This is a genomic window from Lunatibacter salilacus (genome assembly GCF_009797935.1).
Lineage (GTDB): Bacteria > Bacteroidota > Bacteroidia > Cytophagales > Cyclobacteriaceae > Lunatibacter > Lunatibacter salilacus.
Genome location: NZ_VOLC01000008.1, coordinates 115,343 through 173,013 on the forward strand (window position 1 = coordinate 115,343; position 57,671 = coordinate 173,013).

The 57,671-nt window shown below is 42.3% G+C and carries 45 protein-coding genes and 1 tRNA gene (2 of these 46 running past the window's edge); 31 read left to right on the forward strand and 15 right to left on the reverse strand.

The genetic code is table 11. The features are described from left to right. The 4 genes from FQ608_RS12485 to FQ608_RS12500 form a co-directional block, all read left to right on the forward strand. Positions 1 to 98, forward strand: partial view of a hybrid sensor histidine kinase/response regulator transcription factor gene (locus FQ608_RS12485; RefSeq protein WP_158858570.1) — the 3' portion only. Its footprint begins 4,093 nt before the window's first position; the window shows 98 of its 4,191 coding nt (coding positions 4,094-4,191); its start codon lies off the left edge, out of view; it ends in the stop codon at positions 96 to 98. Continuing rightward, complete coding sequence (locus tag FQ608_RS12490; RefSeq protein WP_199856368.1) at positions 79 to 402, forward strand: EthD family reductase; 324 nt, start codon at positions 79 to 81, stop codon at positions 400 to 402. The genes FQ608_RS12485 and FQ608_RS12490 overlap by 20 nt, the downstream gene beginning before the upstream one ends. A 107-nt stretch (positions 403 to 509) precedes the next feature. Next, entirely contained in the window at positions 510 to 878 is a 369-nt protein-coding gene (locus FQ608_RS12495; RefSeq protein ID WP_158858571.1) for an MBL fold metallo-hydrolase, read from the forward strand. A gap of 434 nt (positions 879 to 1,312) precedes the next feature. Then, positions 1,313 to 2,695: an FAD-binding oxidoreductase gene (locus FQ608_RS12500; protein WP_158858572.1), complete on the forward strand. Its 1,383-nt coding sequence runs from the start codon at positions 1,313 to 1,315 to the stop codon at positions 2,693 to 2,695. Between the two features lie 225 nt (positions 2,696 to 2,920). Here FQ608_RS12500 and FQ608_RS12505 read toward each other — a convergent pair whose 3' ends face one another. Continuing rightward, positions 2,921 to 5,335 carry a TonB-dependent receptor domain-containing protein gene (locus tag FQ608_RS12505; protein WP_158858573.1) on the reverse strand — a complete coding sequence of 805 codons (2,415 nt, stop codon included), beginning with the start codon at positions 5,333 to 5,335 and terminating at the stop codon, positions 2,921 to 2,923. A 259-nt stretch (positions 5,336 to 5,594) separates the two neighbouring features. Beyond that, entirely contained in the window at positions 5,595 to 6,005 is a 411-nt protein-coding gene (locus tag FQ608_RS12510; protein WP_158858574.1) for a helix-turn-helix domain-containing protein, read from the reverse strand. Positions 6,006 to 6,193: 188 nt separating this feature from the next. Here FQ608_RS12510 and FQ608_RS12515 point away from each other — a divergent pair, with 188 nt between their 5' ends. Together FQ608_RS12515 and FQ608_RS12520 are read left to right on the forward strand one after the other, a co-directional pair. Then, a complete protein-coding gene (locus tag FQ608_RS12515) occupies positions 6,194 to 9,193 on the forward strand; it encodes a SusC/RagA family TonB-linked outer membrane protein (protein WP_158858575.1) in 3,000 nt (999 codons plus the stop codon). Positions 9,194 to 9,203: 10 nt separating this feature from the next. Beyond that, entirely contained in the window at positions 9,204 to 10,556 is a 1,353-nt protein-coding gene (locus FQ608_RS12520) for a RagB/SusD family nutrient uptake outer membrane protein (protein ID WP_158858576.1), read from the forward strand. Positions 10,557 to 10,604: 48 nt separating this feature from the next. Here FQ608_RS12520 and FQ608_RS12525 read toward each other — a convergent pair whose 3' ends face one another. Further along, positions 10,605 to 11,273, reverse strand: coding sequence for a metallophosphoesterase (locus FQ608_RS12525; protein ID WP_158858577.1), 669 nt, complete (start codon positions 11,271 to 11,273; stop codon positions 10,605 to 10,607). Positions 11,274 to 11,416: 143 nt separating this feature from the next. Between FQ608_RS12525 and carB the strand changes: the two genes are divergently transcribed. The 4 genes from carB to FQ608_RS12545 all read left to right on the forward strand — a co-directional run bounded on the left by carB (position 11,417) and on the right by FQ608_RS12545 (position 16,653). Continuing rightward, on the forward strand, positions 11,417 to 14,236 hold the full coding sequence (gene carB, locus FQ608_RS12530; RefSeq protein ID WP_158858578.1) for a carbamoyl-phosphate synthase large subunit: 2,820 nt from the start codon (positions 11,417 to 11,419) through the stop codon (positions 14,234 to 14,236). A 263-nt stretch (positions 14,237 to 14,499) separates the two neighbouring features. Next, positions 14,500 to 14,745 (forward strand): DUF4834 domain-containing protein, encoded by a 246-nt coding sequence (locus FQ608_RS12535; RefSeq protein WP_158858579.1) that lies wholly within the window; start codon positions 14,500 to 14,502, stop codon positions 14,743 to 14,745. 45 nt (positions 14,746 to 14,790) lie between these two features. Next, the gene (locus tag FQ608_RS12540; RefSeq protein ID WP_158858580.1) at positions 14,791 to 15,330 is read left to right on the forward strand and encodes a hypothetical protein; all 540 of its coding nucleotides are present in this window, start codon (positions 14,791 to 14,793) and stop codon (positions 15,328 to 15,330) included. Positions 15,331 to 15,531: 201 nt separating this feature from the next. Beyond that, complete coding sequence (locus FQ608_RS12545) at positions 15,532 to 16,653, forward strand: hypothetical protein (protein ID WP_158858581.1); 1,122 nt, start codon at positions 15,532 to 15,534, stop codon at positions 16,651 to 16,653. Positions 16,654 to 16,695: 42 nt separating this feature from the next. Here FQ608_RS12545 and FQ608_RS12550 read toward each other — a convergent pair whose 3' ends face one another. Beyond that, positions 16,696 to 17,463, reverse strand: a complete 768-nt coding sequence (locus tag FQ608_RS12550) for a hypothetical protein (protein WP_158858582.1) — start codon at positions 17,461 to 17,463, stop codon at positions 16,696 to 16,698. A 241-nt stretch (positions 17,464 to 17,704) separates the two neighbouring features. Between FQ608_RS12550 and FQ608_RS12555 the strand changes: the two genes are divergently transcribed. Next, positions 17,705 to 18,289: a porin family protein gene (locus tag FQ608_RS12555; protein WP_158858583.1), complete on the forward strand. Its 585-nt coding sequence runs from the start codon at positions 17,705 to 17,707 to the stop codon at positions 18,287 to 18,289. A gap of 137 nt (positions 18,290 to 18,426) precedes the next feature. Here FQ608_RS12555 and FQ608_RS12560 read toward each other — a convergent pair whose 3' ends face one another. From FQ608_RS12560 to FQ608_RS12570, 3 genes are read right to left on the reverse strand one after another with little or no spacing between them, the layout of a single operon-like run. After that, positions 18,427 to 18,750 (reverse strand): hypothetical protein, encoded by a 324-nt coding sequence (locus FQ608_RS12560; RefSeq protein WP_158858584.1) that lies wholly within the window; start codon positions 18,748 to 18,750, stop codon positions 18,427 to 18,429. Between the two features lie 20 nt (positions 18,751 to 18,770). Continuing rightward, entirely contained in the window at positions 18,771 to 19,277 is a 507-nt protein-coding gene (locus FQ608_RS12565) for a hypothetical protein (protein ID WP_158858585.1), read from the reverse strand. 10 nt (positions 19,278 to 19,287) lie between these two features. Then, positions 19,288 to 20,925: a carbon starvation CstA family protein gene (locus FQ608_RS12570; RefSeq protein WP_158858586.1), complete on the reverse strand. Its 1,638-nt coding sequence runs from the start codon at positions 20,923 to 20,925 to the stop codon at positions 19,288 to 19,290. Between the two features lie 157 nt (positions 20,926 to 21,082). On the opposite strand from FQ608_RS12570, the gene FQ608_RS12575 reads away from it, so the two are divergent. From FQ608_RS12575 to murQ, 7 genes are all read left to right on the forward strand, one after another. Further along, positions 21,083 to 22,147 carry a mechanosensitive ion channel family protein gene (locus FQ608_RS12575; RefSeq protein WP_158858587.1) on the forward strand — a complete coding sequence of 355 codons (1,065 nt, stop codon included), beginning with the start codon at positions 21,083 to 21,085 and terminating at the stop codon, positions 22,145 to 22,147. Between the two features lie 91 nt (positions 22,148 to 22,238). Continuing rightward, positions 22,239 to 23,081 (forward strand): acetyl-CoA carboxylase, carboxyltransferase subunit beta, encoded by an 843-nt coding sequence (accD, locus tag FQ608_RS12580; RefSeq protein ID WP_158858588.1) that lies wholly within the window; start codon positions 22,239 to 22,241, stop codon positions 23,079 to 23,081. A gap of 131 nt (positions 23,082 to 23,212) precedes the next feature. Continuing rightward, the gene (nqrF, locus tag FQ608_RS12585) at positions 23,213 to 24,517 is read left to right on the forward strand and encodes an NADH:ubiquinone reductase (Na(+)-transporting) subunit F (protein WP_158858589.1); all 1,305 of its coding nucleotides are present in this window, start codon (positions 23,213 to 23,215) and stop codon (positions 24,515 to 24,517) included. Positions 24,518 to 24,602: 85 nt separating this feature from the next. Continuing rightward, on the forward strand, positions 24,603 to 25,754 hold the full coding sequence (locus FQ608_RS12590) for a formimidoylglutamase (RefSeq protein WP_158858590.1): 1,152 nt from the start codon (positions 24,603 to 24,605) through the stop codon (positions 25,752 to 25,754). A gap of 57 nt (positions 25,755 to 25,811) precedes the next feature. Continuing rightward, positions 25,812 to 26,039, forward strand: a complete 228-nt coding sequence (locus FQ608_RS12595; protein WP_158858591.1) for a cytochrome b5 domain-containing protein — start codon at positions 25,812 to 25,814, stop codon at positions 26,037 to 26,039. After that, positions 26,036 to 26,878, forward strand: a complete 843-nt coding sequence (locus tag FQ608_RS12600; RefSeq protein ID WP_158858592.1) for an N-acetylglucosamine kinase — start codon at positions 26,036 to 26,038, stop codon at positions 26,876 to 26,878. Before FQ608_RS12595 ends, FQ608_RS12600 begins: the two co-directional genes overlap by 4 nt. Beyond that, positions 26,875 to 27,681: an N-acetylmuramic acid 6-phosphate etherase gene (gene murQ, locus FQ608_RS12605; RefSeq protein WP_158858593.1), complete on the forward strand. Its 807-nt coding sequence runs from the start codon at positions 26,875 to 26,877 to the stop codon at positions 27,679 to 27,681. Before FQ608_RS12600 ends, murQ begins: the two co-directional genes overlap by 4 nt. 987 nt (positions 27,682 to 28,668) lie before the next feature. Here the strand turns inward: murQ and FQ608_RS12610 are convergent. The 3 genes from FQ608_RS12610 to FQ608_RS12620 form a co-directional block, all read right to left on the reverse strand. After that, positions 28,669 to 28,818, reverse strand: a complete 150-nt coding sequence (locus tag FQ608_RS12610) for a hypothetical protein (RefSeq protein WP_158858594.1) — start codon at positions 28,816 to 28,818, stop codon at positions 28,669 to 28,671. Between the two features lie 162 nt (positions 28,819 to 28,980). After that, positions 28,981 to 29,502 (reverse strand): helix-turn-helix domain-containing protein, encoded by a 522-nt coding sequence (locus tag FQ608_RS12615; protein ID WP_199856369.1) that lies wholly within the window; start codon positions 29,500 to 29,502, stop codon positions 28,981 to 28,983. Continuing rightward, on the reverse strand, positions 29,499 to 29,732 hold the full coding sequence (locus FQ608_RS12620; RefSeq protein ID WP_158858595.1) for a DUF4160 domain-containing protein: 234 nt from the start codon (positions 29,730 to 29,732) through the stop codon (positions 29,499 to 29,501). The genes FQ608_RS12615 and FQ608_RS12620 overlap by 4 nt, the downstream gene beginning before the upstream one ends. A 1,059-nt stretch (positions 29,733 to 30,791) precedes the next feature. Between FQ608_RS12620 and FQ608_RS12625 the strand changes: the two genes are divergently transcribed. Further along, positions 30,792 to 33,911, forward strand: a complete 3,120-nt coding sequence (locus FQ608_RS12625; protein ID WP_158858596.1) for a SusC/RagA family TonB-linked outer membrane protein — start codon at positions 30,792 to 30,794, stop codon at positions 33,909 to 33,911. Positions 33,912 to 33,929: 18 nt separating this feature from the next. Then, entirely contained in the window at positions 33,930 to 35,486 is a 1,557-nt protein-coding gene (locus tag FQ608_RS12630) for a RagB/SusD family nutrient uptake outer membrane protein (protein ID WP_158858597.1), read from the forward strand. A gap of 468 nt (positions 35,487 to 35,954) precedes the next feature. On the opposite strand, the gene FQ608_RS27780 is transcribed toward FQ608_RS12630, so the two are convergent. The 4 genes from FQ608_RS27780 to FQ608_RS12650 form a co-directional block, all read right to left on the reverse strand. Continuing rightward, positions 35,955 to 38,696 (reverse strand): cation-translocating P-type ATPase, encoded by a 2,742-nt coding sequence (locus FQ608_RS27780; RefSeq protein ID WP_158858598.1) that lies wholly within the window; start codon positions 38,694 to 38,696, stop codon positions 35,955 to 35,957. 177 nt (positions 38,697 to 38,873) lie between these two features. Then, positions 38,874 to 40,094: an N-acetyltransferase gene (locus tag FQ608_RS12640; RefSeq protein WP_158858599.1), complete on the reverse strand. Its 1,221-nt coding sequence runs from the start codon at positions 40,092 to 40,094 to the stop codon at positions 38,874 to 38,876. Between the two features lie 407 nt (positions 40,095 to 40,501). Next, entirely contained in the window at positions 40,502 to 41,530 is a 1,029-nt protein-coding gene (locus FQ608_RS12645; protein ID WP_158858600.1) for a transmembrane 9 family protein, read from the reverse strand. Between the two features lie 641 nt (positions 41,531 to 42,171). After that, the gene (locus FQ608_RS12650) at positions 42,172 to 42,960 is read right to left on the reverse strand and encodes a hypothetical protein (RefSeq protein ID WP_158858601.1); all 789 of its coding nucleotides are present in this window, start codon (positions 42,958 to 42,960) and stop codon (positions 42,172 to 42,174) included. 511 nt (positions 42,961 to 43,471) lie between these two features. Between FQ608_RS12650 and FQ608_RS12655 the strand changes: the two genes are divergently transcribed. The 8 genes from FQ608_RS12655 (at position 43,472) to FQ608_RS12690 (ending at position 53,505) form a co-directional block, all read left to right on the forward strand. Beyond that, complete coding sequence (locus FQ608_RS12655) at positions 43,472 to 46,693, forward strand: S41 family peptidase (RefSeq protein WP_158858602.1); 3,222 nt, start codon at positions 43,472 to 43,474, stop codon at positions 46,691 to 46,693. 472 nt (positions 46,694 to 47,165) lie between these two features. Further along, entirely contained in the window at positions 47,166 to 47,735 is a 570-nt protein-coding gene (locus FQ608_RS12660; protein ID WP_158858603.1) for a flavodoxin family protein, read from the forward strand. Between the two features lie 257 nt (positions 47,736 to 47,992). Then, positions 47,993 to 48,202: a DUF418 domain-containing protein gene (locus FQ608_RS12665; RefSeq protein WP_158858604.1), complete on the forward strand. Its 210-nt coding sequence runs from the start codon at positions 47,993 to 47,995 to the stop codon at positions 48,200 to 48,202. 91 nt (positions 48,203 to 48,293) lie between these two features. Further along, a complete protein-coding gene (locus FQ608_RS12670) occupies positions 48,294 to 49,565 on the forward strand; it encodes a PDZ domain-containing protein (RefSeq protein ID WP_234364185.1) in 1,272 nt (423 codons plus the stop codon). A gap of 92 nt (positions 49,566 to 49,657) precedes the next feature. Next, positions 49,658 to 50,755 carry an efflux RND transporter periplasmic adaptor subunit gene (locus FQ608_RS12675; RefSeq protein WP_317168921.1) on the forward strand — a complete coding sequence of 366 codons (1,098 nt, stop codon included), beginning with the start codon at positions 49,658 to 49,660 and terminating at the stop codon, positions 50,753 to 50,755. Continuing rightward, on the forward strand, positions 50,752 to 52,011 hold the full coding sequence (locus tag FQ608_RS12680) for an ABC transporter permease (RefSeq protein WP_158858605.1): 1,260 nt from the start codon (positions 50,752 to 50,754) through the stop codon (positions 52,009 to 52,011). Before FQ608_RS12675 ends, FQ608_RS12680 begins: the two co-directional genes overlap by 4 nt. Before the next feature lie 113 nt (positions 52,012 to 52,124). Beyond that, on the forward strand, positions 52,125 to 52,808 hold the full coding sequence (locus tag FQ608_RS12685) for an ABC transporter ATP-binding protein (RefSeq protein ID WP_158858606.1): 684 nt from the start codon (positions 52,125 to 52,127) through the stop codon (positions 52,806 to 52,808). Positions 52,809 to 52,824: 16 nt separating this feature from the next. Beyond that, positions 52,825 to 53,505 carry a transposase gene (locus FQ608_RS12690; RefSeq protein ID WP_158858607.1) on the forward strand — a complete coding sequence of 227 codons (681 nt, stop codon included), beginning with the start codon at positions 52,825 to 52,827 and terminating at the stop codon, positions 53,503 to 53,505. A 137-nt stretch (positions 53,506 to 53,642) separates the two neighbouring features. On the opposite strand, the gene FQ608_RS12695 is transcribed toward FQ608_RS12690, so the two are convergent. Then, entirely contained in the window at positions 53,643 to 55,004 is a 1,362-nt protein-coding gene (locus FQ608_RS12695; protein WP_158858608.1) for a DEAD/DEAH box helicase, read from the reverse strand. Positions 55,005 to 55,054: 50 nt separating this feature from the next. Between FQ608_RS12695 and FQ608_RS12700 the strand changes: the two genes are divergently transcribed. The 3 genes from FQ608_RS12700 to FQ608_RS12710 all read left to right on the forward strand — a co-directional run. Then, positions 55,055 to 56,398, forward strand: coding sequence for a dihydroorotase (locus FQ608_RS12700; RefSeq protein WP_158858609.1), 1,344 nt, complete (start codon positions 55,055 to 55,057; stop codon positions 56,396 to 56,398). 77 nt (positions 56,399 to 56,475) lie between these two features. Next, positions 56,476 to 56,551: transfer RNA gene (locus tag FQ608_RS12705), tRNA-His, on the forward strand. 380 nt (positions 56,552 to 56,931) lie between these two features. After that, on the forward strand, positions 56,932 to 57,671 hold the start of the coding sequence (locus FQ608_RS12710; protein WP_158858610.1) for an amylo-alpha-1,6-glucosidase. It continues 1,177 nt past the right edge of the window; 740 of the gene's 1,917 nt are visible here — the first part of the coding sequence; the start codon lies at positions 56,932 to 56,934; the stop codon falls past the right edge of the window.

Consider the following 57,671-nt stretch of genomic DNA (forward strand, 5'->3'; position numbering starts at 1 on the left):
ATTATGGGGTAACTCCCTCCGAGTACTTACAGCAGCATTCAGAAAATCAATTTATAGCTAACACTAAACACCAAGACTATGAAAAAGGGAATGATTAAACTAAGCGCATTATACCCCAAGGGGGAAGGAAAAACCTTTGATATGGATTATTACCGGGACAGGCATATTCCAATGGTAGCAAGATTATTGGGTGATGCCTGTAAAGCTGCGAGCGTGGAAACAGGGCTGGCAGGTTTGGGACCTGATACCCCTGCACCGTATGCCGCATGTGGTCATCTATACTTTGATTCCATGGAGGACTTACAAAATTCCTTTGGCGCAAATATCGAACAGATAGTCGGAGATGTTCCCAATTTCACCAATATCCAGCCGGTGGTACAGATTGGTGAGGTGGTGATGTGAAAAAACGGTGGCTTATCCTCCGTTGTTTGAACCAATTGGAGGAGTTACTTCCTATGCAATGTTGCTCATCTAAATAGGCAATAGTCATAATTTAAAAACAAAATAACATGAAAATATCTGTAATCTATGTTATTTTAATTACTTTCATTTTTCAATTTTTGTTATTGCCCAGATTTTTAGTTGCTCAGTCGCCTGCTGAAAAGCTTTCAGCACATGGTAGAGAGTTTCGGAAAGAAGTTATCGAGGTCACCAATGGTGTATATGTCGCTATTGGATTTGCCTTGGCTAACAGTATTTTGGTAGAAGGTGATGAAGGGGTAATCATCGTAGATGTAACGGGTAGTCCGGAAGCTGCTGAGGAAGTCAGGGCAGCATTTAAAGAAATCACAAAAAAACCTATTGAAGCTATTATTTACACACATGGTCACCCTGATCATATAGGTGGGGCATCAGCATTTGCAAAAGATGGTAATTAATCCTGAGATTTTTGCGCATAATTTGTTTAGATCATTTATTAACGATATCCAGCAGATCCTAAACGTTCGTGCTTTCCGGCAATTTGGCCTTTCGCTTCCATCTGAAAAATTTCTTAATGCTGGAATTGGGCCATGGATAACATCTGATCGGAGTGGCTTTCTCCATCAGTTTTTCATCAATTTCTATATTGGTTCTCTTGATGTGAATTATTATAAAAAAAAACCATAAATCTTTTCCCCGAAATATAATTTGATGCTTTATATGCGCTAAAAAATAGAAAATGAATTTGCTAGAGCAATCTATACTTCAGAATGTAACGATTGTACGATAATTTGAAACATATGTACTAACAGGCTCATGGGATAATTTAATAAGTTTACCAAATGAGTCTTTTTGAAGTTTTCAAACTATTTCCGACATAAATTAAATTCCCATGATCACTACTACAAAAAAATCGCAAAATCCCAACCCAATTTTAGCATGGGAAGAATTGAGAAGCACTTTGACAGGCACGCTCATATTGCCCGATTCAGAAATTTACGATAAATCCAGGGCGATTTGGAATGGTATGATCGACAGGAAACCTGCCTGTATAGTAAAATGTGCTAATGTCAATGATGTAGTTTCAGCTGTCAATTTTGGAAGGGAACAGCAGTTATTGGTGGCAGTAAAGGGTGGAGGACATAATGCTGCTGGATTTGCTATGTGTGATGAGGGAATGGTCATTGACCTTTCCAATATGAAGGAAATCGAAGTAGATCCGAAGTTAAGAACGGTAGTGGCCCAGCCGGGTGTTTTATGGGGAGAATTTGATAAAGCAACCCAGGAACATGGATTGGCTGTGACCGGAGGGGCGGTAACCACCACAGGTATCGCAGGCCTTACCTTGGGTGGGGGAGTTGGTTGGTTGATGGGAAAATACGGTGCCACCTGTGATAACCTGCTTTCCGCAGAACTTGTAACTGCCGATGGACAGGTTTTGACGGCGAGCCCTGAAGAAAATCCTGATCTTTTTTGGGCCATCAGAGGGGGTGGGGGTAATTTTGGAATTGTTACTTCCTTTGAATTCCAGTTGCATCAGGTCGGGAATATCATTGGGGGCATGGTCCTGCACCCCATGGAGAAAATAGTAGAAGTACTTAAGTTTTTCCGGAGTTTTACCCAAAATGCTCCTGATGAATTAACCGTCTATGCTGGTGCCATGACAAGCCCGGATGGTATTCCCATGGTTGCCCTTATTTTATGCTACTGCGGACATGACCTGAACGAGGGCAAAAGGATTATCGCTCCACTGCGGGAATTTGGTCCCCCTTTGGCCGATATGATTGGAACCATGCCATATCTCCAACAACAGTCCATGCTGGATGCAGCGGCTCCCCATGGACTATTCAGTTACTGGAAAGCAAACCAACTCACCACATTAAGCGATGAGGCCATTGAAGTAATTAAAAACCAAGTTCTACTGGTTACTTCCCCCAGGACGATGACCCTTATCGAACACCACCATGGGGCAATCAATAATGTAGCCCAGGATTCAACCGCCTTTATGCAAAGGAACTCATCCTATGATTTTATTATTATATCATTATGGAATGAATCTGAGGAGTCCCCTATTCATATTGAGTGGACCAGGAATTTTTTTGAAGCCATGAAGCCTTTTTTCAGCAGTGGTGTCTATGTCAACGCACTTTTTAACGATGAAGGTCCTGACCGTGTCAGGGCTGCCTACGGGGATAATTACGAAAGATTACGTCATATAAAACAAATATATGATCCCAAAAACTTCTTCAGGTGTAACAACAATATAGTACCCTAGCTAAAAAGGTAACAATAAGCATTTTATAAAGCCGCAGGAGAACAAAAGAAGCTTTAAAATGGGCCTTCTCTGGATGTTATATACCCTTTGGTGACGGCTGGGTTAATGCCGATAGCTATCGGCATGTAACTTTTCGCCCCGCTCTTATATCCCTTCAAAGATCAAAAACCCCGTTTCTTACCGGCTGGATAAATTTATTTTCCCACCTAAAAATTTGACAGCGGGTCAATTGGTAACCCTTTGCTGTTCTTCTTGGGATCCTACTTTTCTATCTCTGGTTCCTTTGATTTTGCTATTTCCAAACTTATAGGTGTAGGTGGCCATAAATACCCTTTTTTCAAATTTGAGTCTACCTGAAAAATCGATATCAGCGGCCTCAAATGACCGCCACCTTAATTGATTGGTTTCGAGAATGTCATTGCAGGATACCCTTATTACCCCGGCTTTTTCAAACTCCTTTTGAATTCCGAGATTGATAAAGCCTCTGGACAGCCAATTAAAATATCCGTTGATGACGGGAGACCTATAATTCCCCGTCAACTCTACGGTGTATTTTTTGGGAAGCGTAAAGGTATTGGTCAACACGACCTGCAGCCCTTTCTGGTCTACCTCATAAACCTCTCCATTCAGCACTGAATTGACTTTTTGATAATTTGAAGTGAAGTTGTTTTGGGTTTCCCACCAGGGTGTCACTTCCAAAGGGAAAGCCACAATCATGGAAACCGTCTGCCTTTGGTCAATATTTTCCGATTTTAGAAACACAGTATTTGTTTCTTCATCCAGGGTAGGTTGAAACCGTGCAATTAAATCTTTGTCCATGCTATGCTGCACCGAGAAAATCCAGCTTTTGAAAGAATAATCTGTTTTGATGGTATTGGTGTAGGTAGGTAGGATGTTTTCATTTCCGGCAAAAAATGTAAAAGGGTCAGAAAAAAACACAAAAGGTGCTATCTCATTGAAAGTAGGGCGGGTGATCCTGCGTCCATAAGACACCTGAACCAAGTTGTCGGGATTGATTTTTCTGGACAAAAATGTAGTTGGAAAGAAATCCCCGTAATGCCTGTAAACAATTTGCTCTCCTGAAAGGGTAGTCAGTTTGGTTTTGGTGTTCTCGTACCTTAGCCCTGCATTTAGAGTAGTCTTTTCATCAAGTGTGATTTTGGCCGAGGAAAAAGCCGCCAATATATCTTCATGAAGAAGGCCATCATTTGTGAATTTTGCATCAATTAGCCAATCTGATCCAAAATTCTCTTCGAAAGCAACTGTATTGGTCAATGTTGAGAACGTGCCCCGGATACCTGATTCTACAGCTACTGATTCCCCGATTTTCCTGGAATGGTTCATATCTGTCACCCAAAGCTCAATTGGGGTATCTTTGCTTATTCTGAAGTTCTTTGAATTGATCAAATCATTGGATTCATTGTAATTCATAATGGTATATGCCGATGGATTGAAATTTTTGTAGGTCAAGTAATCTACGTTGGTACTGATGACCTGTCCGTTTTGGAATGTATGATGAAGATTAATATTGCCCATGACATGACTCCATTTATTGACTTCTACCGTTGTCATCCTAAAAAGGGTATCCGGGGAAATGGAATAATTGGATTTTGTGACATTGGGTGCAGTTAGATCCCAACGGTTATTATAGCCGCTGACCAAGCCACTGAGGATGGTATTATTTCCTAATTTGTAGTCAAACCCTGTCTGATAATTGATGGACTTTCTGGTGGAAAACCGATCAGTGTAGGTATCAATACCAATGTCTTCAAATCCGTTGTTGTTGCCTCTAAATTGTTCCCATTCTGCTACCTGATCTACATAGGTCGAGGACAGAAGAGCAAACCAACTGAATTTCGGTCCTTGATGGTTGAGATTGAAGCTCATATTGCCATTATAACCAGATCCATAGCCTTGTCCGACTGTCAGGGAACCATTGGTGCCTATTAAATCATTGTCCTTTTTCATCACGATATTGATAAACCCTGCATCACCGTCCGCATCATAGTTGGCAGGGGGGACAGTAATGATTTCGATCTTTTCGACATCACTGGAATTCAGACCGGCCAACATCTGATAAGCCGCCTCTAGGGGCATTCTGAATCTTTGGCCATTCATCAGGATTACCACTCCGTTCTTACCTAAAACGGAGAGCGAATTACTCTGCCTGTTTACCGATACACCGGGAGACCTATCCAGCACATCGATGACCGACAATCCGGCAGCCGAAATGCTGTTCGCCACATTTACCACCATTTTACCCTGTTCCAACTCAAAAAAAGGACGGGTGGCCGTGACGATAATCTCTTCCAATTCCTCTTCTAGTTCATGTAATATGGAGGGAGTTAATAATAGTTCCTCTTCTACTGATACGTTAATCCTATCAAGAAACCTGTGAAATCCCACTGTGGTTATCGACAATAGGTATTCATTGGGGGTAACCTGGTCAAAATAAAAACTTCCGTCTGACTCAGAAACCACACCTTTTACCAATGAGGAATCCTTTTCTGATAGTAATAGGACATTGGCAAATGGTAATGGCTCTCCATCCAGATTCGTTACCCTTCCACTAATTTGGCTTTGTGCACAAAGGAGAGTTGACAAGTTGAAAAATACGAATAGTAAGGCGAAATTTTTCATATCCGAACTGTTTTCAGGGTCCTATATTTCATGCAACATGATCGTTGATAATTCATAGGGAAGTTAGAGACATTGATCAGGCAGGTGTTAGTTCATATGTTCCAAATTGTAGTAGAAATGTTTCAATTGCTTGAAATGCGGAATAGCTCCAGAACCAATATTAAAAAAGGACTATGCTGATGGGGGTGATGTAAAATTTACCGACGCATTTTTGCAGAAAACTAAATGCCAAATCTATTTTAAAAGGAGCCAAACGTACTCAATGGTGAATATATCCAGAAGGAGTGTTTCCAAAATGTTTTTTAAAACATTTATTGAAATAGGATAAACTGTTAAAACCGACCGCATAGGCAACCGCAGTTACATTTCCGGCTTTTTGTTTCAAGAGGCTCTTTGCTCTTTTCAGTCGGAATACCCTGATATATTCAGTCGCAGAACAGTCGGTCAATGCCTTCGGTTTTCGGTGCAGATTAGTTCGGCTCATTCCAATTTCCCTGATGAATATTTTCACATCAAATTCCGATTTCATGATATTTTCCCCCAGAATATCCATGGCTCTTTTCAGGAATCTTTCATCTATTGATGTCACTGCAATTTCGGAGGGCTGCAAGCTGAGAGAGCGGATTAATTTTTTCCGTAGTTTTTTTCTGCCTTCAATGGGATTTGCCATCGATCTAAAAATGAGCTTTTTAGTTCAATATCAAGTAATCGAATAGTTTCGGAACCTTTTTCACGACACTATAACAGGGAACTTTAAAGTTGAAATTTAATTAAATAGTATTTTTTTTATTTAAACAGTATTGTATATTCACGATTTAGTCATATAATTATCGTCTCAACTTAACCAACTATATATTTATGAAAAAACTATTATGGATAATTTGTGCAGCTCTATTCTTTCATTTTGGTGCCTACGCCCAAAGTGAGGTATCGGGCAAAGTTACTTCGAGGGTGAACCAGGAGCCCCTTCCCGGAGTAAGCATTCTCGTCAAAGAAACTGGTACCGGAGTCGTGACGAATGAAGCGGGGGAATTTTCCCTTATGGTACCTGAAGGTGGAAGAACGCTAGTTTTTTCATTTATTGGCATGGCCAAACAAGAAATCGTAATTGGAAATCAGAGCGTATTTGATATCCGGCTTGCGGAGGATCAGCAAAGCTTGGACGAAGTCGTCGTCATCGGGTACGGCACGATGGACAGGAGACGGTTGGCATCCGCAGTCAGTACAATCGGTAGCGACGAACTGGACAAAGACCCCTTGCCCTCTCTGACACAGGCCATTCAGGGAAAAGCAGGAGGAGTGCAAGTAACCCAAAACTCAGGAACTCCCGGCGGGGGTATCAGTATCCGGGTCAGGGGGACCACTTCCATCAACGCCAGTTCTGAGCCGCTTTATGTCATAGACGGAGTTCCCGTAAACAGTACCACCAACTTTATCGGAGGCCAAGATTTTAACTTTGGCGGTGCTGATCAGGGAATCAACATATTGGCATCCATCAATCCCAGCGATATTGCTTCGATCGAGATATTAAAAGATGCTGCCGCTACAGCCATTTATGGTGCAAGGGCCTCAAACGGGGTTGTTCTTGTTACTACCAAAAGAGGGCGCGCCAATGAAAGCCGGATTAGCATTAATGCCTACGCCGGATATTCAGAAGTGCCCAAAGAGCGAAGATTGCCGTTTATGAATTCGGTCGAATACGTGGATTATATACAGGATCTTTGGAGTTATAGACCGCAAGGCGGATCCCCCAATCCGCTGTTATTGGATACATCCGTTGATACCGATTGGCAGAGCGAAACCTTTCGGCAGGCAGCCATACAGAATTATGAAATATCCGCAACAGGCGGAAGTGAAAAGACCCAATATTATACTTCTGTCGGCTATTTCAATCAGGAGGGAACGATCAAAAATTCCGGGTTTCACCGCTACAGCTTCAGGTTGAACTTGGATCACCAACATAGTGACAAATTGCAGTTCAGCGCCAATGTGAACCTTACCACTGCCGTTAATCGAAGAATTCAGGAAGAAAATTCCCGGTCAGCGCCTATACGTAATGGACTAGTCACGCCTCCTACCTTGGGGGTTACCGATCAGAATGGAGACTGGATCTTTGATCCACAGGTTACCTCTAGAGAAAACCCAGTCGCCTGGCTAACATTACCTTCCAATACAGCTGAAAATCTCCGAATACTAACCAATGTGGGAGCCACTTATAAATTTACAGAGGGCCTTTCGTTTAGGACAAATTTTGGGGTAGATTTGAGTACTATTGAAGAAAACTTCTTCCTGCCGCCCAACGGTGTACGTTTCAACCAAGGAATTGGACTTGGAGGAAGTCGCATATCCAAGGATCAGTTGTGGCTGAATGAAAACTACCTTCAATTTGAGAAAGAAATCGACGAGAACAATAGCTTCGATGCGATTCTCGGGCTGTCCTTTCAGGAATCCAACTTTTCTTTTACAGATGCGAGAAGAACCAATTTTCCCTTCAACGAAATCCCAATCATCAGTGCGGGAGGAATAATAAGCGGTGCCAATGCAGGTGTGCAGGAGTGGAGTATCGTTTCTTATTTCTCCAGGATAAATTATAACTTCAAAAATAAGTATTTTCTAACAGCCAATTATCGGATAGATGGATCCTCTAGATTTGGCGCACTTAACAAATATGCCCATTTCCCTTCAGTGGCGGTTGCATGGAGACTCGGCGACGAGGACTTTATGCAGGATAATGGGGTGTTTGAAAACCTAAAGCTGAGAACGAGCTGGGGACTTTCAGGAAACCAGGAAATACCCAACTACGTCAATCAAATTTTGTATTCCGGCGGCCAGGTTTACAACCAGCAGGCTGGCTTTACACCAAACGTATATGGCAGTGGTGAGCTGGGTTGGGAGACTACCGAGCAGTACAATTTAGGGGTAGATTTCTCTATGTTTAATGGAAGGATTAGTGTATTGGCAGATTATTATGTCAAAAACACGAGAGATCTACTAATCAACGTGCAAATTCCGCGAACATCCGGCTATAGAACCACATTCACTAATTTGGGAGAAATCCAAAACCGAGGATTTGAGTTCGAGCTGCAGTCAAGGAACCTTACTGGGGAGTTTGTATGGAATACGTCCCTTAATATGACTTTCAACAGAAATGAAGTCAAGGCCCTGCCCGAGGGTGATTTATTGGGAGGAATAGGGAACTTCAATATTGCCCGTGAAGGAATGCCATTGGGGTCTTTCTTCGGTTGGGTAATGCATGGGGTCAATCCGGAAACGGGCATGATCGACTTTGAACGCGAAGACGGTACGCTAGGCGCCCCCACCCGGCAACAAGACCGACAGATTATAGGTAATCCCAACCCCCGGCTTTTCGGAGGTATTACCAACAACTTCTTTTACAAGAACTTTGATTTCAGTGTTATGGGTCAGTTCGTCGGCGGTGTAGAACTGTACAACTATACGGCATTCTACCGTCTGTCCGGCTTCAACCTTAGTGGTAATGGAGACAGCATGTGGACTAGGAGATGGAGACAGCCAGGTGACATTACCGATGTGCCAAGACCTTCTCCGGGAAGCCTGGACAATGCGGCAGTTTCTACCAGATGGGTGGAAGATGGCTCATTTTTCAGGATCCGGAACATTACGTTGGGGTATTCGCTGCCAGCTACTATAGCTGAAAGGCTCAAGGTTGCAAATCTTAGAATATATACGACCGTTCAAAATGCTTTTGTATTTACGAAATACACAGGCTATGATCCGGAAGTTAATGCCATGTCCAGTGACGGTATCGCATACGGCACCGACCACAGCAACTATCCGCAGCCTAGAATTTTCACCGGAGGAATCAATGTTACCTTTTAAAGAAACAATCATGAGAAAATATTTTAATAAACTCTTTGTCCTGGGTGTTGCGTTTTTCATGTTGTCATGTGATGATTTTATAGAAAAACAACCCATAGACCAGTTAAGTCAGGCTACTTTCTTTACCGATGTGGCTACTACACGGACGGCAGTAATTGGAGCATACAGAACCCTAACCAGCAGCTTCAGCTATGGACAGGCGTTTATAACCATACCTGAATTCGCAGCCGGGCATATGGCACATATTTCCAGCTTTCCAGAATATGTTGAATACCAGAATTTCGATATTCGGATTGATAATCCCTGGTCATTGAATATATGGACGGCCTCCTATGCCACTATCAACGCAGCGAATAATATTATTTTCTTTGCTCCTGAAATAGCGGGTTTTGGGACCAATAATGAACTTCAAAATCTGGTAAGAGAAGCCCGCTTTTTACGGGCGCTTTCCTATTTTAACTTGGTGAGAGGTTGGGGAGATGTCCCTTTGATTCTGATCCCTACTTCCCGGCAGACAACAAGTGGCGACTTGCGTGTGTCTAGAAATGCGGTAGCGGAGGTTTACGCCGCCATCATTTCTGACCTTACCCAAGCTCTGGAACTACCCTTGACAGCTAGCGGTACAGGTAAAGGGCGTGCGACAGGTTTGGCTGCCCGCGCATTGCTTTCCAAAGTCCATTTGTATAATGGAAACTATTCGGATGCCGCACAGCTTGCTGAGGAGGTCGTGGGTAATTCCAGCTATATGTTAGCTGAGGATTTTTCCGACATTTGGCTCACGGAGAATTCTTCCGAATCCATTTTTGAACTGCAGTTTGACCAGCAGACCCCCAATACCTTTGTGACGAATGCCAACCCAGCATCACGGCAAGAATTTTTTGCTTTAGAAGCCGCTTTGGATGTCTTCGAAGAAAATGACCTAAGGAGGGATTTTACTATTCGAACAGCTGCCAACAATACAGGCGAAGATCAACTGTATGTAGGTAAGTACAGAAACTTCAACCCGCCAAGCCAGAATGTGCCCATTTTCAGATTGGCTGAGGTATATCTGATTCATGCGGAAGCTAGTGCTAAAGCGGTATCTGCCGTCACAGCTTCTTCCCTGGAGAGCTTAAATGCCATCCGGGAGCGAGCGGGATTGGATCCAGTAACTTCTGCTGCTTCGGTAGAAGCATTTTCCAGGTTGGTTCAGGAGGAAAAGCGCAAGGAGATGATGTTCGAATCAGAAACTTGGTTTGATCTAACCCGTACGGGGCTGGCGTCGGAAATTTTGGGTGTTTCAACCGTCCAAAAATACCTCTTTCCCATTCCTCAACTGGAACTGGATTTGAATCAGAATCTCGTTCAAAATCCGGGTTACTAACATTCCACGATGAACAAGAGCACTGAGCCACTTAAAGGCTCAGTGCTTTTAATTTACATCCAAATTATTTGTGGGAATATTAATTTCTTCCAACAGGTTGCCTTGGTAATCTAATTTAACGCCTGTAAGGCAAATCCCTCTGAACGCCCCCGTATCTATATTCCAAACAGGAGGATTCGACTGAAACGTCGCTTTTCCGTTCACCTGCGGTGTATGTCCAATTACCTGTAGTTTGCCGATATTTTTCCACGGACCTCTGTTCCAAAGGACTCCCATGCGGTCATCAACATCTAAGGGGTTTTCAACATGAGTCACGCCTGCGTGGGACACAAAAACTGACTCGTTCTCCCATATCAACTCCCTGCTTTCCAACCATCCGATAAAGTCCGATGGCTCCAAAGAAAAATCATTAAAACCAGCCAAGGTTGATTTGCCCCCATTGGTTAACCAATGTCCGGTTGTGTCATCTTCTTTAAGGTAACGCAGCATCATTTGTTCGTGATTTCCCCTTAGAAAGACAGTCTTATCTGGAAATTCCCGCTGCAAATCTTGGGATAGGTCTAAGCATTGTGGACTAAAATTCCCCCTATCCACCAAGTCACCCAGCTGAATAAGGAGTTCACTTTCAGGATTCCAATGAATCAAAAGCTCCTGATATGTATGCCAGCATCCATGTACATCCCCTATGATAAATAATCTAGTATTTTTATCTTCCATTATTACATCTTTACACGGCTGAACCTAGCTTTACTTGGTATAATCTCCGCTAAATATGGAAGAAGCCGTGTATCTTTAAATATTTTGGTTAATTTTGCACCAATTTAGCCATAAGTAAATTCTACTCAAAACGAAATCTTAAAATGCCAAAAGACAGTAGCATCAAACATGTACTCATTATAGGGAGCGGGCCTATTGTAATCGGCCAAGCGTGTGAATTTGATTATGCGGGTTCACAAGCGGCCAGGTCACTCAGGGAAGAGGGCATTATCGTAACGTTGATCAACTCCAACCCGGCCACCATCATGACTGATCCTGTAACTGCGGACAATGTCTACCTTCTACCTTTGGAAAAAAAATCCATCATCAAAATTCTAAAGGACCATCCGGACATCGATTGTGTACTTCCTACCATGGGAGGACAGACTGCACTTAATCTGGCCATCGATTGTGATAAAGCAGGTATATGGGAGAAGTTTGGCACCCGTATGATCGGTGTGGACATTGATGCTATTGAAACGGCAGAAAACCGGGAAAAGTTTAAAGCCCTGATGGAGAAGCTTGACGTAAGCGTCTGCAAAGGCCGTACTGCTACCTCATTCCTTATGGGGAAAGAAATCGCGCAAGAGATAGGTTTTCCTTTAGTCATTCGTCCATCCTATACCCTAGGAGGTACGGGAGGGGGATTTGTGGATAGCCCCGACAATTTTGAAAAGGCATTGATGGCAGGCCTGCAAGCTTCACCCACACATGAGGTGCTTATTGAGCAAAGTATCATGGGCTGGAAGGAATATGAATTGGAAGTATTGAGAGACACCATTGGCAACATGGTTGTGATCTGCTCCATAGAAAACTTCGACCCCATGGGAGTGCATACGGGTGATTCGATCACGGTAGCCCCAGCTATGACGCTGCCTGACACTGTCTACCAATGGATGAGGAATCTCGCCATCAAGATGATGAACGGGATCGGGAATTTTGCCGGTGGCTGTAACGTACAGTTTGCTGTCAGTCCTGATAATAAAACCATCATAGGAGTAGAAATCAACCCTCGGGTTTCCCGATCCTCGGCGCTGGCTTCCAAGGCTACAGGCTATCCCATTGCAAAGGTGGCGGCTAAACTAGCCATCGGTTACAATTTGGATGAATTGAAAAATTCCATCACGGGAAGTACCTCGGCATTTTTTGAACCCGCTATAGACTATGTAATCGTAAAAATTCCCCGATGGAACTTTGACAAATTCAAAGGATCCGATAGGAAATTGGGATTGTCAATGAAATCAGTAGGGGAGGTAATGGGCATCGGAAGAAACTTCCAAGAGGCCCTTCAAAAAGCCTGTCAGTCCCTGGAAATCAAACGAAATGGACTCGGTGCGGACGGCAAGGAAATCCGGAATCAGGATGAAATATTATATAGCTTGGCCAATCCGAGCTGGAATCGATTATTCCACATTTATGATGCCTTCAAACTTGGGATTTCCTTCCGGACAATTCAGGACCTGACCAAGATCGATAAGTGGTTCCTTAAGCAAATTGAGGAATTGGTACATCTCGATATAAAAATTGGGACGTATACCCTCGAGAATATCCCCTATGACCTGATGAAAATTGCCAAACAAAAGGGATATGCCGACAGGCAAATTGCCCATCTGATCGGCTGCCTCGAAAGTGAGGTTTTTCAAAAAAGAAGGGATGAGATGGGTATTCGCCGGGTATATAAATTGGTGGACACCTGTGCTGCTGAATTTGAAGCGCAGACTCCGTATTACTATTCTAGTTTTGGAGATGAAAACGAGTCCATAGCATCTGACCGCAAAAAAGTTGTGGTGCTGGGTTCAGGTCCCAACCGCGTGGGGCAGGGGATTGAGTTTGACTACTCCTGTGTACATGGTGTTCTGGCTGCTAAGGAGTGTGGCTATGAGACCATTATGATTAATTGTAACCCTGAGACGGTTTCCACGGATTTTGATATTGCCGACAAGCTTTACTTTGAGCCGGTATTTTGGGAACATATATATGAAATTATCTTACATGAAAATCCCATAGGCGTAATCGTACAGTTGGGAGGACAGACGGCACTGAAGCTGGCTGAAAAACTGGATAAATACAATATTCCAATCATCGGGACTAGTTTCAGAGCATTGGATTTGGCAGAGGACAGGGGAAGTTTCTCCACTCTCCTTAAAGACAACAATGTGCCCTATCCGGAATTTGGCACGATCCACAATACAGACGAGGCGCTTGAATTGTGCAAAAGACTTGGATTTCCGCTCTTAGTGAGACCGTCTTATGTATTAGGTGGGCAGGGTATGAAAATAGTAATCAATGAAAAGGAGTTGGAAGAGCATGTAGTTAACGTGCTTCGAGATATTCCCAACAATGAAATCTTGCTAGATCACTTCTTGGAAGGGGCTATCGAAGCGGAAGCAGATGCCATCTGTGATGGAGAAAACGTTTATATCATCGGTATAATGCAGCATATCGAGCCGGCAGGCATTCACTCCGGAGACTCCTACGCCGTACTCCCACCCTATAATTTGGGAGACTTGGTGATACGTCAAATCGAAACCTATACCGAGCGGATTGCTTTGGCACTGGAAACAAAAGGTCTTATCAACATACAATTTGCCATCAAAAATGACAAAGTATATGTCATCGAGGCAAACCCAAGAGCCTCACGGACGGTGCCCTTTATCTGTAAGGCCTATGCAGAACCTTATGTCAATTATGCTACCAAGGTGATGCTGGGTGAAAAGAAGGTGACAGATTTTAATTTCAACCCGGTAAAAAAGGGGTATGCTATCAAGGAACCTGTCTTTTCTTTCCACAAATTCCCGAATGTAAATAAGGAGTTAGGTCCTGAGATGAAATCCACAGGTGAGGCCATCTATTTTATCGATGACCTGATGGATGATTACTTCCTGAAGATCTATTCTGAAAGGAACATCTACTTAAGTAAATAAATCTTAGGTTTCACGGTCTGGAATGTAAGCAATTTCGGACTGTGGAACCTATTGAATTTGGAAATTTGCGAATTTTATAAGAAATTACTATTCTAAGTAGAGGAAAATCCGGGGTGAAAGGAAACGTTTTGGCGGGAAAGCCGTGTTATACCTTCAGCGTGTCCCTACGGTAATCACATAAGATTTGGAGTAAGAGCGTATTGGTGATGCCATTTCGAAAACCGCATAATCTTAGTGGTTAATTATTTTAAAAGACCAGTGAAATGATTTTAAAACTTATTATATTCTTTATAGCCATTGGTTGGATAATGTCCAGCTTGGTAAAGTATTTTCTCCGGAGTAAGCTGAAAAAATTTGTGGATCAGGTAAATGAAGCGCAACGCACAGAAAACCGGCAAAAATCCCGACCAAGAGATGGGAATGTCGATGTAGACTATATCCCTAAAGGAAAAACGACAGGCACCATACGTGGAGGAGACTATATTGACTATGAAGAAGTTAAGGATTAAATAAGTTATTTTTAATTTTCAATTTTTTTTATACCTTTATTCCCGATGAAGAAAGGGATTTCCATATTGCTTTTGGGATGTTTTTTGGTGTACCATTTTGGATTCTATATTTTTTATTTCGCCTATCAACATCACATCGAATCGGAATGGTCTGCTAAAGTTTTTGACGAGCAATTATTTTCGATGCATGTATTAGAAATACCCATGAGACTTCCTTACATGATAGACAATGAGGAGTTTCATCTGACCAACATACCTTTTAGTATGGATGGAAAATCATACCGGGGTATCAAAAAAAGATTTATCAATGACGCCTTTCAGCTCGTCTATGTGCCCGACCATGCTAAAATTAATCTTGAACTCAGCTTAAAGCAATGGGTCATTTCCCTTACCCCGGACGGTTCGTCCGATCAGCAAAAGGATATAGTACTGGGCAAAAGTCCTGTCAAGGATTATTTGTCTCCTTCTGAAAGATTTGTTTTTTTATCTACAATTAGTAATCAGGCTTTCTGCTTTGCAGAATATTTTTCTATCTATCATGCCGTAGAAGTCCAGGTCACTGCCCCCCCTCCACAGGTTGCATAAATTTTCTTAGAATCAGTTTGTCTTGGAGTTTTTCCAGACCAGCTAATGCATTCCATTTAGCCAATCTATTTGGTGTATGAGCAATGCCAAATAATCATTCCTATAGCACAGTTATCCTGGATAGTTGCCTTTTGGGCTTTCCTATGGGGTGGCTGCTGTTAGAGGTTAAATTTTATCAACCTAATCAAAAAGAAAACAACAATGAAAACCTTTACCTATATATTATGCCTATTTGTGACAATTGGCTTTACAAGCTCCCTTGTTCAGGCACAAGGCTGTGTTGCTATTCGACAATTTTCGGGTGTGGGCAATGCCCTCAATCAAGGTGAGATCCTGCAAAAGGGCGATTTTAACATCGGAACCAATTACCGTTATTTCAGATCCTTTAGACACTTCAAAGGCACCCATGAGGAACCGGACCGCGTAGCGAATAATACGGAAGTAATCAATTGGTCCCATTCCGTGGACCTGAACCTGAGCTATGCAGTCACGGACAGGTTTTATGTCGCAGCTTCCCTGCCATTTGTCTATAACGAACGAAGTTCTCTTTATGAACATGGAAGGAACTCCCGGCACATGAGTTATTCTGGCGGCATTGCGGATATGCGATTGGGTGGCGGATATTGGCTATTTGCCGGCGAGAAGGCTGCCAAAGGCAATATGGCAATAGGAGCTAGCATCAAATTGCCGACTGGAAACTACAATGCGCGGAGTACCTTTTACAATGTGGGTCCCGAGGGTAGCCCTCAAGTTCGACCTGTTGACCAATCCATACAGCCTGGTGACGGAGGAGTGGGGCTTATTTTAGATACACAGGGATTACGCTTTTTGAAAAATAACTTTATTCTTTATTATGATGGGTTCTATCTCATTAATCCAAGAGAAACGAATGGGACTAGAACTTTCAGAGAGACTCTAAATCCTATTCTATCCAATGAATCCATCATGGCTGTACCTGATCAATATGCATTCAGGGCAGGGGTTTTCCGATCCCTGTTTGTTCATGGATTTGGAGCTTCGTTGGGGGGAAGGATTGAAGGCGTGCCAGTTAGGGACTTGATTGGCGGAAATGAGGGTTTCAGACGGCCTGGATATGTTATTTCAATAGAGCCAGGGGTCAGCTATATGGTAAAGGATTTTACCGTAAGCTTGAACGTTCCGGTGGCAATTTCCCGAAACAGAACCAGAAGCGTCACCGATATCGCCGCATCGACACCGACGAACTACAGACACGGGGATGCTGCCTTTGCGGATTACCTGATTAATGTGGGACTAGCGTGGAGGATTTCCAAAAAAGAGCCGGAACTTTTTAAATCAAATTAAAAGTAAAAACGTCCCTATATCAACTTGAAATCGGGACGTTTTTTACTTTCCGCCGTTTGCGCGAATATCATTTTTGCAATTCTCATCCAGTTCGGGAACAGTAGATCCCATAAGGTTTAGCCCACGGTTGGTTTCTACAGCCCAATACATCAGGCAACTCTCATTATCACAGTGGGATTCGTATTCGTCGTCTTCATGTTCATGCACCATTGCTGTCCCATTATTGACCAAGCCCATCAGGTGACCTAGTTCGTGCAAGGTTACAGTGGTTTCCAATACTGGCAGCGACGGCCTTCTAAATCCACCGGAGTTCTCTACGATGCGGGGACCAAACAATACCATACTCGTGCTGTTATAGGCTGCACCTAGAGCAAAATTTTCCTCCTCATCCTGTGAAAAATACCCATCCACAACCAGCAAAAATACTGTAAAAATCTCTCTTTCATTGTAGCGTTCCCGATGCGTTTCCTCCAGTTCCCGAATATCGGAGATGGTGTAGTTGGCCTGACCAAGGGCTGGTATTTCCTTTTGTCTAAAGATGATCCCGTCCGACTTGTTGACATAGTCCTCAAGAAATGTGACCATTTCACCAAGCATAAAATTGGTGGGACGGTAGCCTGACATGTAGACCATTTCGATCTCCATCCTGGTAAATTGATCCCCAGCCAATAATTGGTTGGCCAATTGCCCTACGCCTAATCGTGCAGCCGGCTTCCCCGCAAAGGGATCCTCCATTACCCGATCGTCAACGCATGAATAGGCCAAACAAATGCAGATTCCTCCGATTAATTTCAGTAGTGTTTTTTTCATCTAAAGATTATAAAATAAACTAACATTCAATTATGAACGAAAAATTTTGGAAAATTACATATTGAAATTTTAAGTTCTTGAGTTAAATCCATTTTTTTTCATGAGGAAAAATTTTCAGTTTAAAATTTCGCATGCTTGTAATAGCCCTTTCCTTTGCAGGACAGTAAACAATAAATTGGCGTTCTTTTTGTTTTATGAATATCGCTTTTTATTTCATTGACTCAAAACAATCCAAAAGCACATGAAAAAGCTAGTAATGTTTATTGCCTTTGCAACATTTGTCAGCCTGCAGGGACAGGCTCAGATCTTTACTATGGGTCCCAAATTCGGTGTCTCGCAAGGAGATGTGAAAGTATTTGAAGGTTTCAGGGGCGAGGACTCCAAGATTGGGTACCATGTAGGTGCCTTTGCGCGAATTAACTTACCGGTTGTTTTTATCCAACCTGAAGTACTTTACACCAATACAGGGGGATCTTTCAGTGACAACACCTTTAACTATAACGTGGAGTTCAACCGCTTGGATGTGCCCATGATGGTTGGTTTAAAGCTTGGTTCAGTGCTTAGACTTCAAGCGGGGCCAGTGGCCACTTATCTGTTGAATGGAAAAATGTCTTCTAACGATGGCGGTACTACCTCAAGGCTTATACCACCGAAGGAGGAATTTACATTTGGATATCAGGCTGGTATCGGATTGGATATTGGAAATTTGGTTTTGGACTTTAAATACGAGGGTGGGATGACCAATGCCATTAACAGCTATGCGGCAGTCCCTACGGATCAGCGCCAAAATCAGCTGATCCTTTCCATGGGCTTTCGATTGTTTTAGGAGATTTATTTCAAATCCGCAACCTTCCCGGTTTTTTTGATAATTAGCTAGTGGTTTAAATTTAGCGGGTGAACCTGGAAGGTTTTCCTTCCTGTTTTACGGAAAAGTACTACGGATTTAGGAATTAATTTCTGATCCTACCAGAGGTATTCCTTTTTCAATACCTCTGATAGTTCTTTAAAGTAATTATCCACCGAAAAGTATTGTTCATGTATCTTCCTGCATTCCATTTGCATGGACAAATAGGAACCATTGTGAAACACTTCTAAAACCCTTTCCACACATCGCTTTTCATTTGTTTCGAAGATAATCTTTTCTTTCCAGAGGATTTGGTTTGCAAAGGGTAGCATGCTATCGGTGTCAACCATTACGGGAATGCGACCCGCTGATAGGGCCTGGTAAAATCGCATTGAGAAGTTTCCTTTGCCCCTGGGAGCCAATATAAAGGCATTTCCAGCCATATTTTCGTCAAACTCCTGTATTAGATTTTATCATGCGGAGACCCTCCCCAGAATTTATCCCTGCAAATAAAATTTGATTTTATGGTTGGCGAGCGTTGGAATGTTTTGATCAACTTCCGTCTAGGCCTACTAGCCAAGCCACAAAATCCTACGCAGGGTACGTTGTCAGAGTGGTGTACTTCAAAAGAGTTTTGATAAAAACTCCAAATATCGGGGAGCGGCAGTTCATTAAAAACCCGGGTTGATTTCTTCAGGCTAGTCCTTAATAGAATAAGCGAGTAAGGTATTGGTAGTTTTTCTTCATAATCCGCTACGATGAATACCAGTGTTTTTTTGGATGACGGATATTGGCTTACAATTTCAGCTAAGGCCCGATTCAAATCCTTCTTTTCCAGCCCCCAAAGAACCTCATTGTGAACAATCAGGTCGCAATCCTCCAAGGATGCATAATTATAACTATTAGAATAAATGACAAAATCCAAAAGACGGTAATCCTTTGGGATGTCATGGTGAAAAATTTTAAGCATTAATGAATGATTAATTTTTAACCATTTCTTTCAGTTCCGGCGCCTTTGAGAGACTTTTTTTGGCTAGAAATATTAGAGCAAAAGAAAGGACAAATAATATAGAAGCAATAATTGAAAGGACATAAGACTCCTGTTTAAAGTTGTTCCATGCAAACAAGCCCAAGGAACTTAGGGTAACCGTAAACATGAAAAACATGGGTATGGTCACAAAGGTAGGATTTACCTTTTTGCGAATTAGCCACACTGAAATTGTCAAAAGTGCCAATGCAGCCAGGAGTTGATTGGCTGAACCGAAAATTGGCCAAAGTGTGGTAAAACCACCACTTTGCAGAAGAAGCACAGATAATACTACAACAACTGTTGTCGAAATGTATCTGTTTTGAGAAATCTTTTTTGCCACAGGCTGCTGCACATCCTCAAAATACTCCTGAAGGGTGAATCGTGCTAACCGGGTGCAGGTGTCCAAGGTGGTAAGCGCAAAGGCAGAAACGGTCAACGCCACAAAGCCAACAGCAAAAGCCTCATTTATGCCCATGGAAGCTATTATAGCACCCAAGCCGTCCGCAAAAAGTGGCACAGGACCCTGCTCTGCCAACCGAGCCATATAATCTGTTCGGGTTAGTACTATAACCGCTCCCACGGCAATGATGGCCAGGAAGGATTCAATTAGCATTCCGCCGTATCCAACAACTTTGGCATCTTCCTCCCTATCCAACTGCTTAGAGGTGGTTCCGGATGCTACCAAGGAATGAAATCCGGAAATCGCGCCGCAGGCAATGGTCACAAACAGGACAGGAAAGATATATCCCAGACTTTCGCTGGAAAAGTGTACTTCCGTATCCATCACAATAGTAGGGTTGGCTACTACTACGCCAACTACCGCAGCAAGGATCAACCCATATAATAGGAAGCTATTGAGATAATCTCGGGGCTGAAGGAGCATGGCTACAGGAGTCACCGATGCAAAAAAGGCATAAATCAAAAGCACGTAAATCCACAATTGGTAATCCAAAACAAATGGTATCTGCATGCCCAAATAAACAAAAAGGTACATGACCACGACCCCCACTACAGTGGCGATGACAAACGCGGATTTCTTATGGGAGGTAAATTTGTTGACAAACCCAAAAGCGATAGCAAGCAGGATAAAAAGGATGGATGCCGAGGCTACTCCCGGATTACTGACGAATGTCTTGGCGATAATATCCGCAAATACGGCAATAATTAAAATCAGTGTGGAGAAACTGAAAAGGATAAACAACTGTTTCCCTTTTCTGCCTATGTTGTTTTGGATGATTACTCCTATGGATTTGCCGTCGTTTCGAAGGGATGCCACCATGCTACCTAAATCATGGACAGCCCCGAAGAATATTCCTCCGACCAAGATCCATATAACAGCAGGCACCCATCCAAAGGTAATTGCGATAATGGGCCCAACTATGGGCCCTGCCCCGGCTATGGAAGCAAAGTGGTGTCCCAGTACTACAATAGGCTTACTAGGCACATAATCCACTCCATCCTTAAATCTGTGGGATGGTGTAATGTTTTTGTTGCTGATTTTGAATTGTTTGAAAACGAACTTGCCATAGGTAAAATACGCTCCCCACAAAATGATGGCGGAAAATAGAAATAGGTATACTAATTGCATTGTATCACAGTATTGTTTTATATTGAGCCTGAAGTAATTTGCCCCTAAAGTAACCCTTCCAAGACGATATCTAATTTTAAATGTAATTAGAAATTTTCTTTTCTCTGAACGTCCTAATATTTAATTTTCATTTTCATAAAACTAAAACATTCTTCTTATGACTTATGAAAGACTGCTTTTAATTCTAATCATTGTCGCCTCCGTAGCGGTAAGCCACCTGTTTTTGTACTTCAGCTTCAAAAGGCTAAGCAGACTGTTTTACAAACCAAAAAGTCACAAAGGGGAGATGGCCCTAAGGAAGTTTTCCAGTTCCCTAAAGTGGGGGTTGTTCTTTGTTGTATTTCCATTGGCAGAGCCGTACTTTTCTCCTGAGGACATGGATTATATCCGAAGTCAGCCCTGGTTTGCAGTGCTGTTTATTATCAATCTCAGTTGGATTGTTATAGAAGGGTTTAATGTCTTTCGGTATTATACCCTGGATACCTTTGCCTACGACAAGTCAGATAATCTAAGGGAAAGAAGAATTATCACCCAGCTGGCGTTTATCCGAAAAATATTTATCATTGTAGTTGTCGTAATTGCCACAGCCAGCATTCTGATGAATTTTGAAGCGGCCAGGAAAATTGGAGCCGGATTACTGACATCAGCAGGTATTGCTGGTATTATTATTGGTCTAGCAGCCCAAAAATCAATCGCCAACCTGCTAGCAGGCTTTCAAATAGCCTTTACCCAACCCATACGTATAGACGATGTGGTGGTGGTAGAAGGCGAATGGGGGAAAATAGAAGAAATCAACCTGACCTATGTCGTCGTCCGAATCTGGGATCAGCGGAGACTCGTCTTGCCCATTACCTACTTTTTGGAAAAGCCTTTCCAAAACTGGACCAGGACTACGGCGGATATATGGGGAACGGTTTTTCTATATGTAGATCACACCATACCAGTCACACCCCTAAAAGGTTACCTCAAATCCATTCTGGAGTCAACTCCCTTATGGGATGGTAAGGTTCAGGTATTGCAGGTGACGGACGTTCGGGAACGCACGGTGGAGCTTAGGTGTCTGATGAGTGCAGTGGATAGTCCTACAGCTTTTGATCTGAGGTGTCTGGTTCGGGAAAAAATGCTGGAATATATACAGACCAACTATCCAGAATGTTTACCTAAAACTCGGGTTCTGATGGAAGAAGATGCTTCCGAAAAAGGGCCCTTTGCCCAACCCTGATCATTGTATTGTGAATTAGAATTTTATTTAATCGATATTACCCATAAATTTGTAGTCCCGAAAATAACCATTCGGTGTAAACGTAAGAGATATGGCTTGGTTTAAAAGAAAAGATGCTGGAATTAAAACCTCCACGGAAGAAAAGAAGGACACCCCCGACGGGCTTTGGTATAAAACTCCGAAGGGGAATATCATTCATACCAGGGAATTGAAGAACAATTCATATGTGTGTCCCGATGACGAATACCACGTAAAAATCGGTTCCAAAGAATATTTTGAAATACTTTTTGATGATAATAAGTTCACCGAACTAGACGCTGACATGAAGTCGGGAGATCCCCTAAAGTTTGTTGACAGCAGATCCTACCCCACCCGCATCACCGAAACCATTGCCAAAACTGAACTTAAAGATGCCGCTCGCACCGGTGTAGGCAAACTCAATGGATTGGATATTGTCATCACCTGCATGGATTTTAACTTTATCGGAGGATCAATGGGCTCCGTCGTCGGAGAAAAAATTGCCCGAGCTATTGACCATGCACTTGAGCACAAAATTCCCTTCCTGATGATTTCCAAATCAGGAGGAGCAAGGATGATGGAAGCAGGTTTCAGTCTTATGCAGATGGCGAAGACATCCGCAAAACTGGCTCTTTTGGATGAAGCCGGCGTGCCATATATCTCTTTGTTGACAGACCCTACCACAGGTGGGGTTACTGCCTCCTATGCCATGCTGGGGGACTTTAATATCGCCGAACCAGGTGCATTGATAGGTTTTGCCGGGCCACGGGTTATTCGCGAGACCATAGGTAAAGACCTTCCAAAAGGATTCCAAAGTTCGGAGTTTGTTTTGGAACATGGATTTTTGGATTTCATCATCGATCGGAGACAGTTGAAGAACAGATTGTATACGCTGCTAAACTTATTGAAGCACTAAGTAGTTTATCAAGTGTGGAAGGTACTTCATATAAAAATAGAATTTATTCTCAGGTTTAAGCGATTATTGAATATATTTGCACGTGTTTAAACTGTAATTATCGTACTGAAAAGAAAAAAAACAATAGTTAAATGGGTTCAGTAATTATTACCTCGATTGTAGCATTTACCCTTATTATTTTGCTACTAGTATTTATCCTTCTTTTTGCGCAATCCAAGCTTGTGGCCTCGGGTGATGTGAAAATCATCATTAATGGAGACGAAAAAAATCCGTTAATTGCTTCCGCTGGCTCCACATTGCTTTCTACGCTGAGCGGAAAGAAGATATTTTTGCCATCTGCCTGTGGTGGTGGTGGTACATGTGCCATGTGTAAATGTACCATCGATGAAGGTGGAGGAGAAGTCCTTCCTACCGAAGTCGGACACCTCAGCAGGGCCGAACAGCAAGGCAAAGTAAGACTTTCCTGCCAAGTCAAGGTAAAAGGAGATATGAAAATCAGGATACCTGAAGAAATTTTCGGTATCAAAAAGTGGGAATGTGAAGTAATTTCAAATTATAACGTATCCACCTTTATTAAAGAATTTAAAGTGAGACTTCCTGAAGGCGAGACCTTGGATTTTGAACCGGGAGGATACATTCAGATTGACGTTCCTAAGATTACCGTTAACTTCAAGGAGATGGACATCACTCCGCATCCGGAGTTAGGTCACCCACAGGATGTTTATCAAAGTGATTGGGATAAGTTTGGCCTTTGGGACTTAGTCATGAAAAATGACGAGGAACTCTTCCGGGCATATTCCATGGCTAATCACCCTGCAGAAGGAAACATAGTAATGCTAACCATCCGTGTGGCAACTCCACCTTGGGATAGGGCCAACAACAAATGGATGGATGTAAATCCCGGAGTTTGTTCCTCCTATGTATTCGGATGTAAGCCTGGTGATAAAGTGACCATTTCCGGTCCATACGGTGAATTCCACATCAACCCAACCCAGCGTGAGATGATCTACATCGGCGGTGGAGCGGGAATGGCTCCATTAAGATCCCATTTATTTCACCTTTTCCATACTGAAAAGTCCGAAAGAAAGGTTTCTTATTGGTACGGTGGTCGGTCTAAAAAGGAATTGTTCTATACAGACCATTTTAGAAATATAGAAAAGGATTTCCCTAACTTTAACTTTCACGTCGGGCTATCTGAACCATTACCAGAAGATAACTGGAAAGTGAAAAAATCACTTGAGGATAGAGAGGCAGACGGATACGTTGGATTTATTCACCAAGTGCTTTACGACAATTACTTAAAGAATGTGGACGAACCCGATGAAATAGAATATTACTTGTGTGGACCACCTTTGATGAACGCAGCAGTTCTGAAGATGTTGGAAGACCTGGGCGTTCCGAATGAAAACGTCAGATTTGATGATTTCGGAGGCTAAAAAATCAAGTCCCGCCATTGTGCGGGACTTTTTTATTATTTGGGGTTTATTTTTTGTATTTTTGAAGAAATAAGGACCCCAACCTATGGATTTACAAATATTCTTTGAACCACTGCCTGAATCCTTTTATCAGCAGAAATATTCCCTCCATGCATTTTTTAACGGCATCCACTTCCATGGTGAGACATTTCCGGATCTCACTGGCATGCAGGTGGCAATCATAGGATTGGAAGAATATAGAGGTTCGGCAACCCTTAACAACGGATCTCTCTCCTCACACAGCATTCGGAGAAAATTGTATGCACTGAAGAAGGGTCAGGGGGCTTATAAGGTAGCAGATTTGGGAAATCTGAAAAATGGAGACACCCCCAAGGAAACCTGTCAGTTGATCCGGTCTATCGGAGAATTGCTGATTAAAATGCAGGTACTTCCAATATTTATAGGAGGTTCACACGACTTGGATTTGGGGCAGTATCTCTCTTATGAGAAGATGAAAAAGATGGTGAGTTTACTTACCGTGGATGCCAAGCTGGATATGGAAGAGGATGGACGGGCGGATGAAACCCATTCACAGGACATTATCCTTCATGAGCCTAATTTTCTTTTTAACTATTGTCACCTCGCCTATCAGAGCTTCCTGGCGGATATTGATTTGGTGACTACCCTGGAAAAACTCTACTTTGATCATGTCCGCTTGGGCAAACTGAGGGATAATTTCAAGGAAATAGAGCCGCTTATTCGAAATGCCGATCTTTTAAGTTTTGATATTTGTGCCATCAAATCAGCGGATGCACCAGGTGCCATAGATGCCCAGCCATTTGGCATGACTGCGGAAGAAGCCTGTCAGATATGTTGGTTTGCGGGGATGAATGAAAAGCTGAGTTCCTTTGGATTGTATGGCTATCATGCCGATCTGGATGATACCCGACACACCACTGCGGCAGTGGCTGCAACCATGGTCTGGTATTTTATCGAGGGATTTTACCATCGCAAAGACAGTCTGTCTTTCAAAAGCACCGACTATACCAAATATACCGTTTCCTTGGACTCCAAGCCTTCGATTCTACATTTTTACAAAAGTAACCTTAGCGGTAAATGGTGGATGGAAATTCCCGCGTCTGAAAAAGGAAAATACGGCAGGGATACCATCATTCCATGCAGCTACGAAGACTATCAGACCGCCCAACGGGGAGAGATTCCGGAGCGCTGGGTCAACGCCCAACTCAAATTGTACTGAGACGTTTTAGTAGAAGATAAACGTTTCCTTTTTAAATTTTTTATATTTGGGCTGCGAATGAAGAAAATCACCAAAAATCAGTTGGCTTTGTATAACGGACAGGACAAGCCTGAAATATATATTGCTTTCAATGGCTTGGTCTATGATGTCAGTTCCTCCCGACTATGGAGAAATGGTCAGCATTACGAACATTGGGCGGGCCAAGATCTGACGGGAGAGCTCCCTGATGCTCCGCACAATGCGAATGTTTTTGATAAATTTGAACCCGTTGCCTTTCTTATATGATTTTAATAGCAGATAGTGGTTCCAGTAAAACTGACTGGAGAGTCATCCGTGAAGATGGCAAGGTGGAGCAATTTCGTACTGTAGGATTTAATCCCTACTACCAAAAGGAGGAGGACATGCTAACTAACCTGCGAACAGCCGAAATGCTGGCTTTAAAAGGTTCTATCAAGGAAGTTTACTTTTATGGTGCAGGCTGTACAGCCGAGAAAAACAAAGCCAGTGTCCGTCGGGTAATCAACGCCATTATAGGAGATGCCACCGTAGAGGTAGATTATGACCTTATTGCAGCCGCAAAAGCCACCTGTGGTCACAAGTCCGGTATTGCCTGCATCCTAGGCACCGGGTCAAACAGTGGGGACTATGATGGGAGTAAAATTACTACCAGCAGACCTTCTCCAGGTTATTTGCTGGGTGATGAAGGAGGCGGTGCATACATAGGAAGACATTTTCTACAGGATTTTATTTATGATGATATGCCTGCCGAAATAAGGGAATTGGCAATAAAAGAACTTGGATTGGCTACCTTGGATATTCAGGAAAACGTCTATCAAAAACCCTTTCCCAACCGATACATGGCATCCTTTTGCAAATTTATCGGCGAGCACAAGGACCACCCCTATTGCTTTAACCTATTTTATCAGGGATTTGTAGATTTCTTCAAGCGGCACGTGATGCGGTATGAGAATTACAAAGAAAAACCCGTCAACTTTGTAGGATCAATTGCTTACTATAACAGTGATGTGCTGAGAAAAGTAGGAAACGATCTTCAGGTTTCAATTCAAATTATTCTGGAAGCCCCCATAGCGGGACTTACCCTTTACCATCAGGAAAAAATATGAGTACCACCGAAAGCAGCTCCTTTTACGACAACTTGGAGCAAATGGATATTGCCGATTTATTGGCAAATATGAACAAGGAAGACCATACTGTTCCCTTTGCCGTTAACAAAGCCATTCCGCAAATAGAAAAACTGGTAGCTGCTATCATTCCCCGTATGGAAAAGGGTGGGCGGCTTTTTTACATAGGAGCGGGTACCAGTGGACGTCTAGGCATATTGGATGCCTCCGAGTGTCCTCCTACCTATGGGGTTCCGTTTGACTTGGTAATTGGTATCATAGCAGGTGGCGATATGGCAATCCGTAAGGCGGTAGAGAATGCCGAGGATGACCCGAACCAAGCCTGGCAGGATATTCAGGCTTTTGGGTTTAATGAATACGATACGGTAATAGGAATCGCCGCCTCCGGGACCACCCCCTATGTGATCGGCGGATTAAAAGCTGCCAACGAAGCTGGCCTTCTGACCGGATGCATTACCTGCAATGCCGAGACTCCGCTAGCTGCCACTGCCCAGCTTCCCGTGGAAGCCGTAGTAGGCCCAGAATTTGTAACGGGCAGTACCCGTATGAAATCCGGCACCGCCCAGAAATTGGTGCTCAATATGATTTCCACCAGCGTAATGATCAAATTGGGCCGGGTAAAGGGAAACAAAATGGTAGATATGCAACTCTCAAACAAAAAGCTGGTCAACCGGGGCACCATTATGATTATGGAAGCCACCGGGTTGGGTCAGGCTGAGGCTTATGATATGTTGTTGCAGCACGGGTCTGTTAGGGCGGCGGTAGAGGCTTTTGAGGGGAGGTAGGGGAGATTGAGGTTGGATATATTGGGAATTAGACACCCTATAAAGACAATTTGCTTGATTCCCATAACACTGCGGAATTAATTCCCATATTTCTTTCTACAGATACCCTAGTAGGCAATTTTTATATAATGCTTTGGCCTTATTCCAGTTTTTTAATTACACACCCTTGGTGCTTGGGTTTGTCGTGTATATTAATTCCTAGGGCTTCACCCTAGGCTAATGATTTTGCGCCGTTGGCGCTGGTCTTTGAAATAGTGCCATCCGTCGGTTTAACATTTGCATGCCCCGCTTTGGCTGTGGAATCATTCTTTGGCCTTAATTCAATTATCTATTTCAATTCTGATGTCATCTAGGGTTCCAAATTGTCTGTCAGATCCTGCAGATGTGATCGTTATTTTTTGCATTTGACGAGTCAGTCTATACGCTGTGTTCCAACGATCAGGTTTCCATCTTTGTCTAAGTGGATTTTGTCCAATTATTTCTTGAAGTGAGGTTGGGAGATATCCAGTTTCATCGTGGTATTTTAAGATTGAGCTTTTGATTTCGTTCATTTCTATTATCGTTCGCTTCCTATGGATTGGAAAGGTGTCAAAGGCAAACATTGTTGTCGCAGCTATGCCAACTAAAGCCGGAAGGGTTAATGAAATAACTTCACTCAGTAGAATCCACCCCCAGTACCAAGCAAGCTTCTTTCCTCTTTTCTTTCTTTAGCGGTGCCAAAGACCAAGAATAAACAGATTGAATAGTATCGTAATTAAAAATGCCATTTTTTAAAATTGATAATATTTCTATTTTAATTTATCCCCCACGGATATCTCTATTCCTGTTTTTTCAATTTCGCAGGCAAAGGGGTTTAATGAATTAAAGTCCTGTTCTTTTATTGGATGGGGCTCGATTCGTAGATCTATTTGTCGTCTTAATTTCATTAATTGCCGTTGGGTTGAAAAAAAATCAGGCATATTTTCCAAAATCAATGCATTATCTATATCACTTCCCTCTTTTTTCCTTTCCTTTTGCAAACGAACCAAAAAGATATGCCTTTTTAACTCCAAATTCCTTTGGAATCATCGTAATATATTGCCTCACCGTGTCTATAATGTCTTTATTAACCATTATATCCTCAAATTTCTCTTCCATCTTAATGAAGATACAATTTTTTCCTTTTCCTTGTTAGCCTATGAGGAGTATACACTATCTTACGAACTCCTTTTAAGTTTTCAAGATAACCTCCCATTGGTGATGAACCTATAGGTTCCTGTACACTTTTTCCGGGACATTAAAAAGCCGGTAAACCCTAATTTATTCTATCGTCAATTTCAATTTCTTACCAAGTCCGGCTTCTACGATCTTCCGAAATGTCGACATCTCAAGGTCAGTCTTATCATTCTCAATTCTCGAAATGTAAAACCTTGTTGTCCCGCTTTTCATGGCTAATTGCTCTTGCGTCAATCCCGCTTTTAATCGGGCATTTTTAATCAGTCTGCCGTATCTATAATTTGATGGTTCTTTAATATCCTTGCTTAATTCGTAAAGTACATCAGCCCCAATTTCGTAAGGAAGAGTCAAAATTTCCCCGTTTTCTCCCTTTACTTTAATCTCAATGTTCGGCCATGACAAGGTGTAGTTTCGGAGTTCTACTTTCTCAAACTCTTTTTGGTCAATAAGCGGATATTCGAGATCGTTTACGGTTACATTCCATTGCATGAAAATCTCTTCAAAGTCGAGAAGTCTACTCTCGCCGTTGTTGAACATGCATTGGATTTTGTGTCCGATAATCTTTTCAATTTTAACTATTCTAGGGATTTTAATTTTATGTCTCATAGCCTTGGATTTAGTTGGTTGAATATATCCAAAAGGAACTGTTTGTTGTCTGCGGCCCAATCTATTACTTTTTTTCTTTGCACTTTGGGTATTTTCCCCGCATAGGTCTCCAAAGTTTCAATTTCTATTAGTTCTTCAAATTCGACATATTTCGCATGGAAATGTGGCGGGGGATGCTCTCTAGAGTAAATGTCAATTTTGATATTGTCGATTGTTTTTACTGTCGGCATAAATTGTTACCCATTTAGACAACATAATTAGTATATTATTTCTTAATTTCCAAGGTGTTTCGGTTTTAAAATTGTTGTTTATGTTTCTGGAAAGAATACTTCTGTCGAGATGATTTTGACGACGCACAGTCGGTGCTTGGAGCTACCGTGTAAATAATTCCTAGGCCTACACCCTAGGCTAATGATTATGCACCTTTGGCGCTGGTCTTAAAAATAGCACCAACGGTGCGTTGATCAATAGCCTAGCCTGCAAGGGCTGGGGAATCATGTGACCCACCGTTCACGAGCACCGAATGTGCGAAATCTATCCCACAATTATTGTTCAATTACCTTCATTGAGAGGTATAATTTGCAACAAAATTTCAAAAATAACTTCAAAACGTGCAAACTAAATTATTCCTCTCAGACCAGCTAGGGGTACCTTTTTAACTTCAATAATACCCCCAGCCTTAAAAAAAAATCAGAGAGCTATTTATCTATTTTCATGTTTTAGTCTGATGAGAGTAATTAAAATTTATTTTTAATGCTTCTTTTCTTTTTGATTTTAAAAAAGTTATCATTAAAATTACAAACACGTCAAATAGCAATTTTATATATATAGCCGTCAATATCTTAGGATTCTTTGATTAATTCATCGATTCATTGGCCTAGATTTCAGTTTCCGGCGCATGGAGTTCATTTTGTAGTCTCTGATGAAAAGGTTTTATTCTTTACATTTTGATCCTACTAAAATAATAAATATAATATTTTATTAAAATAAGATAATTTAATTAAGGATTAAAATGTTTAATTAATACATTTTTTTCTTTTGTATTAAAGTTGTTGATTGAAATTTCTTCTTTAAAGTCCATCTATCATCAGATTTGATGAGTGAAAATTATGCGATCAATAAAAAATAGAGATACCAATTATTTAACCCGTTAAAATTAAATGCCTATGTAAGAAAAGTCGAGTCGGTAAAAAGTCCGTTGAAACTCTTTCCAAAATGTTAGCTAATAAGGGAGGAACCTCAGGACGATCTTAAATGCTTTTTTAAACAACCTTAAATTCTACAAAATCATGAAAAAACCACTACTTAGGGGGGATTTATCAAGTAAGGTACTTGTAGTGCTTATGGCATTACAGCTATTTCACCCCTTTTCACCAAAAGGCCATGCCCATACCGTTTTTGATGAAAAAACCGATTCTTTTTCTTCACTAGAATCATTTAGCCCAATTTGGCAACAAATGGCGGATGTCACCGTGACTGGAATCGTTTCTGATAGAAGCGGTGAGCCTATTCCGGGGGCCACCATTTCATTGCCCGGAACGAACATAGGCACGGCCACGGATTTAGATGGAAGATATTCTTTGACAGTTCCTGAGGGATCTGAAATCGTGTTTTCCTTTATTGGTTTTGATACTCAGCGTATCAATGTCGGTGATCGCTCTATTATCAATGTGACCCTAATAGAGTCCACTTCCTCACTGGAAGAGGTGGTTGTGGTAGGGTTTGGTACCCAAAAGAGAGCAAATGTTACAGGTGCAGTAAGTACCGTGGCAGGGGAAGACCTGGCAAGACGTCCGGTGCTGAATACTGCATCAGCCCTACAGGGTACAACCCCCGGTCTCAGCGTTCAAAACAATGGTGGAGCTCCCGGGGACGAAAGTACCAGTATTAGAATCAGGGGTGTTGGAACGTTAAACAATTCTAACCCATTGGTTCTTGTGGATGGAGTAGAGCAATCACTTAGTACAGTGGAACCCACAAATATTGAAACCATTACGGTTTTAAAAGATGCAGCCTCATCGGCTATTTATGGATCTAGGGCGGCAAATGGTGTAATTCTGGTAACAACCAAAAGAGGTGCGAAAAGTGGCGTTTCGATCAACTACAATAGTTTTGTAGCCTGGCAAAACCCCAATTTTTTTCCCGAACCGACAGATCCCGTGACCTGGATGAGGTTGGAAAATGAGGCCCAGGCCAATGTAGGCGCAAATCCGACCTACAGCGAAACATATATCGAAAATGTAGCTGCTGGTACAAATCCCTTGCAATATCCTTTTGCTGACTATGAAGGCGGAATCTTCAATCCAAATGCCTTTCAACAAAGGCACTCGCTTTCTCTTTCCAGTGGTAGTGAAACGGGGCGAATTTTTGCTTCCATCAATTATGCCGATACAGACGGCATTTTGCAAAACTTCAACAACAAGCAGGTAACCATGCGTATCAATTCAGACTTGTATGCGAGTGATAAACTAACGATTAAGACCAATTTGATGTATCGGAATAGGGGATTCAGCGGACCGGGGTTTCCAGGGCAGCAAATTACACAAGCGCTATTGCATATTAACAGAAACATTGTTATGGAGTACCCTGACGGGACCTATGATCTGGTATCCGGCCAATGGAATGCCCGTGCCATGGTAAAAGAAGGGGAAACGAGCAGGGTCAGCGATGATGTCTTTGGTCAGTTAGGATTTGCTTATACTATCAATGAGGCCCTATCTCTGGAAGGAAACGTAGCACTTAACTCCAATGCTACTGATAGTTTAGTATTCCGAAATAGCCTGGCGGGGATGAGAAATTACCTGACAGGTGATTTAGTAAATGTGGGAGGTTGGTTTGCCACTTCCAGACTTACCGAGAGCCAAAAGAATCGGCGAGAACTTAGCCAGAGATTATACCTGAATTATGACCAAACATTTGGTAAGCATAGTGTTCAAGGCACGGCTGGATATGAGGAGATTTACAATCGGTATAAACAAATTTCACTATCCCGGGATAATTTTTTCAGCAATGATCTTAGGGATATCAGTGCCGGAGACATCCAGAACCAATCCACAGGAGGATTTTCTGAAGAATGGAGACTGCGGTCTTTCTTCGGCAGGGCCAATTATGGTTACGATGATAGGTACATGTTTCAGGCCAACGTACGGTATGATGGGTCCTCCAGGTTTGGGGAAGGTAATCGGTGGGGGATTTTCCCATCCTTCTCTGTTGGGTGGAGGATTTCTGAGGAAAATTTCTTGAAGGATGAGGGTTTATTCAGTAATTTAAGACTGAGAGGCTCTTGGGGCCAATTAGGAAACCAACGAATAGGGCTTTATAGGTACCTCAATACCTATAATCTAAACAATGGTTACCAGTTTAATAATAACCTCGTACCTGGAGCAGCCATCACTAGGGCTGGCAATCCTGATATTACCTGGGAAACTACCACCATGTCCAATGTGGGATTGGATATGGGATTCTTAGGCGACAGGATTGATGTCATCGCTGAGTATTTTTATAAGTACACCGATGATATTTTAATCGAGTTGCCAATTCCAAGAACGATTGGGTTCAGTCCACCGGTGCAAAATGCGGCAGCTGTGTCCAACAGGGGCTGGGAACTGGCCATCAACTACAATAGTACCCCAGCTATGAATAATGGGTTTCAATATACGATTGGTTTAAACTTTTCGGATGTTGTCAATAGAATTGAAGATTTGAGAGGAACGGGACCCTTTTTCCCGGATAAATTTACAGTTTGGACAGAAGGGGAATCCATCAATTCCCTGAGGGGACTTAAGTCTCCGGGCATTTATCGTTCGCAGGAGGATTTGGATAATTATCCTGCCACCATATTTCCATCCGTTACGATCGGAGATATTATTTATGAAGACTTGAATGGTGATGGGGTTATTTCTCAGTCCCTTTATCCTGCTGGTGATCAATATATCATGGGAAATGAAGACCCTAGGTACGAGTTTGGTGTTCGTTTTAGTGCCTCCTACAAAGGATTCGATTTCTCCATGTTTTGGCAGGGCGTACTTCGCCAGCAGCATTCGCTGGACGGCGCATTGATGGAAGGCCCTAATTACACGAATTTCATTCCTAAGACGATGGCCCGAGAAGCTTATCATCCGGAAAGAAATCCTAGCGGCACATGGCCAATGGTGAGATCCGGAAATTCCGCTAATTTAATGGAGTCTGATTTTTGGTTACAAAATACCAGCTACCTCCGATTGAAAAACTTCCAATTTGGATACACCATTCCTCAAAACGTCGTAGCCAACCTTAGGGTTTATGTGTCCGGTGAGAATATGTTGACATTTACGGAAACAGAATTATTTGATCCGGAAACACCTAGGGGGAGAAGTCAGTTTTTCCCACATAGCCGACTTTTCAGTGGAGGCGTTAGCGTCAATTTTTAATCAAAAAAAAGCGAAAAGATGAACTTAATAAAAAACACGATACAATATATAGGCCTGTGTTATTTGGCTTTTGGGATGCTTAGCTGTGACGATGGACTTGATTTGATTCCCCCTGGAGAGGTCTCCGAACTTATTTACTGGCAGCAGGAAAAAGATGCGAGACTAGCTGTAAACGGGATCTACGTTGAGTTGGATGGGCCTTTGATGGTCAAGGAGCTGGATGGTGTAACCGACATTGGTTTTCGTGCCCCTTCAGGTCCAGGCACCCTTCATGATGTCTCTATGGGTTCTTTTGACCCAGTCAATTCAGCCATTGGGTCCCAATGGGACAGGTATTTCCGTGGCGTACAGCGCGCCAATAATGTGCTTACAAATATTCATAGAATTGAGCAGGGAGATGCTGAATTATTGGCCAGGTATGAAGCTGAGGCTAGGTTTCTGCGGGCCTTTTTTTATACGCAATTAAGTAGCCTTTGGGGAGATGTTCCATTGATATTGGAACCACTTGCAGTTACCGACCAAGTCGGAAGAACGCCAAAGACAGAAGTGGTCGATTTCGTCATTGCTGAACTTGATCAAATTATTCAGGGTAACCAACTGCCTTTGAGTTATTCCCAGGACATAGGTAGGGCTACGCTGGGCGCTGCTCTGGCCTTAAAAGCCAGGGTAGCTTACAGAAACGAAAGATACGCAGTGGCCAGGGATGCTGCCCGAGCGGTGATGGATTTAGGAATATATGAATTGTACCCGAATTATGAAGAATTATTTCATTATGCAGGGCAAAATTCTTCGGAAGTGATATTTGACAGGCAATATACGGTGGGCGGGAATACTTACAATGCCTTTTCATTTTCTGCTGCTTCCATTGGAGGAGGATCTGTCGTAGAACCAATTCATAATTTGTTTTTAAAGTATGGGTATAAAGGACCCCAAAATCCAGATAACCCTTTCGAAAACATTGACCCACGCTGGTCATATACTTCGTACTATACCGGACAGCCAATTGGGTCGAGTACTTTCAATTCCTTACCGGATAGTCCAACACCTGATAGGGTGAGGTCAACAGAGTTTTCCACGGTGCATGGATATAACCTTAAGAAGTGGGTGGATTATGAAGCCGATGAAAGTAACCCTAATATAGGTTCTATCAATATGATTCTAATCCGCTATGCGGATGTACTCTTGATGTATGCCGAATCAAAAATCGAATTGAATGAAATAGATGATTCAGTTTATGATGCGATCAATCGGGTTAGGCAAAGACCAACCGTTGAGATGCCTCCTATTACAGCAGGGAAATCACAGGAGGAGCTAAGAGCAATCATCAGGGATGAAAGAGCCGTAGAGCTGGCTTTTGAGGGCTTAAGGTTATTTGATATGAACCGATGGAAAATTGGAGAGGATAAAATCGGTGTAGTTCAGGGCCTTTATTACCTCAATGAGGCGACTGGTAATTGGGAAACCATTTCCAGTGGGCTTAATCGAAATTTCAGGCCTGAAAGGGACTATTTATGGCCAATCCCTCAGGCCGAAATGGAAATCAATGATGTGATCACCCAAAACCCCAACTACTAATGGTGTACTGAATGCTTCAACAAAAAAATAGTACATAAAGAAAAAATCAAAAGCCACAAATGATTCATTTGTGGCTTTTTTATGCTTGGTGGTTTCATTTTAAGCTGTGTAGGATGCTGCCGGTAGTATCGGTTCTGCCGAACCAGGGATTTTTAGGAGGAATCAGACGTGTCGCTAGTGAATTTTGCCCAAAGCAGTTCGTTTTGCATCATGTAAAAAACTCAATGGTTTTTGCTTCTATCGTGTTGAAGTATTATTTAATTTGCCTTAGGTATCCATCAATTCAACAGGAAGATTTTTTCACCCCTTCAAAATTTCCCCGAAATTATTCATATCACTTGAGGGTAAACGGGATCGCACACAATTTGATATCTTTTCATTTCGTTGGTGCCCTTTTTTTATTCCATCGCGTGAGATAGCTGGCCCGATTTGATCTGACGGCATTTTAATTTCTAAGCCACTCCACTTTCAATATACATTCATTGTCTTGAAATATTTGTAACGAATCCATTTTTCAATACCTATGATGATCAGGACAGAAAAAGCTGCTATACAGGAAAACATCCAGGCAGCAACATTTAATGGAGCGGTATGAAACCATTGGTTCATAAATGGAATATAAACAAAAGCTGACTGGGCAAGTAAAACGCCGGCTATGCCCAGATAAATTGAAGGGTTGGAGAAGACCGCAATTTTATGGATGGGAAGGCTTAGGGAGCGGCAATCCAAAAGGTAAAATACTTGGAACAATACCATAGTTGTTGTGGCCATTGTTTGTGCTTCTGTCTCTGCAAGTGCGTGGGAAATTCCCTTTGAAAGTTCAACATGATATTCCCAGAGAAACAGTCCAATGGTGCCCCCCGCCATTATAACGGCAACAAGTAAAATTCTAAATATAATGAATGAACTTAATAGCGGTTTATCCGGCCTGCGAGGAGGACGCTTCATTACATCAGGATCCTTAGCTTCCAAAGCCAGCGGCAAGGTTAACGCAACGGCGGTAATCAGGTTAATCCATAGCACCTGAACGGGTAACATCGGTTTGAGAAGCACGCCGGCTTCCGATGGGAAAAACAGAACCGAAATTAATATGACCAATCCTAAACCAATGCTGGTGGGTAAAAGAAACACCAGGCATTTGAGGATGTTGTCGAATACTCTCCTCCCTTCTTCTATGGCAGCTTCAATGCTTTCAAAATTATCATTGGCCAGTATCATATCTGCCGATTCTTTTGCGACAGCTGTTCCACTAATCCCCATTGCCACCCCAATATCGGCGCGCTTGAGGGCCGGAGCATCGTTCACTCCATCTCCTGTCATTGCCACTATTTCTCCGCTTGCTTGAAGAGCAGTAACGATTTTAAGCTTGTCGGCAGGGGATACGCGTGCAAAGATGTGTGTGTCTTCAAGTACACGCTGGATACCCTGCTTTTTCATCTTTTGAAGTTCTTCTCCGCTAATTACTTTTCCATTTTCTGTAATGCCAAGTTGCCTTCCTATCTCGACCGCAGTAGCTGGATGGTCGCCTGTAATCATTTTCACTACAATGCCTGCACTATGACAAGCTTCAATAGCATCTCTCACCTCCAACCTCGGAGGGTCGCTCATTGCCATCAACCCTAGAAATTTTAACCCGCTTAGTTTACTCTCTGAAATCCTGGGTTCATTGTTAGTGGATAATGTTTTTGAGGCAAAGGCAAGAACTCTCATTCCTTTCTGGGCAAATATCAGCACTGCTCTTCGTATGTCTTCATCAAGTGATGTAGCAGATTTTTTTGAAGAATGCCTTAATAGGGGAATAACAGATTCGGGCGCTCCTTTAAGATAAAGCATTTTGTCACCGGCAGGAGAATGATGAAGCGTGACCATTATTTTTCTTTCGGAATCAAATGGCAGCTCATCCAGTCTTTTCCATTGCAGGTGCAATTCTTCAGGGTCAATACCGAATTTGATGGAGGCTTTCAGAAGTGCTATTTCTGTTGGATCACCATTAAAGGTGATTTCATTAGTTGCATTGTCTCGCTGAAGCGTGGCATCATTACACAATATCGCAGAAAGATATAAATTGGTTAGGTCCTGTGTGTCAGACGCTGTTTGGTTGCTGTTTTTAGTTATTGTTTCTGTAGGGTTTTTTCCGGTTTCCGGAATGAAAACTTCTTTGTTGTCTTTCCATAAATAATTTACAAACATTTCATTTTTGGTCAGCGTACCCGTTTTGTCGGCGCAGATAACCGTGGTGCTTCCCAGGGTTTCTACCGAAGCCAAATGCCTGATAATTGCTTTTCTTTTTGCCATTCGTGACACTCCAATCGTAGCTGAAATGGTAATAACTGCCGGCAATCCCTCAGGTATACTGGCGACTGCTAGAGTAATTGCGGATAAGGCAGCATCACTTAAATTATAGTTCCGAAGTATGGCAAGCAAAAACACCAAAATTCCCACAATAATAATAATGTAAGTAATTCTGCTTGCCAATTTTTCCAGTGAAAGGGTGAGGGGTGATTTGGGTGATTTAGTGGACTCAAGCAAGGTTGCTATTTTCCCAATCTCTGTCCGCATGCCAGTAGCAACAACTATGCCCTCTGCTGTCCCCGAGGTCATTAAGGTTCCACTAAATACCATACAGCTGCGGTCGGAAATTCCGGCATTTTCAGCTACTGCAAGAATATTCTTTTCTGCCGGAAAGGATTCTCCCGTAATGATGGATTCATCGCATAGCGCATTTTTTGTGAAGCTAAGCCTCATGTCTGCCGAAACCCGATCTCCCGCCTGAAGAAAAACATGATCACCCGGAACCAATTCGGAGATGGGTATGCTTATCTGTTCATCATCTCTCAGCACAGTGGCATTTTCCGGCACAAGTTTCAACAGCCCTGCTATTGTATTTCCAGTTTGATATTCTTGAATAAACCCTATGATTGCATTTATGAGTATCACCGAGAATATCACGATCCCATCTGTGACTTTGCCCATTGCGATGGCAAGTATGGTAGCGGCAAAAAGAATAAAAACGAGTGGATTTAAAAATTGACGCAAAAGGATGCTGAATATGGTCTCCTTTCCTTTTCTGACCAGTGTATTGTATCCTATCTTTTTTAAACGATCTGAGGCTTCTTTTGATGAAAGCCTTTTCGTCGTTGAACCATTGAGTAATTCAGCTACTTCATTATAGGTAAGTTTGTGCCATCTGTTGGTATATTTCTTATTCATTTTCATATTATATTAGAAGGTAGAATATACAATCAGGCACTAAAACTGCATTATTTTATCAACAGAATCTTTCTACTATTGGCAGTCGGCCACACAAGCAGACAGTTTCTCAACTTAATTTCACCAATTTATGTTAATTTCGTCAATTATCCATTGGGATTCCAGTTGCCCAGAATTCTACCTGGTTCTTTTCCCCAGCGGTATTACAGCAGGAGCACTTACTTCCCTGCCTTTATCAAGCATGTATCTGAAAGCAACGTGCTTTCTAATCGGATATGCCCCAACAGCTTTATGAAGCCTGATGATTTTGGGATTAAAATCCCCTGCCCAACCCAGCTCTACGGTTTTAAAACCCATTGCCCGTACCGCATCAAGAGAAGACATCATCATCCCCGTTTCCATTCCCTGTCCCTGAAATTTCGGCTTAATACCAATAGCCATGGCGTGAGCTTTTGTGAGGATTCCCCTTTTCCGGTACCATAGAAAATTATTACGGCTCCTCCATTTAAAAAGTAACATTTTAAATACATTTGTGCGGCCTTTGAAATCCCTGAATATTTGGTTGAGATCAGGTACCGCTATAATAAATCCGGCAGGTTCTCCTTTGACAAACGCAAATGGACAGAATGTATCTATTAGTACATGACGCATTTCTTCGGCAAATTTATTTGCCTGATGCACAGAAATTTCAGAAAACCCTTCATGATGCTGCCAGGATTCATTATATATTTCTCTGAAATAAGCCGCAAACTCTTTCAGATTGTCCAACCTTGCATGACGGACGACAACGTCATTTTTTTTGTTTAGCCAGGACGCTATTTCAGTAAAGCGACTATCCATGTTTTTCGAGAGATCAATCTCGTTGCTAAACATTTCATAGTGGACTTTGAAACCATAATCCTCAAACAATTTCCTATAATAAGGCTTGTTATAGTTTGTTGAAAAAGGGGTTGCTGTAAATCCTTCTACCAATAAGCCCCAGTAGCGGTTATTTTCCCCGAAATTTATAGGTCCATCTATAGCTTCCATCTTTCTCTCCTTAAGCCATGCCGCTGCGGTGTCAAACAGCATCCTCGCTGCTCCGAAGTTGTCTATGCATTCGAAAAACCCAATGCCACCTACGGGGAAGGGGAGGCTTTTTATTTTTTTTTCATTTATAAAAGCTGCGATCCTCCCCGCCAAGTTTCCCGAATTATCTCTAATTAGCCATCTGCATGCACTACCATATTCGAAGTTTGGATTGTGACGTGGATCAAAAATTTCTTCCACATGGTTATCAAGGGGAGATATCCATTCGGGATCGCCTTCGTAGATAGTACGTATTACATTGGCAAAATCCTTCTTGGTTTTGCTGTTGCAAACTTCTTCAATAGTAAAAGTGTGAACGTTGTGATCCATAGTAGAAAGCTGTCGTCTTAATAAATATTCAAAATCTTTTTCTGTCCACCTATCGGGTAATTTTTTCTCACAGTAATATCTTATGAAAAATCGACTTTTTCAAAAATTATGTTAATTATAGTTCATTGTACATTTGTTCGGCGGTGCTCATCTCCATCACGGTTCTAATTTAAAAATCGTCTGGATAAATCCCGAATATTTAATGAAATATTCAATCAATAAAATGTCAATTGGGGAATGGTCATTGATATTACTTATTTTTTTACAAAATTATTCCCGGATGGGCCGGACGATATTGACCCCCTCGAAAAAGCGTTAGTGAAAGAGAATCCATTCAGAAATTTGGGACATTTAAAAAAAACGGCAAGAAGTTTTTAAGGTCTTCTTGCCGGATTATTATCTAACAGTTACATCATATCTTCACGATCATAATCTGTTCTATCTGCAAAATAGTTGTTTTTAACGCAATCTTCCCTCAACTCTTTGACTCCTATAAATCCCCCGAAAGCAGAGGCTGCTAAACCAAGGATTAGAGCGATTGAAAGATACATCGCAGCATCACCTGCAGCCTTGGCGATTTTCTCCGCCTGTTCATTGGCAGTCTGCTTGGCTTCTTCCATAAATGCTTCAAAATCTTCCCGTGCCTGCCTAAATCTAGCAAAGGTATTTTCAACCGTACGCCTGGCTTCAGCTTCCGTCATATCAGTACGCTCCACCAAAATATTGACCAGTGCCTGTTCATCCAGCTCCTTAAAGGATTTTTTAAACCTATTTTTTGACTCGCCAAATATTCGCTCCACATCAGCATTTGATCCGCCCGGTTGTTGTGCTATATCCGTTGCCTCCTGACCGGCCTGTCTTGCGGATCTTTCAGCCTGTGATTTGAGGTAATCAGGATCAAGTTCCTCTTTACCCGTATCCTCCAAAAGTGAATAAAATTCTTCTCTTGCATCGTCCAGAGATAATTCCAGACCTTCAAACTGATCGGATATCATGGGCCCCACTTGATTTTGTATCAGATCGCCCACAGGAGAAAGCACTCCGCCGATCACATTACCTATTCCGGAAATAATGCTACCTACAACTGAGGTAAGCAGCCAGGCTGAAAGAAGTGTATATAAAGCCCAAGTCATCACCCCGTGAATCATTCCGCCTAAGTCTGTAAATGAAACTCCAACGCGTGCGGAAACAAAACCGCCTAAAAAAAGCACTATCAAATTACTTAACACCCACCAAATTACCGCACCTGTTCCCAATCCACTCAAGGGGTTACTTTCTTCGGTAGGCTCAATGCTCCAAAGTCCGATTGCAATGCCTATCAAATTTAAAATTAGCATGGCCGATAAGGCTGTAACTGTTCCAGCGAAAACAGCCCGCCATGAAATGCCTTTCGGTGGCCTTTTGTTGTAAGACAATACATTTTCGGTAGTTTCCATAATAAACTAGGGATTATTTTTAGAATTAATTTTATAAATTATTGAATATATTGGAATAAAATCTACTCGAATACCTCTGAATAAGGCCTTTCAATTATCATTATATCTGTAAAATATCGATAACATGTCGAGCGTAAGTCAAGGGGGACATAAAGTCTCTAGATCTCGCATAAAAATAAAATGAAAAAATCTTTCTGTGTTACATGATTACATCTCATGGTTTATATAATTCGCTGGATTACAAGGCTGTTCCCACTTAGATTTCATTTGTTTAATCCAGCGTAGGGCAGAAATACTGTAAGTGGCATTATTTAAACTGTCCCTTTAGGCCTGAATACTTTTGAATGGTATAGATAAAAAAATGTTTATAATTGGTTTATTTTTATGGATGCGGTGGGCGATGTGTTTTTTGAAAATTAATTACCGGTATATTATTGACCGAGGGAAATGTGAGGCTGCGCAGGTATGTAAGCTATTTTGTCAAACTCCAACCATCATTAAAATTGAGTCGTTTATGGGATAATTTCAATATGACTTCATCCGGCATGTAAACAGGGATTTCACTCGTTTTTGAATCTTTTTTATTCTTGTTACTATGCATTAACAAGCCGATGACGGTTATTACTCCTCTTCAAAAGGCCTCAATTTCCCCAATTGTTAAAATGTTCTCCTTTATATGTGCCAATACTTATGTAAAGCGCTTCGTGATACTCTTTACCTTTTACTTGAACCAACTCCTTAAGTTTTTCTTCATCACCGTCGTATTGAAAAATAAATTTTTCCAAGAAATAATACCCTGAATTCTCCACCTCAGCGAATATTTCTCCGGAGTCGTCAATTTCGTAGTAAAAGTAATGCCCTGGGGATTGTATGTTGAATACAGCCCCAGCATCTTTAAACTTCTGGACAAACTCCTCTACCAAAGTCGAGGATGCCTCTACGTGAAATCCGATTGCTCCCCAATAGGTGTTTTCAGGAACCCTTTTGGTAGTTTCCCGCACGAATTCAATTCCATTAGTTGAGCCAAATTGCAGGGATATGTCCGTTTCGGTTACAAACAGTGTTCCCGTATTTTTGAGTGATTGGTTATTAAGTTCTATCTCATACTCTCCATTGGGCAAAGTATGTAAGTCTATCGATGTCGTGGCGGGTCCAAGAGCGGTAAAGCAAAAGTCTGTCTCCTCGACGGATGTGAATGTAATGTTTATCGAATTCCCATCCTGCTGATTTTCAGTTAATATCGGAAAGTTAATACAGGGGTAGCTTCTTTCTGTCTGGCAAAAAAGAGTCAATTCCCTTGAATTTGGAGCAAGTACTTCTCTGACTTCAATTATAATGTTGGAATTGATTGGATTCAGATTTAATCCTGAGTCATCGTCCTCACATGAGAATAGGAGGGTTAGCAGGCAAAGTGTTTGTATCTTTTTCATGACTTTTTGCCAAATTTTAAAGTCGACGGTACGGGTTCTATGAGCGGTATTGACCGAAACCATTCTATAGGTCTGTTTTTTCAACGGTATTTCTTTAAGTAAGTTTGCTGGGTAGAATGTAATTTGTCTGTAAATTGAATTCAATGCGTTAAAGGTTGGTACGGTTAAAAATATAAATGCCAGTACTCCGATTAATCTAAACGTTCGAACCCCAAATATTGCCTTCTTAAGATTTAGACTCCCAAACATATCTTTAAAATCCAAAATATTTTTTGGCTGTTGCCGAAAAACTTCCTCATAATGTTTTAATTCCCTATGAGAGCGACTAGCCACTTGGCTGGGGCTAGCCACTTTTTTTTCACTTTAAACTTCGGTTTTAATATCCACCAATATCGAATATCTAAATATCATTTTTCAATATCCCAAAACAGCTAATCTCTGGAGTCTCTGCTCCGATTTCCAACATATTTCTACTATATTTCCATTTTATTTCCAATAACAACTGGACCCTATGAGTAAATCCCTACTAAGCATATTGATGGTTTTTGTCTCAAGCCTCGTTTTTTCCCAAGAGTCTCCCAGTTGGCTGCGTTATCCCGCCATATCGCCGGATGGCAACCAGATTGTTTTTACTTATAAAGGAGATCTGTACAAGGTATCGTCCTCCGGAGGCAAAGCTTCGCAGCTTACTTTTCATGAAGCCCATGATTTTATGCCTGTCTGGAGCAAAGACGGAGGCAAGATTGCCTTCGCATCTGACCGTTACGGCAACTTTGACGTTTTTGTCATGGATGCCGATGGAGGGGCAGCTACCCGGCTGACTTACCATTCCAACGATGAAATGCCCTATTCTTTTTCCGCAGGGGACAAGTCGGTGATCTTCGGGGGAGTCCGGCAGGACTTGGCGGAGCACAGACAATATCCCACTGGATCCCAACCCGAGTTGTATGGAGTTCCTGTAAGAGGAGGCAGGGTTGATCAGGTGTGGACCATTCCTGCGGAATACGTGCAGGTCAGCAAGGATGGTAAAAAAATGCTTTACCATGATAAGAAGGGGGGTGAAAACGAGTGGCGGAAAAAACACCAATCCGGAATAGCGCGGGATATTTGGCTTTATGACGCTGACAGCAATACCCATCAAATGCTTACTACTTTTGGCGGTGAGGACAGAAATCCCGTTTTCGCACCCGGGGAAACCGATATGTATTACCTGAGTGAAGAAAATGGGAGTTTCAATGTGTTCAAAACCAACTTGGCCAATCCTTCCAAAGCTACTGCGTTGACAAGCCTCAAAAATTTTCCCGTCCGATTTCTCAGTATTTCCAATAATGGGGTAATGAGTTTTTCCTATGACGGAGAACTTTATACGCTTCGGGAGGGGGAACAACCTAAAAAAGTTTCTATAAGCATCACCACACAGGCAATAGCCAATTCAGACAGTTATATTGCTATAAATGGAGGAGTGAAAGAAATGTCCGTATCTCCCGAAGGCAAAGAGATTGCCTTTATCGCTAGAGGTGAGGTATTCGTGACTTCCGTTGATGGTTCTATTACGAAAAGAATCACAAATACTCCTCAGCAGGAGAGTTTTGTGCAGTTTGCCCCGGACGGTAAATCTATTGTATATGCAAGCGAAAGAGATGGAAGTTGGCAGATATTCCAATCCAGCCGGGTAAGGGAAAAGGAAGAACCATTTTTTTATGCCAGTACGATATTGAAGGAAGAGGCGCTGGTAAGCACAGAAGTGGATGCATACCAGCCGCAGCTTTCCCCAGACGGGAAAAAACTCGCATATATAGAAGGAAGGAAGACGCTAAACGTGCTGGATTTGGCAACCAAATCGACGGTGACGCTGATGACATCCGAGGAAATCCTCCACATGAGGGATGGGGATCAATATTTTACTTGGAGTCCGGACAGCAAATGGCTATTGGCAGGGTTCAGGCCTACTATGGCTAATGGGGAAGTAGTCTTGCTGGATGCCACAGGGAAAAAACCAATGGAAAACCTGACCCAAAGCGGATACGGCGACGGCCGACCAAAGTGGGTAAATGAAGGCAAACAAATGATCTGGTTTAGCAACCGGGATGGATTGAAAGGTTTTGCAGCAAGTGGTAGATCTCAAAATGATGTGTTTTCTCTGTTTTTAACCAAAGAATCCTTCGATACATTCAAGCTAAGCAAGGAGGATTATGACCTGATGAAAGAAGTGGAAAAAGCAGGCAAAAAGGATGAAGAGAAAAATGATGAAAAGAACGACCATGACAAGAAAGTGGAGGACATCAAGATTGACTGGGAGGATTTGAGGGAAAGAAAGGCCAAGCTGACCATACACTCTTCGCTTCTGGGAGATGCGGTATTGGATAAAGAGGGTGAGAAACTACTTTACCTGGCTAGCTTTGAGAAAGGAATGAATCTATGGAGTACCGACCTACGCACCAAGGAAACTAAAATGGAACTTAAACTGGATGCGAATTCAGGCAGTTTGGAGTGGGATAAGGAAATGAAAAACCTTTACCTGCTTGCTGATGGCAGCATTTCCAAAATCACCGAAAACGGAAGTAAAAAGGAACTGATTAAAATTGCTGGTGAAATGACCTTGGACACCGAAGCTGAACGTAGGCAAATGTTTGAGCATATCCGAATAAGAACCAAGGGCGCCTTTTATACGCCAGATATGCATGGGGTAGATTGGGATTCCTTGGCAGCACAGTATGAAAAGTACCTGCCTTCCATAGGGAACGATTATGAATTCGCAGAGATGATTTCCGAGCTTATTGGAGAACTCAATGTATCCCATGCAGGGGCAAGATACACCCGGAGCATGCCGCAGGGTGATGCCACCGCTTCTTTGGGGATTTTTATGGATTTTTCCCACGATAAAGAGGGGATAATGATATCGGAAATCATTAAAGGGGGACCATTGGACAAAGCAGGATTGGCTTTAAAATCCGGAATGGTTATCGAAAAGATAGACGGGGAACAGATCAGTAGCGACAGGGACATCGCCTGGTATTTGAACCGTAAAGCGGACAAATTTACTCTTTTGGAAGTTTTGGATCCAAAAAGCAACGAGCGAAAGCAGGTGACTGTAAAGCCCATATCATTGGCCGAGGAGAACCAATTGCTATATAAAAGATGGGTGAAAAGGAATCAGGCTGAAGTGGATAGTTTGTCCGGTGGAACCTTAGGATATGTACATATTCCCGGCATGGCGGATGGTCCCTACCGCACCACCTATGAGGAAATGATGGGCAAATACCATGACAGAAAGGGGGTAATTGTTGACACCCGATTCAATGGGGGCGGAGACCTCGTTGCGGACTTGGCCATGTTCTTTACCGGAGAGCGCTTTATCACCTATGCCACTGAAGAACGTGAAGTCGGCTATGAACCGACCTTCCGCTGGACAAAGCCCACCCTGGCGATGTTTAATGAAGCCAATTATTCTGATGGGCATTGCTTTGCCTGCGGCTATACGGACCTTAAGATCGGCAAAACAGTAGGTATGCCAACGCCAGGTACCTGCTCTTTTGCAGGTTGGGAGCTACTTCCAAATGGCAGCCGATGGGGAATAGTACCCGTATCCGCCAAAGACAAATCTGGCAACTGGATGGAAAACAACGAAACCGCCCCACAGTTTCAGGTCAAGAATATGCCGGGCAAGATAGACAAGGGAATAGATCAGCAGTTGGAGAAGGCGGTGGAGGAGTTATTGAAGGATACTAATTGATATTGGATATTGATGGATATTAAACCGGAGCTTAGTGGAGATCCTGGAGGGAGGAGCGGTTACGGAGTATGCCTAGGTCGAAATAAAGTAGAAATATGCCTTCAGCGAAATACAGTGGAAATATGCTACGGCCGATATAAAGAGGATTGATATTCGTGGATGTCGGCCTGTAGGCTTGCTGTTGATCGATATTGGAATACGGAGCGTAGCTGGTATGGGGTTCCTTATTCGGAGAAATTAATAGCTAACATAACCCAATTAATCGCTCCCCTTAAGTTGCAAATCCCGTCGGAGCGTAGCGGTAACGGGATGGTAGCAAAGGGGTGGAGCAGTTGCGAAGTGGAGTTTTCAAGCTTCGAATTATGGAAAGGGATTTCTTTAAGGTGGTAGCAAAGTCTTACGTTGACATTAATTGGGTTTTAATAACATCTGTTTAAAATCTGAAGATTTTAAAGGCGGAAAAAATATGAGAATGAATTGGAGTAAGTGGTCGTTTGTAGCAGTTATTATTCTACTAAAATTTGATTTTGTCTTTTCGCAGGCAAGTCCAACTATCCTAATTGCCTACTACTCTCAATCCGGAAATACCAAAGCCATGGCGGAAGCAGTGGCGAAGGGGGCTCGATCGTTGGAGGGAATAAGTTTGATCTTGAAATCTATTCAAGAAATCTCGCAGAATGAATTGCTTTTTGCGGATGCCATTATTTTGGGGTCTCCGGTGTACAATGCCAATTTGCCTCCCGCAGTAATGGAATTTATCAATTCTTGGCCCTACGAAGGAAGGCCGCTGAAAGACAAAATCGGGGCGGTTTTTGTTACAGGTGGAGGGTTTTCGATCGGGGAGGAGGCGGTGATGTTAAGTATGATCCGTTCCATGCTAATCCATGGAATGTTGATTGTAGGAGGGGACGAATCAGAGGCCGCCTTTGGGGCATCGGCGATTACAGGAGAAGGTGCATTTGCGGGTCAGCCTGTGGATGAGATCTTTTTGCGGAAGGCGGAGGGATTGGGGAGAAGAGTCGGGGAATTGGTGTTAAAGTGAGTCTAGGGTTTACTTGAAATAAAATTGCAGGTTAGTTTTTAGTGCGCCTCTGGATGAACACTTTTTTCTTTAATATTTAATTTTTAACCAAAAGATAAAACTAAAGCAGATTGATCCCGGTTTTTTTTAGTAGTTGAACAGTATTTTTCTGGACCAAAATCTACTATGTGATATTCGATATGTTTAAAATTTAATAAAAGATTTATTTTTTCAAAAAATAATCGCTAACTAGTTGACTACAAACCTTTTTTTGCGCTATGACTTTACCAACTACCACCGAAATCGAATTAGCGGACCATTCTCCCAAACCTGCAGTGTGGGTAAACAGGACTGACATCATTGATATTGTACTGGGATGCGCATTTGTATGTCCTATTTGGTTGAAATATTTCCTTTTTGGACCTTTGGAATGGTGCAGGAGATCGCTTACCTGTTGGCGAATCCATCCTTTTGTAAGAAAATCATAAATTAGACACAGAAAAAGCTTAAGCTAGTCATTGTACTTAATTTAGATATCCAGTTTCAAGATTCAACCTGCTTTATAAACCCCAGTAGATAATGAAACGAAAATCAATATACCCCAGCAAATCCCAATTAAATTTATTGCTGGGCGCTTTTGTGATTACCTTACTTGCCTTTACCGAAGCATGGAGATATGAAAGGGATTTCTTCTATGATCCCGAGACTCACGGAAGGGATTGGGACGATGTATGGGAAAGGTATAGCCCACTAATGCCTTATATTCAACACAGGCAGGACCTTACCTATCTTTTAGATCAATTGAACGGGGAGCTTTCTGTCGGGCACAGTTTTGTTTTTGGAGGAGATTTCCCAGCCGTGGATACACTGGCAACGGGATTGTTGGGAGCGGATTATGAAATAGCTGAGGGCAAGTGGAGGATCAAAAGGATTTATACGGCTGAAAGCTGGAATCCCAACCTGGTCTCCCCTTTGACCCAACCCGGTTTGGGTGTTAAAGTCGGAGATTATCTGCTTGCGGTTAATGGCCAGGAAGTAGATGCTTCAATGGATATTTACGAGGCCTTTAAAGGAACATCAGGCAAACAGACTTTTATACATTTAAATAGTGTGCCCAACATGAATAATGCAAGGAAACTGACGGTATTGCCCATAGATTCGGAAGGCGGTCTGCGTCAACGGGCTTGGGTAGAAGACAACAGGAGGAAAGTAGATGAATTGTCAGGCGGTAAACTGGCCTATGTATGGGTGCCCAATACCGGTGGGCCCGGATTTGAATCCTTTAATCGATATTTCTTTGCCCAGCAGGATAAACTCGGAGCGGTGATCGATGAGCGATACAATGGGGGTGGGTTGTTGGATGACTATATGGTAGATCTGATGACCAGAAAATTAAGAGCGGCCATCACCAATGAAGTACCCAACCCCAGGCATCTCCAGCTGCCCGCAGGGATCTTGGGTCCTAAAGTTTTATTAATCAATGAACTTGCAGGATCGGGAGGCGATTTTTTCCCTTGGGTATTTAGAAACCAAAATGCGGGGCCATTGATTGGTAAAAGGACCTGGGGCGGATTGGTGAAATCTTCCGTCCATTACAGGTTTGTGGATGGTGGCGCCATGACCTCGCCGGATAATGCTGTATTTGACCCGGTAAGGAATGAATGGATCGGGGAGAACAATGGCATTGCACCGGATATAGAGGTCCACATAGATGCCAAATCATTTGCCGAGGGAAGGGATGTTCAATTGGAGCGGGCAGTAGAGGAAACGATGAAATTATTGGAAAAGGTCGAGGAAAAAGAAATCACTCCACCACCGTACTCAAGACCTGCTGTGAGGCCGGAAGACTGAAAGATAAAGTATAGAATTTCTGGCAAAGTTTCTTAATTTTAGAATACCGAATCTAGATCTTTTAATAGCTTTTAAAATCAAAACGATCAATCATGTCAACTATGAGATGTACACCCTTTATGTTTTTAGGGATGGTTTTTCTTGGAATTTTTTCCTGTAGTTCTTCTGAGGAAAAGGTTTTTCCGATCAGGGAAAATATTTCAGAATCTGTCTATGCCTCGGGATTAATTCGATCAAGATATCAGTACCAAGCTTACGCAAATGCCAATGGAATAATTCAGGAGATTTTTGTTGTTGAGGGGGATACCGTGGAGGTAGGTACCCCGATTTTATCCATTAGTAACGAAGCTGCCAGATTGAACCGGGAAAATGCCGAACTGAATAGAGCCTACGCTGACCGGCAGGCCAATCAGACAAGGCTGAACGATCTTGAAATGAGTATTGCCTATTCAAAAACCAAATACGAAAACGATTCTTTACTGCTCGAAAGGCAAAAAAGATTAAGAGATCAAGGGATAGGCGCGGCAGTGGAATTGGAGCAAAGGCAATTGGCTTTTGACAATTCCAAAACGGCCTATGAAACATCCAGACTGCGCTATCAGGACCTGAAACGTGAAATAGATTTTAACGAAAGAAGTGCCTCAAAAAACCTGGCTATTACTAAGGCGCTTGAAAGTGATTTGGTACTCAAAAGTGAGATAAAGGGAAGGGTGTATGCCATTCTTAAGGAAAAGGGCGAAATGGTCAATGCCCAAACACCGCTTGCGGTAATAGGCAGTGCCACTGAGTATATATTGGAAATGCAGGTAGATGAATACGATATAGTCAACGTGTCAAGAGGTCAGCGGATTTTGATTTCCATGGATAGCTATAGGGGGCAGACCTTTGAAGGGATTGTATCCAAAGTCAATCCCATCATGGATGAACAAAGCAAGAGTTTTACGGTGGAGGGGATTTTTGTCGATGAGCCAAAAGTTCTTTATCCTAACCTAACTTTGGAAGCCAATATAATCATTCAGAGTAGGGAAAACGCGCTGACCTTGCCAAGGGCATTTATCCTCCATGATCAATATGTAGTCAACTCCACTGGGGATACCATCGCCATTCGGTTGGGTATCAAAGATTATCAAAAAGCAGAGATACTTGAGGGAATAGATGAAAATGCAGAGATAATCAAACCGATGCAATGAAAATAGGACTAATATTAAATATTGCAAAGGCCTTGATGGTGGCAAGGTTTAAGCAGACCTTTATTGCCGCTATAGGAGTTGTGTTTAGTATTACCATGTTCGTGGCCCTGCTGGGCTTTATGAATGGGCTTAATCAGTTACTTGACGGGCTGATTTTAAACAGGACACCCCACATTCGATTTTATAACGACGTCAAGCCCAGTCCCAATCAACCCATTGATCTTTCTGGAAAATTCACGGGTTTTTATAATATTATCCGATCGATCAAACCTGCTGCTAGCCGATTGAGCATCTATAACAATGAAGCAATTATTAGAACCCTACAAGAGGATTCGAGGGTATTAGGCGTAGCGCCGAAAATCTCCGCACAGGTGTTTTACAATGTGGGGACCATTGACATTACCGGTGTCATTAATGGGATTGATGTGGAGCAAGAGGCTCGCTTGTTCGCGTTTGAGGATTACGTGACTGTAGGGAATTTTATGGATTTGAAGAATACGGCCAATAGTATCATTTTGGGAAAAGGGGCGGCGGACAGAATGATGGCGGAAATTGGAGATGTCATCCAGGCTACCACTGCCCAGGGAAACAGAATTCAACTTAAAGTGGTGGGCTACTATCAGTCCGGTTTGGGGGATTTAGATAATGTGCAGAGCTATGCATCCATCAACACGACGCAGAAAATGCTTGGTGAATCAGCGTCCTACATTACAGATATACAGACAAAGCTGAATGATTTTGAACAGGCGCCAGCAATGGCTAAAGAATATAGGGAGATTTTTGGTATAGATGCCGACGATATTCAAACCGTGAATGCCCAGTTCGAAACAGGAACACAGATCAGGACCTTAATCAGTTATGCGGTCGGCATTACCTTGCTGGTGGTGTCCGGGTTTGGGATTTACAATATTCTGAATATGATGATATATGAAAAGATGGATACCATAGCCATCTTAAAAGCGATTGGTTTTTCAGGATCCGATGTAAATAAAATTTTCATTACCATTGCGTTGACTATTGGTGTGTTTGGCGGAATTATCGGCCTTTTATTTGGATTTCTTGCGGGACTGGGAATCGAACGTATTCCGTTTGAAACAGAGGCACTGCCCACCGTCAAGACCTTTCCTGTCGATTTCAATCCGAAATACTATGTAATAGGGGGCGTATTCAGTCTGATTACGACTTATTTTGCAGGTTATTTTCCTGCCAGGAAGGCCAGTGGTGTGGATCCGGTGGATATTATTAGGGGGAAATAGATACAAGCCATAAAAGTTATTGTCAAACCTATCAACCTATCAACCAATTAAAAATTAAAAATTACGAATTACGAATAAAAACCCATCAACCTAAAAACCATATTTTCATTCGCATGAGAGGAAAACCAGTTCTTGAAGCCAAAGGAATCAATAAATATTTTTACAGCCCGGTGAAAACCCAGGTCTTGAAGGAAGTGACCTTTCAGGTAACAAGGGGCGAATTCGTGTCTGTAATGGGCAAATCCGGTTGTGGAAAGTCAACATTGCTTTATATACTATCCACCATGGATACGGATTATGAGGGCAATCTGTGGATTGATGAAGAACTAGTTACTCAGAAAAACTCTAATATCCTTTCAAAGATCAGGAATGAGAAAATAGGTTTTGTCTTTCAGTTTCACTACCTGCTCAATGAATTCTCTGTATTGGAAAATGTTATGATTCCCGGACTTAAACTGGATCAAAAATCCAGGCAGGAACTTGAGCATATAGCGATGGAAAAACTCAAGATATTTGACATGCAGGATCACGCCTTGAAAAAAGCATATCAACTCTCAGGCGGCCAAAAACAAAGAGTGGCCGTTGCGCGGGCTTTGATGAATGATCCGCTGATTATCATGGGGGATGAACCTACCGGAAATCTGGACAAGAAAAATTCAGATATTGTATTCAACATTTTCAAGGACTTGGCCAAGGAGTTTCACCAGACCATGTTGATTGTCACCCATGACCCTGAATTTGCGGAAGGCACGGACAGGATTATTGAAATGGAGGATGGGTACATCATAAAGCAGTAATTTTAGATTTTTTGCCATGGATAAATACAAAAACAAATACCGCATACCCTCGGCCCGTGCGCAATGGTGGGATTACGGCTGGAATGGAGCCTATTTTATCACCATTTGCTCAGCAAATCGCAAACATTACTTTGGGGAAATAAAAAATGGGCAGATGCAATTATCCCACCTCGGGGTGATTGCCGATATTTTGTGGCATGAAATACCGCACCATTCAAAATTCGCTGATTTGGGTGATTTTGTGGTGATGCCCAACCATATCCATGGCATTTTGATCTTAAACAAACCCTATTCTGATAATTCCTGGGAATCATCGGCAGGGGAATTATCGGCAGGGGAATCATCGGCAGGGGAATTATCAGTACAGACAGGGCATGCCCTGTCTCTGCAGCCACCGCCACCGCCACCGCCATCCCCACCACGGCCACAATCCCCATTGCCCCCATCGCATCCCGAAAATCAAAAAACAATCGGCCAACAACGATTCCAAAATCAGGGCGGAAATACTGTATCATCGATAATTGGCGGCTACAAATCTGCTGTAACCAAACACGCCAACCGAATGAACTTGAAAAACGGATGGCAAACCCGATTCCATGATCACATCATTCGTGATGATGCGGAATACCAAAGGATTTCAAATTACATTATAAACAATCCGGAAAATTGGAATGAAGATGGATTCCGAAACGGATAATTGAAATTATAGTGGGCCAAAAATTGAGAATATTCCCCAATTTTTATCTAAAATCATGAAATTGCTCAAAAACAGCTAATGGATGATTTTCGTCGGAAATGGAATTGATGGATAAGTGCCCAAATTTCATCGTTCCCCTATTTGTTCTTCCACTTACTTTTCGTTTTCATCTGATTACGGTTTCTTTTGGCTTTGGAATTTTTGTTTCCGCGTTTCTTTTCCAAAGGCTTTGCGGGGTTGGTTTTTGGCCGCTCTTTCTTGTCGTGAAAGGCCCCCTTAAAATCAGGATCATCTCGTCTCTTCTGTAAATCCAGTTCACGTTCGTATCCCTGCTTTTCCTCATAGGGGGTAGGAGCTATAGGAACTTCCTCGGGAATGGGTGCTTCCGGCACCTGCATCCTGATAATGGACTCAATCCGCTCAAAGTGATATACCTCTGCTGGATTGATAAAGGTAATGGCAGCTCCGTCTTTTTCCGCCCTGCCGGTACGGCCTATACGGTGTACGTAGTCTTCATAGATAAGAGGCACGTCAAAATTTATTACGTGGCTTACCTCCGTGATATCCAGCCCCCGAGCCGCCACGTCGGTGGCTACTAGGATGCGCACATCCCCGGCCTTGAAGAGGTCCATGGAGTTTATTCTCGTATTTTGGCCTTTATTGGCATGGATGACTTTGACTTCACCAATATCCCTGCGTTCCAAAAAGTGAAACACCGCTTCTGCATTTTTCTTGGACTTGGTAAAGACGATTACCCGATTCAGCGTTTCCTTTGTAAAGAGGTGCTCCAGGAGGTCGATTTTGGTTTTGATGTTGGGAACATAATATTTGACTTGCTGAATAGTTTCAGCAGTAGTGGCCTGGGGAGCGATTTCAATTTTCTCAGGAAATTCCAAAAACTCCTGGGAGAGCCGTTCTATCCGCTCATTAAAGGTGGCCGAGAACAACAAATTTTGGCGCTTGACGGGAATGATTTCCAGTATTGCCCTGATCTGCGGCATAAAGCCCATATCCAGCATCTTATCGGCCTCATCCATCACCATGGTTTTGATGTCCCTTGTGTAGACCTCCCCCCGTTTGTACAAATCCATAAACCGTCCCGGTGTGGCAATGATCAGATCCACGCCTTTTTGCACGGTTTCTATTTGCGTTTTCGGACCCAATCCGCCAAAGAGGCTGACATACCGCAGGTCTGTGTGCTTGCCAAAGCGAATCACCTCCTGCTCAATCTGTAGGACAAGTTCCCGGGTTGGAGCCAATATTAGCGCCCTGGGATGATTTCCTTGGGCATATTTTATTTTATACAAAATGGGCAAAACATATGCTGCTGTTTTTCCAGTACCCGTCTGGGCAATTCCCAGAATGTCATGTCCAGCAAGGGCTAGGGGTATGGCCCTATCCTGAATGGGGGTCGGTTTTTCATAGCCCGACTCCGCTACGGCCTCCAACAGCTGTTTGTTTAACTTAAATTTTTCGAAAGATGGTAGGCTATCGGACATGATTTTATAATTTTATGGCGGCAAGTAAAAGGAAACCTAAAAGCAATACCATGAAGAAGATACTGATCCGCGGTGCAAATATAGTAAATGAGGGCAAGATTATGCGGGGAGATGTGTATATAAAAGAAGGGATATTCTTTGCCGTCGGTGGGAATTTGTCCGAATACGAAGTTGATGTGGAAATAGACGGGGAAGGGAAATACCTATTTCCCGGCTTGATTGACGATCAGGTACACTTCCGGGAGCCTGGATTGACGCACAAAGGCGACATCTATACCGAAAGTAAAGCCGCTGTTGCCGGGGGAATCACTTCCTACATGGAGATGCCCAATACCCAACCGCAAACAACTACATTGGCCTTATTGGAAGAGAAATATTCCATGGCTGCGGAAAAATCCCTGGCGAATTTTTCCTTTTACTTTGGGGCGACGAATGACAACTTGGAGGAATTACTTCAAGTAGATCCCGCCAATGTCTGCGGTATTAAAGTTTTTCAGGGATCTTCAACCGGAAACATGTTGGTCGACAATCCCGAAAGCCTGGAAAGTATTTTTAGGGAATGCAAGTTGCTCATTGCCACCCATAGCGAAAACGATCAAATCATTAAAGCCAATCTGGAAAAATACAAGGACGAATTTGGAGATGATATTCCTGTATCCTGCCATCCCAAGATACGTTCTGAAGAAGCGTGTTACGATGCTTCCAAAAAGGTAGTGGACCTGGCTAGAATGTATGGCAGCAAATTGCATGTACTTCATATCAGTACAGCGAAAGAAGTAATGCTCTTTGATGAAGACCTTCCGTTAGAAACTAAACGTATTACCGCGGAGGCCTGTGTGCACCATCTCTGGTTTTCTGATGCGGATTACGAAGAGAAGGGGAATTTTATCAAATGGAATCCCGCCGTTAAAACAGCCGCGGACAGGGATGCTATATTAAAAGGAGTATTGGAAGGCAAAATCGATATTATAGCTACCGATCATGCGCCGCATACTTTGGAGGAAAAATCGGAATCCTACTTAAAGGCACCCTCAGGAGGACCATTGGTTCAGCATAGTTTGGTCGCTTTGTTGGAGATGTATCATCAGAATAAGATTAGGCTTGAGGAGATAGTACAAAAAACCAGTCATAATCCCGCCATACTTTTTGAGATAGAGAAGAGGGGGTATATCCGGCCCGGGTACCATGCGGATTTGGTATTGGTGGATTTGGATGATCCTTGGGAGGTGAGCAGGGAAAATGTGCTGTCCAAATGCGGATGGTCGCCTTTTGAAGGACAAACCTTCCAGTCAAAAGTAACCCATACGATTGTGTCCGGTCACTTAGCGTACGAAAATGGGACATTTCATGAAGAAGTAAAGGGAAGCAGGTTAAAATTTGAAAGAAAAATGTAAGCAGTTATTGTCTTAATAGAAAAAGGATATTACCTTTGCATTCCATTACAGCGAAAGCAATGTAGTCGATTTAATACGGTGATTGTAGCTCAGCTGGTTAGAGCGCTGGTTTGTGGCACCAGAGGTCGCCGGTTCGAACCCGGTCATTCACCCAAGGTCCTTTCTGTAATAAGAAAGGACCTTGTTTTTTTAAAATAAGATGTCGAAAATGGCATCCTATTTGATAAGTTGGTCTGAAGTTTAAAAGGTAAAGAAATGTTTAGATTATTTAATCCTTCAAAAAATTTCCCAAAAGTGCAGACTGTGAATATCAGAGATATTCAAATGTATATGGTAAAATTTGAGGAATCACTCAAGGCGTTGGAAGAAGTTCAGAAAGAGTCATTTAGTACAACATCGAGCTAATAAAATGGGGATATTTAAAATATCCCCATTTTTGTTTTCTTAAAATTTCAAATTGTTTTTTTCAAGATTTATTTTTCTTTCCAAAGGTTTAAACTATTTTTATAAAAACCTAAAAACTTTATGCTTAGATGAGCTACATACATTTTGACAAGACTCAACTTATAAACCTGAATTATTCCTTGGAAAAAGAAATCATCCGTTCAAACAGGTCCGGATGCTACACAAGCACTACCATTATTGGGTGTAATACCAGGAAATATCATGGACTTTTAGTAGCCCCACAGCCACAGATAGATTCGCAGTTGCATGTGTTGCTTTCTAATGTTCATGAAGCCATTGTCCAAAAAGGGTCAAGTTTTAATTTGGGGATAAATAAATATCCCGGGAACTATTCTCCCAGGGGACACAAATATTTGGAGGATTTTGATTCGGAACCCAACCCTAAGCTTACTTATCGGGTAGGAGGAGTGGTGTTGGAAAAGGAAATTATTCTGGACACCCATGTAGACCGAGTTATGGTCAAATACACACTGGTAGATGCCCATACACCCACTAAACTAAGAATTAGCCCCTATCTAGCATTCCGAAGTTATCATGCCTTATCCAAGGCTAACACCTATGTCAATAAGAAATTCGAAAAAATCAATCAAGGGGTAAAATTTCGCTTGTATGAAGCATACAGTGATTTATCGCTTCAGATTTCTAAGGAGAATGAATTTGTTCCAGCGCCTGATTGGTTCTACAATATTGAATATATTCGGGAGATTGAGCGCGGCTATGATTATCAGGAGGATTTATATGTACCCGGTTATTTTGAGTTTGATATTGAAAAGGGGGAGTCTATTATATTTTCGGCAGGTCTGGAGGA

What these genes read in the sequence shown, in the direction of transcription:
- carB (WP_158858578.1), top strand. Translation starts at nt 11,417, where the DNA reads ATGCCAAAAGACAGTAGCATCAAACATGTACTCATTATAGGGAGCGGG.
- FQ608_RS12620 (WP_158858595.1), bottom strand. Translation starts at nt 29,732, where the DNA reads ATGCCGACAGTAAAAACAATCGACAATATCAAAATTGACATTTACTCT.
- FQ608_RS12615 (WP_199856369.1), bottom strand. Translation starts at nt 29,502, where the DNA reads ATGAGACATAAAATTAAAATCCCTAGAATAGTTAAAATTGAAAAGATT.
- murQ (WP_158858593.1), top strand. Translation starts at nt 26,875, where the DNA reads ATGAGTACCACCGAAAGCAGCTCCTTTTACGACAACTTGGAGCAAATG.
- FQ608_RS12630 (WP_158858597.1), top strand. Translation starts at nt 33,930, where the DNA reads ATGAACTTAATAAAAAACACGATACAATATATAGGCCTGTGTTATTTG.
- FQ608_RS12565 (WP_158858585.1), bottom strand. Translation starts at nt 19,277, where the DNA reads ATGCTTAAAATTTTTCACCATGACATCCCAAAGGATTACCGTCTTTTG.
- FQ608_RS12560 (WP_158858584.1), bottom strand. Translation starts at nt 18,750, where the DNA reads ATGGCTGGAAATGCCTTTATATTGGCTCCCAGGGGCAAAGGAAACTTC.
- FQ608_RS12665 (WP_158858604.1), top strand. Translation starts at nt 47,993, where the DNA reads ATGACTTTACCAACTACCACCGAAATCGAATTAGCGGACCATTCTCCC.
- FQ608_RS12570 (WP_158858586.1), bottom strand. Translation starts at nt 20,925, where the DNA reads ATGCAATTAGTATACCTATTTCTATTTTCCGCCATCATTTTGTGGGGA.
- FQ608_RS12525 (WP_158858577.1), bottom strand. Translation starts at nt 11,273, where the DNA reads ATGGAAGATAAAAATACTAGATTATTTATCATAGGGGATGTACATGGA.
- FQ608_RS12595 (WP_158858591.1), top strand. Translation starts at nt 25,812, where the DNA reads ATGAAGAAAATCACCAAAAATCAGTTGGCTTTGTATAACGGACAGGAC.
- FQ608_RS12535 (WP_158858579.1), top strand. Translation starts at nt 14,500, where the DNA reads ATGATTTTAAAACTTATTATATTCTTTATAGCCATTGGTTGGATAATG.
- FQ608_RS12640 (WP_158858599.1), bottom strand. Translation starts at nt 40,094, where the DNA reads ATGGATCACAACGTTCACACTTTTACTATTGAAGAAGTTTGCAACAGC.
- FQ608_RS12685 (WP_158858606.1), top strand. Translation starts at nt 52,125, where the DNA reads ATGAGAGGAAAACCAGTTCTTGAAGCCAAAGGAATCAATAAATATTTT.
- FQ608_RS12505 (WP_158858573.1), bottom strand. Translation starts at nt 5,335, where the DNA reads ATGAAAAATTTCGCCTTACTATTCGTATTTTTCAACTTGTCAACTCTC.
- FQ608_RS12510 (WP_158858574.1), bottom strand. Translation starts at nt 6,005, where the DNA reads ATGGCAAATCCCATTGAAGGCAGAAAAAAACTACGGAAAAAATTAATC.
- FQ608_RS12655 (WP_158858602.1), top strand. Translation starts at nt 43,472, where the DNA reads ATGAGTAAATCCCTACTAAGCATATTGATGGTTTTTGTCTCAAGCCTC.
- FQ608_RS12600 (WP_158858592.1), top strand. Translation starts at nt 26,036, where the DNA reads ATGATTTTAATAGCAGATAGTGGTTCCAGTAAAACTGACTGGAGAGTC.
- FQ608_RS12650 (WP_158858601.1), bottom strand. Translation starts at nt 42,960, where the DNA reads ATGAAAAAGATACAAACACTTTGCCTGCTAACCCTCCTATTCTCATGT.
- FQ608_RS12500 (WP_158858572.1), top strand. Translation starts at nt 1,313, where the DNA reads ATGATCACTACTACAAAAAAATCGCAAAATCCCAACCCAATTTTAGCA.
- FQ608_RS12675 (WP_317168921.1), top strand. Translation starts at nt 49,658, where the DNA reads ATGTCAACTATGAGATGTACACCCTTTATGTTTTTAGGGATGGTTTTT.
- FQ608_RS12555 (WP_158858583.1), top strand. Translation starts at nt 17,705, where the DNA reads ATGAAAAAGCTAGTAATGTTTATTGCCTTTGCAACATTTGTCAGCCTG.
- FQ608_RS12590 (WP_158858590.1), top strand. Translation starts at nt 24,603, where the DNA reads ATGGATTTACAAATATTCTTTGAACCACTGCCTGAATCCTTTTATCAG.
- FQ608_RS12575 (WP_158858587.1), top strand. Translation starts at nt 21,083, where the DNA reads ATGACTTATGAAAGACTGCTTTTAATTCTAATCATTGTCGCCTCCGTA.
- accD (WP_158858588.1), top strand. Translation starts at nt 22,239, where the DNA reads ATGGCTTGGTTTAAAAGAAAAGATGCTGGAATTAAAACCTCCACGGAA.
- FQ608_RS12540 (WP_158858580.1), top strand. Translation starts at nt 14,791, where the DNA reads ATGAAGAAAGGGATTTCCATATTGCTTTTGGGATGTTTTTTGGTGTAC.
- FQ608_RS12680 (WP_158858605.1), top strand. Translation starts at nt 50,752, where the DNA reads ATGAAAATAGGACTAATATTAAATATTGCAAAGGCCTTGATGGTGGCA.
- FQ608_RS12695 (WP_158858608.1), bottom strand. Translation starts at nt 55,004, where the DNA reads ATGTCCGATAGCCTACCATCTTTCGAAAAATTTAAGTTAAACAAACAG.
- FQ608_RS12515 (WP_158858575.1), top strand. Translation starts at nt 6,194, where the DNA reads ATGAAAAAACTATTATGGATAATTTGTGCAGCTCTATTCTTTCATTTT.
- FQ608_RS12545 (WP_158858581.1), top strand. Translation starts at nt 15,532, where the DNA reads ATGAAAACCTTTACCTATATATTATGCCTATTTGTGACAATTGGCTTT.
- FQ608_RS12610 (WP_158858594.1), bottom strand. Translation starts at nt 28,818, where the DNA reads ATGGAAGAGAAATTTGAGGATATAATGGTTAATAAAGACATTATAGAC.
- FQ608_RS12690 (WP_158858607.1), top strand. Translation starts at nt 52,825, where the DNA reads ATGGATAAATACAAAAACAAATACCGCATACCCTCGGCCCGTGCGCAA.
- FQ608_RS12660 (WP_158858603.1), top strand. Translation starts at nt 47,166, where the DNA reads ATGAATTGGAGTAAGTGGTCGTTTGTAGCAGTTATTATTCTACTAAAA.
- FQ608_RS27780 (WP_158858598.1), bottom strand. Translation starts at nt 38,696, where the DNA reads ATGAATAAGAAATATACCAACAGATGGCACAAACTTACCTATAATGAA.
- FQ608_RS12670 (WP_234364185.1), top strand. Translation starts at nt 48,294, where the DNA reads ATGAAACGAAAATCAATATACCCCAGCAAATCCCAATTAAATTTATTG.
- FQ608_RS12700 (WP_158858609.1), top strand. Translation starts at nt 55,055, where the DNA reads ATGAAGAAGATACTGATCCGCGGTGCAAATATAGTAAATGAGGGCAAG.
- FQ608_RS12645 (WP_158858600.1), bottom strand. Translation starts at nt 41,530, where the DNA reads ATGGAAACTACCGAAAATGTATTGTCTTACAACAAAAGGCCACCGAAA.
- FQ608_RS12550 (WP_158858582.1), bottom strand. Translation starts at nt 17,463, where the DNA reads ATGAAAAAAACACTACTGAAATTAATCGGAGGAATCTGCATTTGTTTG.
- FQ608_RS12520 (WP_158858576.1), top strand. Translation starts at nt 9,204, where the DNA reads ATGAGAAAATATTTTAATAAACTCTTTGTCCTGGGTGTTGCGTTTTTC.
- FQ608_RS12625 (WP_158858596.1), top strand. Translation starts at nt 30,792, where the DNA reads ATGAAAAAACCACTACTTAGGGGGGATTTATCAAGTAAGGTACTTGTA.
- FQ608_RS12490 (WP_199856368.1), top strand. Translation starts at nt 79, where the DNA reads ATGAAAAAGGGAATGATTAAACTAAGCGCATTATACCCCAAGGGGGAA.
- FQ608_RS12495 (WP_158858571.1), top strand. Translation starts at nt 510, where the DNA reads ATGAAAATATCTGTAATCTATGTTATTTTAATTACTTTCATTTTTCAA.
- nqrF (WP_158858589.1), top strand. Translation starts at nt 23,213, where the DNA reads ATGGGTTCAGTAATTATTACCTCGATTGTAGCATTTACCCTTATTATT.